A 42,604-nucleotide genomic window follows, 5' to 3' on the forward strand; every position below is an offset into this window, starting at 1 on the left:
CCGCACGCATCGACGGCGCCACCACCTGGCAACTGTTCTGGCGCGTCCACCTCCCGCTGGCCCGGCCCGCCCTGTCCTCGCTGGCGATCCTGTTGTTCCTCTGGACCTGGAACCAGTTCCTGCTGGCCATCGTGCTGGTCGACGACCCGGCCAAACGTACGATGGCCGGGGCGCTGGGCGCGTTCCAGGGCCAGTGGGGCACCGACATCCCGCTGCTGTGCGCCGGCTCGCTGCTCATCCTCGCCCCCACCCTGGCCGTCTTCCTGATCTTCCAGCGCCGCTTCGTCGCCGCCCTGCTGCAAGGCTCGGTCAAGGGCTGACCGGCCATGTCCCACACCGACCGGAGGCGCGGCATGCCCCAGCGGGCGCACCGGCCCGAGCCCGGCCACCTCGCCTTCCGCGGCGCAGACCTCATCCCCACGACCGGAAAGCCCACATGAGCACCGCACAGTTCTCCACCGACGCCGAACGCCGGCACTTCATCCGCTACACCCGGACCCGGCATTGGCCGATGCTCCAGCGCTTCCCCGTCACGGACGAGCTGCACGACGAACTGCTCGCCCAGATGCTCGGCTGCCCCGCATGGACCGTGCGGACGATGGTCGACGCCCTCACCGACCAGGCCCGGGAAACCGCCGCGGAGATGCTCGCCGACGTCCGGTTCCGCGATGCGCTCCGCGCGCTGCCGTTCCGTCCGGAGGACCGGATCGTCGCGGTCGGCGACTCCATCACTGCCGACCGCCTCGGCTGGTTCGAGCTGCTCTCGGCCGCGACGGCGGCGCTCGGCGCCCCCGCGGCCACCCTGCTCAACCTCGGTGTCAGCGGGAACACCACGGCGGACGTCCTCGAACGGTTCGACCTGCTCGAGGCCGGCCGCCCGACCCACGTCCTGCTGATGCTCGGCACCAACGACGCCCGCTCACACGGCCGCGACACCGCACACCGCATGGCTACGGCGCCCGAGACCGAGCGCAACCTCCGCGCCATCGTCGAGCTCGTTGATGCCCTCGGCGCCACTGCCACGGTGATCACCCCACCGGCCGTCGATCAGCAGCGCATCGACGGCTTCTTCGCCGCCGCGCCGCTGCGCTGGCACGCCGGCGACATCGCCGAGGTCGCCGAGGTCGCTCGCAAGGTCGCCCCGAACGGCCTCGACCTGCACACCGTCACCCAGGCCGAGCCGGCCGACGCGTTCCTGGAGACCGACGGGGTTCACCCCACCCCGGCCGGCCAGCGCCTGATCCTCACCCACGTCGTGGAGCACCTCACGGCGGGCGGCTTGCCCACCGCTGACCGGTAGGTCGGCGACAGCTTCGACCCGACGACGCTGACCGGGACGCAGCGGGGTCAGCCCCACACCTCCTCAGCCGTCTCGACGATGAGTCGGAGCTTTGCGACCTCCTCGTCGTAGGACAGGACGTTGCCCTCGACTGTCGAGGAGAATCCGCACTGCGGCGACAGGCACAGCTGATCGAGGGGAACGTATCGGCTGGCCTCGTCGATGCGGCGCTTCAGCGTGTCCTTCGACTCCAGCGCGCCGCGTTTGGTGGTGACCAGGCCGAGCACGACCATCTTGCCGGGCGGGACGAACCGTAGCGGGGCGAAGCTGCCCGAACGTTCGTCGTCGTACTCCAGGAAGAAGCCGTCGACGGCCAGTTCGCTGAACAGTGCCTCGGCCACGAAGTCGTAGCCGCCCTCGGCCGCCCACGAGGATCGGAAGTTGCCGCGGCACATGTGGGTGGTGACCGCGAGGCCGGCCGGCCGGTCCGCGATCGCCGCGTTGATCTGGCGGATGTAGCGCTCGTGCTGGTGCTCGGCGTCGTCGCCGCGCTGGGTGAGCAGCCGGCGCTGTTCCGGATCGTTCAGGTAGGCGAGGCTGGTGTCGTCGAGCTGCAGATAGCGGCAGCCCAGGTCGGCGACCCGCCGCACCTGCTCCGCGTACGCCGCGCTGAGGTCGGCCCAGAACTGGTCCTCGTCCGGGTAGACGGCCGGATCGATCGCCGCCCGGCCGCCGCGGTAGTGCACCATGCTCGGCGAGGGGATCGTCAGCTTAGGGGTGACCTCGGGGTCCGCCGTAGCGGCGAGGAACGCGAAGTCGTCGCCGAAGATGGTCTCCCGCAGCCGGACCGGCGCGTCGATCGCGAGCGCCGCGGACTCGAAGTCGAGCTCGCCGTCCGCGTTCCGGAAATGGACCTGGATCTTTTCGTCCGTGGAGCGGATGCCGCCGAGGCGGTAGATGAAGTCCATGTGCCACGACGTCCGGCGGAACTCGCCGTCGGTTGCCGACCGGAGGCCGACCTCACGCTGCATCCGCACGACGGCACGAATGGCGTCATCCTCGACGGCGCGCAGCTCGTCGGGGTCGATCTTGCCGGCGGCTCGCCTTTCCCGAGCCTCGAGCAGGTGGTACGGGCGCAACAGGCTGCCGACGTGGTCAGCGCGGAACGGCGGGGTGTCGCGGAGCGTCATCGGGATGCCTCCATCGCAGATCGTCACTTCCCGATATCTGCGTACACCTCTTCGCCCGCGCCCACCAGTGCGCCCCCTGTCCAGGATCGGCGGTGAACCGCAGAAGCCAGATCCAGACAGCCGAAGTAGTCGGCCATGCGCAACTCAGTGTGCCCGCCCCGAGGTGCCAACCCGCTGTCCGGGCCCGTACCGGACTTCTGACAACATCGATGCGATGACGGGAAACCTGTTCGCAGTCAGCGATCTGCACGTCTCGTACCCGAGGAACAGGAAGATCGCCGGCGGCCTACGGCCGGAGACGGCGGACGACTGGCTCATCGTGGCCGGTGACGTCGGCGAGCTCTTCGCCGACGTCGAGCAGACCCTGGCCGGCCTGCGGGACCGTTTTGCCGCGGTGATCTGGGCGCCCGGCAACCACGAGCTGTGGACCCACCCGAACGATCCGGTGCGGCTGCGGGGCGTGGAACGCTACGACGCGCTCGTCCGGATGTGCCGGGACAACGGCGTGCTCACTCCGGAGGACGACTATCCGGTGTGGACCGGGCTGGGCGGTCCGGTCACCGTGGCACCCCTCTTCGTGCTGTACGACTATTCGTTCCGGGTGCCCGGGGTCACCAGCAAGGAGGAGTCGTTGCGCCGTGCGTACGAGGCCGGCGTCGTCTGCACCGATGAGCGGATGCTGCACCCGGCGCCGCACCCGGACCTGGAGTCGTGGTGCTGGGACCGGGTGGCGCGGACCCGGGAGCGGCTCGACGCGATCGACCCGGCGAGTTCCACGGTGCTGGTCAGCCACTGGCCCCTGGTTCGCCAGCCGACTGACGTTCTGCGCTATCCGGACTTCGCCCAGTGGTGCGGCACCGAGCTGACCGCGGACTGGCACCGGCGGTACCGCGCGGCCGTGGCGGTCTACGGCCATCTGCACATTCCCCGGACCACCCACTACGACGGCGTCCGCTTCGAAGAGGTGTCGCTCGGTTACCCACGGGAGTGGGCCCGTCGCGGCATGCCTCCCCAGCCGATGCGGCGGATCCTCGGCCACGACGCGCCATAGGCGTGCCCAGCTCGTTACCTTTACGACCGTCAAATCCACTGTGTACCGTGCTCACTACCAAGATGCTTTTCGGACCAACTTTGTGCACTTTCTACTCGGTGATTTGTCTCGCCTTGATCCGCTCGCGCTGAAAGAGCAGATTGACACGATCTCAGCTTGAGGTCGTGACAGCGGAGGAGACGAACCATTGATCAGCTCTGACGAAGGGGCCCGGACCCTGCCGGCGATGTTCGCCGCGCGGGTCGCACGCGCCGGCGGCGACCTGGCGGTGGTCGCCGACGACGCCTCGGTGTCCTTTCGGGAGCTGGACGAACGGTCGAACCGGCTGGCGCACGTCCTGCTCGCCCAGGGCGTCGGCCCCGAGGTCGCGGTCGGGCTGCTGCTGAACCGGTCGGTCGAGTTCGTGGTCGCGGCGCTGGCGGTGGTGAAGGCCGGTGGCAGCTACGTCCCGGTGGACGCCGCCTACCCGGCCGCCCGGGCGGCGTTCATGATGTCGGACGCCCGGGTGCGGTGCGTGGTGACCACGACCGCCACGCGGACCACGGCACCCGCGGGCGTCACCGAGGTGGTCCTGGACGACCCCAAGACCGCCGACGACATCGCCTCGAACGACGCCGGCGCCGTCCGGGACCTCCAGCGGCACACCCCGCTGCTGCCGGACCACGCGGCCTACGTGATCTACACGTCGGGATCGACCGGCCTCCCCAAGGGCGTGGTGGTCACCCACCGCGGCGTCACCAACCTGGCGACAGCGCAGCGCACCCTGCTCGGGCTGGGCCCGGGCAAGCGGCGCCTGCAGTTCGCCTCGGTCAGCTTCGACGCGTCGGTGTCCGAGCTGTGGTCTACCCTGCTGTCCGGCGCGACGCTGGTCGTCGCGGACGGGTCGCGGCTGGTGCCGGGCCGCGCACTCGCGGAACTGGTCGAGAGCCGCGGTGTCACCCACGTGACGTTGCCGCCGTCCCTGCTGTCCGCGGTCGAGACCGGTGGTGGGCTCCCGGACGGCGTGACGCTGGTCGTCGCCGGGGAGGCCTGCCCGCCCGCGATGGTGGCCCGCTGGTCCCGGAACAGAGTGATGCTCAACGCCTACGGACCGACCGAGACGACGGTCGCCGCCACCGTGAGCGAGCCCCTCGGCGCGGAGGGGACGCCGCCGATCGGCCGGCCGATCCCCCATGTCCGCGCCTACGTGCTCGACGACCTCCTGCGGGAAGCAGCGACCGGCGAGCTCTACCTCGCCGGTGCCGGTGTGGCCCGCGGTTATGCCGGCCGGCCGGCCCTGACTGCACAACGGTTCGTGGCGGACCCGTTCGGCCCGCCCGGGGAGCGGATGTACCGGACCGGTGACGTGGTGCGCCGGCTTCCGGACGGTCAGCTGGAGTTCGTCGGCCGCGCGGACGCCCAGGTGAAGATCCGTGGCGTGCGGGTCGAGCCCGGCGAGGTGGAGGCCGCGCTGATGGGCCTGGCCGGCATCGACCAGGCGGTGGTGCTGGTGCACGGCGACGGCGCGGATCGGCGGCTGACGGCGTACGTGGTGACCGGGGCCGGCCATCGTGACGTGAGCGTGCTGCGGCGACGCCTGGCGGCGGCGGTCCCGGACCACCTCGTCCCGCCGGTGTTCGTGCTGATGGACGCCCTGCCGGTGACCGGGAACGGCAAGGTGGACCGGCAGGCGCTGCCCGATCCCGGCACGGTCGCAGGCGAGCGGGAGTACGCAGCGCCGGTGGGTGCGGTGGAACAGACGCTGGCCCGGCTGTGGGAGGAGATCCTGCGCGTGCCCCGGGTGGGCCGCGACGACGAGTTCTACGCCCTGGGCGGGCACTCGCTGATGGCGACCCAACTGGTCAACCGCGTGCGGTCGGTGCTCAAGGTCGAGCTGCCGGTCCGGGATCTCTTCGAGACCTCCAACCTGGCGGAGCTGGCCCGGCGGGTGTCGGTCCTCAAGGGCGGCACCCGGCCCGTGCTGCGCCGGCAGGCGCGCCCGGTGGTGGTGCCGCTGTCCTACCCGCAGCAACGGCTGTGGCTCACCGCGCAACTGCGCGCGAACGACACGGCCTACCACATCCCGGTCGTCGTCCGGCTGACCGGCGATCTTGACATCGCCGCCCTGCACGCGGCGGTCGCCGACGTCGTGCGGCGGCACGAGCCCTTGCGGACGGTGTTCCCGCTGCTCGACGGCGAGCCGCGGCAGCGGGTCGTGCCGATGGCCGAGGTCGGCTCGCTGCTGGTCCGCGGCGACGTCGAGGCCACCGAGCTGGGCCGGGCCGTCGACGGGCTGGTCCAGCGCCGCTTCGACCTGACCACCGACCTACCGTTCCGGGCACACCTGCTCACCGTGGGACCCGGCGACCACGCCCTGGTCCTGCTGCTGCACCACATCGCGGCCGACGGCTCCTCCATGGAACCGCTGATGCGCGACTTCAGCGAGGCGTACGAGCAGCGCCGCGCGGGCCGGGCGCCACAGTGGACCGAACTGCCGGTGCAGTACGCGGACTTCGCCCTGTGGCAACGCGACGCGGTGAAGGTCGCCCGCGACCAGGTGGCGTACTGGACCGACCTGCTGCGCGGGGTGCCCGACGAGTTGCCCCTGCCGGCCGACCGCGTCCGGCCCGCCGTCGGCACCAACCGCGGCGGATCCGTGCCGCTGAAGGTGCCGGTCGACGTCCACGAGAGTCTCGTGGCCCTGGCCCGCCGCAACGGCGCGACCGTCTTCATGGTGGTCCAGTCGGCGGTGGCGGCGTTGCTGTCGCGGCTGGGCGCGGGCGCCGACATCCCGCTCGGCTGGCCGGTCGCGGGACGGGTGGACGAGGCCCTCGACGATCTCGTCGGCTTCTTCGTCAACACCCTGGTGCTGCGCGCCGACCTGACCGGCGATCCGTCGTTCGAGCAACTGCTGACCCGGGTGCGGGAACAGGACCTGGCCGCCTTCAGCAACCAGGACGTGCCGTTCGAGAGTGTGGTCGAGGTGCTCAACCCGGCCCGGGTGCCGGGCCGCCACCCGCTGTTCCAGGTCATGGTGGCGTTGCAGGTGGGCCGGACCGCGGCGCTCGACCTGACCGGCGTGGACCTGAAACGCGTCGCGGTCGGGTCCGGGTCGGCGAAGTTCGACCTGAGCTTCCAGTTCGTGGAGTTCTCGGACACCGGCGGACGGCCCACCGGGATGGGCGGCGAGCTGACCTTCGCCGCCGACCTGTTCGACCGGGACACCGCCAAGCGCATGATCGAGATGCTCGGCCGGCTGCTGGCCGCGGCCGTGGCGGATCCCGGCAAGCCGATCGGTCGACTGCCGCTGCTGAGCGCGGACGAGTGCCGGGTGGCCGCGCAGGCGAGCGCCGGCGAGCGCCGGGACCGGACCGGGCCGTGGCCGCACCAGCTCATCGAGGGGCACGCCCGGGCGACGCCGGCCGCGCCCGCCGTACGGTTCGAGGGACGGAACCTGCCGTACGCGGAGCTCAATCGCCGGGCGAACCAGCTGGCCCACCGCCTGATCCGGGCGGGCGTCGGACCGGACGCGCTGGTGGGCGTCAGCATGGAACGCGGCTTCGACCTGGTGGTCGCCGTCCTGGCCGTGTGGAAGACGGGCGGCGCGTTCGTCCCGCTCGACCCGGACCTGCCCGCCGCCCGCCGGGCGCTGATGATCGCGGACCTGGGCGCAACCGTGGTGCTCACCCATGGGCCGGTCCGATCGCGGCTGCCGGAAGACCCCGAGCTGCTGTGGTGTCTCGACGAGCAGGCCACCGGCCTGGCGGCGGAGGCGGAGCACGACCCCGAGGTAGCGGTGACCGCCGAGGACGCCGCCTACGTCATCCACACCTCCGGCACCACCGGGACGCCGAAGGGCGTGGTGAACGTCCGGGGCGCGATCGGCAACCGGTTCGCCTGGATGACCGAGAAGTTCGCCCTGGCACCCGGCGACCGCGTGCTGCAGAAGTCGCCGGTCACCTTCGACACCTCGGTCTGGGAACTGCTCTGGCCGCTGACCTGCGGGGCGACGGTCGTGATGGCCCGGCCTGACGGGCACCGCGACAGCGGCTACCTGGTGGGTCTCATCCGCGACGAAGGGGTCTGCCTGACCGACTTCGTGCCGTCGATGCTGGAGATGTTCCTGGCCGAGCCCGGCGCTGAGCGGTGCACCAGCCTGCGCCACGTCATCGCGGGCGGGGAAGCGCTGCCGCTCGGCCTGCGCAGCCGCTTCTTCGAGGCGCTGCCCGGCACCAGCCTCCACAACCTCTACGGGCCGACCGAAGCGGCGATCGGCGTGACCAGCTGGGACTGCCGGCCGGACGACACCGGCCGCAGCGTCCCGATCGGCCGCCCGATCGCCAACGCCCGCGTTTATGTGCTCGGCGCCGACGCCGAGCATCTGCCGTCCGGCGTGCCCGGTGAGATCTGCATCGCGGGACGGCCGCTTTCCCGCGGCTACCTCAACCGGCCCGGCCTGACCGCCGAACGGTTCGTGGCGGACCCGTTCGTGCCCGGCGACCGGATGTACCGCACCGGCGACCGGGGGCTGCGCCGCGCCGACGGCGCGATCGAGTTCCTCGGCCGGCAGGACGACCAGGTCAAGATCCGCGGCGTGCGGGTCGAGCTGGGTGAGGTCGAGGCCGCGGCGGCGGCACTTCCCGGGGTACGCCGGGCTGCGGTCACGGTACGCGGAACCGGCGTGGACGCTCGTCTGATCGCCTACGTGGTGGCCGACCCCGCGACTGACGTGGCGGTGCTGCGCCGGGAGATGGCGGTCGCCGTACCCGATCATCTGGTGCCGTCGGTGTTCGTGGTGCTGGACGCCTTGCCGCTGACCGTGCACGGCAAGGTGGACCGGCTCGCCCTGCCGGACCCGGGCGACGCGGCCGAGCGAGCCTATGTCGAGCCGGTCGGCCCGGTGGAACCGGTCCTGGCCGGGTTGTGGGCGCAGATCCTCGGCGGGCCGCGCGCGGGCCGCGACGACAACTTCTTCGTCCTGGGCGGGCACTCGCTGCTGGCCATGCAACTGGTCAACCAGACCCGCTCGGTGCTGCGCGTGGATCTGCCGTTCCGCGCCGTCTTCGAGACCGCGACGCTGGCCGACCTGGCCCGCCTGATCGAGGGCCTGCCCACCCTCGCGGCGCCCAGCGGCTCCGCGGAGACCGAGAAGCGGATGCGCCGGCTGGTCGCCGACGCGCTGGAGGTCGGCCAGGTGGCCGCCGAGGACAACATCTTCGACCTCGGCGGCGGCCGGGAGACCGTCGAGCGGCTGAGCCGGGCCATCGAGGCGGAGTTCGGCGTAGGTGTCAATCCGCTCGTGGTCGCCGCCGTGCCGACCGCGCGGAACCTGGCCGGCTGGGTCGCGGCCGGGCCGGACGACTCGGCGCTGGACGTGCTCGTGCCGCTGCGACCGCACACCGGGACCGCCTCGCTGTTCTGCGTGCACCCGCTCGGCGGGCTGAGCTGGCTCTACTACCCGCTGGTCAACGCCGTACCCGAAGCGATCGGGGTGTACGGCGTCCAGGCGCGCGGCCTGCGCCCCGGCGACGAGATGCCGGTGAGCCTGACCGCGATGGCCGCCGACTACGTCCGTCAGATCCGCGCCGTCCAGCCGGAGGGCCCCTACCACCTGCTCGGCCTGTGCGCCGGCGGGGAGATCGTCCACGAGATGGCCGTCCAGCTGCAGCGCAACGGCCAGCGGGTCCAGCTGCTGGCGATGCTCGACTCCCGGCCCACCCCGCACCGCCGGGCGACCCGGGTGGCCCGGCTGAACGCGGTCGCGCGGCACTTCGATCTGGACGTGCCCGCCGACCAGCGGCACCTGCTGACCGGCGACGACCTCTACGAGCAGCTGCGGCAGCGCCAGGGGCCCTACTCGTTCCTGATGCGGCAGAAGGGACGGGCGATCGTCGACTTCTACGAAAACATGATCAAGCTCGTGGACAACCACGAGTTCGGCCTCTTCGACGGTGACGTCCTGTTCGTCGAGGCGGCCGCGGCCCGAACACCCGAGCAGTACTTCTCCCCGATGTGGCAGCGGTACGTCACCGGCCACATCGAGGTCATGGCACTGAGATACCTGCACCGGCAGCTGGCCCGTGCGGAGGTGCTGGAAATGATCGGCGCCCGGGTGGCCGAGCACCTCGGCCGCTCCCCCGGCGCCCTGACGACCACCGAAAGGCCGGCCGAATGAGCAACCCCTTCGAACGCGACGACACCCGATACCTGGTCCTGGTCAACCACGAGAACCAGCACTCGCTGTGGCCGGAGACGATCGACGTGCCGCAGGGCTGGCGGACCGTGTCCGGCCCGGACACCCGCGACGCCTGCCTGAGCTACATCCAACGGGAATGGACCGACATCCGTCCCGCCGGCCTGGCCGGGCCGGTGTGATGCCGGCAGCCCGGTCCGGCCTGCTCTTCCTCTGGGGAACGCCGCGGTCCCGATCGACCGCGTTCCTGCGGATGATGCTCGAACGCGGCGACCACGAGGTCTACCACGAACCGTTCTCCAGCATCGTCGTCCAGGGCCACGCGACGGTCGGCGACGCCACCGCCACCAGCCACGCCGAACTCCTCAAGCTGCTCGACGAACGGGCGCGGGACCGGCGGGTGTTCGTCAAGGAGACGACCGAGTACGACTACCTCGGCAACGGCGGCGAGGACATCCCGGCCACCGGATTGCACACCTTCATCATCCGCGACCCCCGCTCGGTGATCCCCTCGCACTACGCGATGAACCCGGACATGGCATGCGCCGAGGTGGGCTATGGCCACCAGGCCGACCTCGCCCGGCGGGTCCGGGAGGCGTCCGGGGCCGCACCGTACGTCGTCGAGGCCGAAACGCTGATCGCGGCGCCCGCCGAGGTCATCGGGGGCTACTGCGAGCACGCCGGGATACCGTTCCTGGCCGCGGCGCTGTCCTGGGAGCCGGGCGACCACCGGGTCTGGAGCCGCACCAGGCCCTGGCACCGCGACGTGGCGAGCAGCTCCGGCTTCACCGAACCCTCCCGGACGTACGCGGACACGGTGGACAACAATCCGATGCTGGCCGAGTGCTACCGGTGTCACCTGCCGCACTACGAGTTCCTGCGGGCGCTGGGGCGCTAGCCTCACTTCACCCCGTACCGAAGAAGGTTGTGCTCTTTGGAAGACCGCGCCCCCGACGTCTCGCTGCGCCGCATCACCCGGCTCTTCAAGCCGCACCGCCTGCGGCTCACCGTGGTGACCGTGCTCATCATGGCGTCCTCCGTGCTGGGCATGGCCTCCCCCTTCCTGCTGCGGGAGGTCATCGACCGCGCGCTGCCCGACCAGGACGTCACCCTGCTCGCCTGGCTGGTGGCCGGCATGGTCGCCGTCGCCGCCGTGACCTCCGCACTCGGCATCGTCCAGACGTGGATGTCGGCCACCGTCGGACAGCGGGTCGTCCACCGGCTGCGCGTCGACATGTTCACCCACCTGCAGCGGCAGTCCGTCGCGTTCTTCACCCGGACCCGCACCGGCGAGATCCAGTCGCGCATCACCAACGACATCGGCGGTGTGCAGTCGGTGGTCACCTCGACCGCCACGTCGATCACCTCCAACCTGACCACCGCGGCGGCCAGTGGGATCGCCATGGTCGCGCTGTCCTGGCAGCTCTCCCTGGTCTCGCTGGTCGTGCTCCCACCGGCGCTGCACCTGAGCCGCCGGGTCGCGAAGATGCGCAAGGAGATCACCGCCCTGCGCCAGACAGAGCTCGCCGACCTCAACGTCACCATCGAGGAAGGACTGTCGATCAGCGGGGCGCAACTGAGCAAGACCATGGGCGCGGGCGCCGCGCTCGTCGAGCGGTTCAGCCTCTCCTCGACCCGCCTCATCGACCTGCAGATGCGCTCGCAGCTGGCCGGCCGGTGGCGGATGGCGACGATGAGCGTCATCTTCGCCGCCATCCCCGCGGTCATCTACCTCAGCGCCGGGCTGCCGCCGACCGCCGGCACGCTCAGCATCGGCACCCTGGTCGCCTTCACCACGCTGCAGGCCGGGCTGTTCCGGCCGCTGATGGGCCTGCTCAACGTCGGCGTCTCGGTGAGCACCTCGAAGGTGCTGTTCGGGCGCATATTCGCATACCTGGACCTGCCGATCGAGGTCGACGACCCGGCCGTGCCGGTCGAGCTGCCCCGCCCGGTCCGCGGCCACCTGCGCTTCGAGAACGTGACCTTCCGCTACCCCGGCAGCCGCACGGCTGCGATCGACAACGTCTGCCTGGACGTGCCGGCCGGCACGTCGCTGGCCCTGGTCGGCGAGACCGGCTCCGGCAAGACCACCATCGGCACGCTGATCGTGCGGTTCCACGACCCGGCCGCCGGCCGGATCACCATCGACGGCGTCGACCTGCGCGACCTGCGCCTGGCCGACCTGGCCGGGGTGGTCGGGCTGGTCAGCCAGGAGACCTATCTGCTGCACACGACCGTGCGGGAAAACCTGCGGTACGCCCGCCCGGACGCCACCGACGCCCACCTCGAGCAGGCGGCTCGGGCCGCGCAGATCCACGACGTGATCGCCGGGCTGCCCGACGGCTACGACACCGTTGTCGGCTCGCGCGGCCACCGGTTCTCCGGCGGCGAGAAGCAGCGCATCGCGATCGCCCGGACGCTGCTGCGCGACCCCCGGATCCTGGTGCTGGACGAGGCCACGAGCGCCCTGGACACCTCGACCGAACGGGCGGTGCAGCGCGCCTTCGACGAACTGGCCCGCGGCCGCACGACGGTGACGATCGCGCACCGGCTGTCGACCGTGCGCAACGCCGACCAGATCGCCGTCGTCGATCACGGCCGCATCCTCGAACAGGGCACCCACGACAGCCTGATCTCCGTCGGTGGGCGGTACGCCGCCCTCACCGCGTGAGGCCCGGCACGCCGACCGTCGGCCAGGCCGAGTTCCTCCAGCAGCGGAGCAGGTATTGCGGTTTGTCTGCCAGGCGCCCGCCGCGTGCCGAATACAGCAGGTGGTACGCGTCCCGGCACAGCCGCGCGGCCTGCAGACCCTGGAGATCACCTATGCCCAGCAAACAGTTCGTGACGTTCGACGTGGCGAACCAGTTCTTCGGCGTTCCGGTCGCCGCCGTCCAGGAGGTCCTGCTCAACGATGTCTACACGGCGATCCCGCTTGCCCCGCCCGCGTACGGCGGGCTGTTCAACCTGCGCGGGGAGGTCATCGGCACCGTCGACCTGCGGGTCCGCTTCGGGTTGCCGGCCAGGGCGGCGTCCGGGCCCATCGTCAACGTGGTCGTGCTGGCCGGCGGTGAACCGGTGAGCCTGCTCGTCGACAAGATCGGGCTGGTCGTCGACGTGGACGACGAGGCGTTCGACGCACCGCCGGACACCCTGACCGGCCCGGTGCGGTCGATGGTCACCGGCACGTACCGGACCGACGATCGGCTCCTGGTGATCCTCGACGTCGAAGCATGCGTCACGGTGACCCGCAGCGGCGCGTGACGGGGCGGGGTCGAGGGTCTCCGGGCCGGGGTTCGGCGACTCAACGTTCCCGGGGGCGGGATTTCCCTGATCCGAACGGCCGAGGTTGCACGCGGGTCGCCGGCGAGCGCGCGTAGGCCGCCTCGATCATCGCCTCGTCGGACGACGCGATCATGGGATGACCTGCGTCGGTGCCGCGACGAGGCTGCGCAGGATCAGTGAGCTGCACCAGGCTCACGAGCGTTTCGAGATCCGGGCCGATGAGCGCCGGGCCGACCTGCAGGACGCGGTGCAGCCGACCAGACAGCCGACAACTCGGCGTAGTCCAAGGGCTTCCCGAGCGCCGGCGTCGGATCCCTGATGCTCCTGCGTGCCGGGGTGGCCGTCCGCGTCGGCGTCGATGACCCGGCCGAAGGAGCCTGACGAGCACCGCCGCCGGCACGAAGAGCCGGATGCGCGACAACCGCAGCGCCGCAGGCCGTTCGCCTACCGGTGCACGCTGTCACGCGATGGTGCGGTCAGCGCCCTCCGTTCACGCCGGCGCGACAGCCACCGATGAACGCAACAGCGCCTCCGGCCGGCACAGCACGGTGATCCGATACGACAGGCCGACGTTGGACCAGATCTGGCCCCGCAGCGTGAGGCAGATGCCGACCCGGTCGTCGTGCTCCGGGTGCTCGAAGAAGTCCGCCCGCGGGTCCGCGATCGCGCCGACCAGCCCCTGGGTGCCCTGCGTGGTGCCAGGCACCTGGAGCAGGCCGACGGCGACCTGCACCTCGGCGTCGTCGAGCTCGACGACGGTGTACCAATGGGTGTCAGGCAGAAACAGCTGCGAGTCGACAGCGCGCCGCTGGTAGCGCGGTCCCATCATTCCGGATGCCGGGTCGGGGATGTCGCCGATCCAGGCCGTACCGGCGAAGTCGGTGCGCAACCGCTGAGCGTCGGAGCGGAACCCCGTCACGAGCGTGTCGAGGCGAGGCTGGGCGGCGAGGTGCACGGATGCGTCGGTCACGATCGCACCCTAATCCGAGCCTGAATTCTCGTTCCCGCCGCGGGGCGGCTCCCATACAGCACTTCTGCAGGCGGCGCCTGCCTAAACCGGGACAAAATGTCCGACCGTTCGCGTTTTTGAGACAGGAAGTGCCCGGCCCTGCAGCGTAGACCCATGAAGAGCAACCTCACAGCTTTGCTTCGGACGACGCGCGCCGCCGCCGCAATGGCGCTGGTCGCCGGGGTCATCGTCGTGGTGCCGGCGTCGCTCGCCGCCGCCGTCGGCGATCCAGCGCCACTGGTCATTTCTGAGTTTCGGGTTCGTGGGCCAAGCGGAGCCAACGACGAGTTCATTGAAATTGCCAACACCGCCGGCTCGCCGCATACCGTCGCCGCGGCGAGCGGCGCAGGGTATGGCGTGGCCGCATCCGATGGCACAACCCGTTGCACCATCCCTGACGGAACCGTGATCCCCGGCCACGGTCATTACCTGTGCGTCAACAGCGTCGGCTATTCGCTGGCGAGCTACCCCAGCGGCATTGAGATGACCGCCACCGGTGACGCCACCTATGCCACGGACATTCCGGACAACGCAGGTATTTCGCTGTTCAACAACGACACCGGCGGCGGGAGTTACGATCTCGCTAATCGACTGGACGCGGTCGGTAGTACGAGCGAGGCGAACACCCTCTACAAAGAGGGTGCCGGCTATCCGGCGATTACTCCTTTCAGTATTGACTACAGCTTCTATCGCAGCCTTTCCACCGGCACGATAGCCGGCCGGAACCAGATCGACACGGCCACACCGGGCATTCCGAAAGATACCAACGACAATGCGGCGGATCTAGTTTTCGTTGACACCAATGGAACTTCGGCCGGCGCCGGCCAACGGCTTGGCGCCCCAGGGCCGGAAGACCTGAGCTCGCCGGTGTCCGGTGACGGTCTTACCGTGAGCCTACTCAATGATTGCGTTTCGGAAAGTGCCGCGCCAAATGTGATCAGCGACGAGACGTCCGATCCAGCAAACAACTCGACGTTCGGCACTATCACGTATCGACGTACAGTAACGAACAACACGGACGCGCCGATCACCCTGTTGCGTATCCGGGTCGCCGACATCCGAACATTCCCGGCTCCCAGCGGCGTCGCTGATTTGCGGCCACGGAACGTCCTGGGCGGCACTGCCACTGTTGATCACACGTCATGCGGTGGAACCAGCTCGGATGTGCCGGTCGTCGGCACAACCCTCCAGGAAGCGCCGTCCCAGCCGAATGGTGGCGGATTCAACTCGAGCTTGTCAGTCACTCTCGCGCAGCCACTTGCTCCTGCCGCGAGTGTCAACGTCAACATTCGGACCGGGGTCCAGCAGAAGGGAATCAACGGAGTCCGTTTCATCACCGAGGCACTTCCCGGTGCCGGTACCGGAACACCAACGCTGACGTGTGCCGGCGCCTCGATCGCGGGCACAGGGGCGAGCTACTGCAATTTGGCCCCCCCGACGATCTCCGCTCCGTCCGCCAGCGCGGTGCTGACGAACGGTGCGGTGACGGTCAGCGGCAACGGTGGCGAAAGCGACGCCACGGTGACGGCAACGTTTGCCGGACCGGCTCCGGCCGTTACGGAGTCGACGTGTACCAGCAGTGTTGGGTCTGGCGGGTCGTGGTCGTGCAGTCCTTCGTCGCCGCTGGTTGACGGGTCGTACTCGGTAACCGTCAATCAGGCCGACGCGGCGAGCAACACTTCGGTGAACTCGGCATCGGTATCGTTCACGATTGATTCCGCGGCACCGGCCGCGCCTGCTGTTTCGGCGCCGTCGACCGGTGCGTCATTGACGAACGGTGCGGTGACGGTCAGCGGCAACGGTGGCGAAAGCGACGCCACGGTGACGGCAACGTTTGTCGGACCGGCTCCGGCCGTTACGGAGTCGACGTGTACCAGCAGTGTCGGGTCTGGCGGGTCGTGGTCGTGCAGTCCTTCGTCGCCGTTGGTTGACGGGTCGTACTCGGTCACCGTCAATCAGGCCGACGCGGCGAGCAACACTTCGGTGAACTCGGCATCGGTGCCGTTCACGGTAAACGCCGCGGCACCGACCGCACCCACCGGGGTCAGCACCGTCGCCGGTGATCGGCGCCTGACCATCACCTTCATCCCGCCCACCTACACCGGTTCAGCACCGATCACCTCGTACCAGATCAGCGTCGACGGCGGCGACACCTGGTCCACCCTGGCTACGTCCACGGGCACCGGCGACACCCGGGTCGCGAGCCTCACCAACCTGCAGAACGGAGTCCCCTACGCCCTACGTCTCCGAGCCGTCAACGGCTTCGCCACCGGCCCGGCCTCCCTGCCCACCACCGGCACACCGGTCGCACCGACCCCACCCATAGACCGGCCGGCGCCGGCGGGTGTGACCGCCACGGCCGGGACGGCATCGCTCACGGTCTCGTGGGCGGCTGTGCCGGGTGCGACCGGATACACCGCTACCGCCAGCCCCGGCCCGGCCACCTGTACCAGCACCGGCACCTCGTGTGTGTTGGGTGCTGTGGCGGGGACGAGCTACACGGTCACCGTGACCGCCAACGGCCAAGGCTGGTCCTCGCCGGCCTCCGGGGCTTCCAACGCGGTGACTCCGAAGAGCCCGGACGTGCCTGCCGCGCCGCCGGACCAGGTGCCGACGACGCTGACCACCGACAAGGGACAGATCAGTCTGGCTGTGCCCGGCCAGCAGATCACCGTGATCGGTACCGGCTTCGCACCGCGCTCGACGGCCACGATCATCCTCTATTCCACACCGATCGCCCTGGGCACGGTCGTCACCGATGCCAACGGCTCGTTCTCCGTCCCGGTGACCATCCCCGCCGGGCTGGACCCCGGCGACCACACCTTCCTGGCGTCCGGGGTGAACCCGGCCGGCGCCACCCGGCAGATGGCGTTGCCGGTCACCGTCGCACCGACCCGCACCGGTAGCACCGGGGACGGTAGCGACTCGCAGAACACCACTATTCCGGTGCCGGCCAACGGGTTGATCACCCTGCTCGACCGCGAGGGCATGCCCACCACCACCGTCACCGTGGCCCAGGGCACCTACGCCCTCGACGCCACCACAGGTGCGATCACCTTCGTACCAGTGACCGGCTTCGTCGGCCGGGCGACCCCGGTCGCGTACCGGATCACCGACACCGTCGGCTCCGTGGTCAACGGCTCATACACCGCCACCGTCACCACCGGCGGCGGCGAAGATCCGGGTCCGTCACCCTCCACCGGATCGTCGAAGGTCGTCATCGCCAGGCTCGCGGTGACTCGCGGGCTACCGCGCCGGGCGACGCTGCCGGCGATCGTCTCCTTCATCGGTGTCACCAAGGCCCGCAACACCGCCGTGCTGTGGAGCACGGTGTCGGGCAAGCGGGTCATCCTCGGCACCGGCCGGGCTGCGATGACCGTGGCGAGTCGTCGGGCCGCGGTCACGATTGTGCTGAACCCGCTTGGCCGGGCAATGGCTGCGACGCCGGGCGGCTACCCCGTCGCCGTCGCGATGACCACGGTCCCGGCCGCCGGCGGGCGGACCTTGCGGGCCAGCGGCCGTACGCGGCTGGTCCTCAACCAGTTCACTGTTCCCCGTGCGGTGTACTTCGCCACCGGATCGGCCAGTATCACCGCAGCGCAGGACCGCTACCTTGCGGCACTGCGGACCAGGCTGACCGGAGTCCGGATCGTGACCTGTGTCGGGCACACCGACGGCCGCGGCAACAACGCCGCCGGCCTGCGCCTCGGCAAACGCCGCGCCCAGCAGGTCTGCCGCGACCTCACCGTCCGGCTACGCATCCGCACCAGCGTGCTCACCCAGGGCGAATCCAACCCGTCCGGCAACAACAGCACCTCCGCCGGCATGGCCCGCAACCGCCGCGTCGACATCACCATCCACTACTGAACTAACGCACGACCAACGGCCGCCCCCGCCTTGTCTCGCGGGGGCGGCCGCGTCCAACAGCACCACGCTGCCGGCTGGTAGGGCGGCGATGCGTTCGCGGATGCGGCGGCGCATCGTGGGCATGCGCAGCCGGGGCCGGCCGACGGCTTTCCGGATCCGGGCCGTGTTCCACTGTCGCACATGACGTGAGCAGGGATTCTGTGGGCGTCGAGCACGATGGAGCGCTGGCAGGATCGGCCCGTGCCGAGTGCACCGACCGGATGCTGATCCACAACGAGCAACCCGCCCGCGCGTCGATCACCGGCCACACCAGAGCCTCGCCCAACACCCCCCGACCACGACCCAGACACGGTCGCGTTCGACGGCCCGCCGCGGCGAACACGAGTCCTCGGCGGCGTCATCAACCAGCACCGACGAGCGGCCCGACCCCACCGCGCCTTCTACGGCAATCGGTTCGGCCTCATCCTGCCCCTGTTCACCCACTACCGCGTCCAACTCCGGGTGCCCGAGGTCGGCGGCCCGATCGATCCCGATCCGGATCGCTGATCGCGACGGCAGCACCGCTGTCCTGACCTGAGATCTCCAGCAGCAGCGCCCGGCGCGGGCAGCCGGCCGTCGCGGCGCGGGCCGCGCGCACGTCGGCGCCCCGCGACAGCACGCCGGCGATGATCGGGTACCCCCACCGGTCCAAGGTGATCAGTCCGGGTGCGAGGTGGACGCACATCCCGATGCCGTCGCAGGCCACTGGGTCGACGCGGAGCCGGGCCCGCGCGGCCGGTTCGCGGTTGCTCACCGGCCCGCTCCGGGAACCGGGAGCACCGCGGCGGCGCCGCGGTGCCGGCGGCCGCTCAGGTGGTGGTCCAGATCGTCGGGGAACACCTCCAGCGCCGTTCGGGCCAGCCGCGTGGCGCCGTCCGGCAGGGCGCACGCGCCGCGCCCGTCGACCTCGCCGAGGAGCCGGTGCAGGCGACCGATCTCAGCGCGGCGCGCCCGGCCGGCGGCCAGCCGCGCCATGGCCTCGGCCAGGTCGCGGGTGCCGAAGACGCACGGGCCGCACTGCCCGGCGCTCGACCGGGCCAGGTAGCCGAGCACGGCTGCGGTTTCGCCCAGCCCGCACCCGTCGCGCGGGAGCGGGGCGATCACCCCGGCGCCCAGCGACGGCTCGGGATCGCCCGGGTACGGCCCGCGCCGGCCGTCCGGTCGCCGGCCGTCCAGCCGGCCGAGCGTCCGGTCCGCCATCGCGGGCCAGCTCGCCCAGGCGCCGCCGTAGCCGCCGAACAGCGCCGCCCGGGGCGGCCGGATCCCGGGGCCGAGCAGCCCGAGGTGCCACAGCAGCCCGTCCAGGGTGACGTGCGGCGGCGGCTCACACACGGTCAGCGTTCCGCCCGACACCACGGTCACCAGCGGTCCGCCCGTGGCGGCTGCCGCGCCGCCGCGAGCGAGCAGGGCGATCCGGGCCAGCGTCTCGACGTTCTGCACCAGGGTGGGTCGCCCGTGCAGGCCGGAGCGCGCGGCCGGGATCCGGCGGAAGGCGGGCAGCGCCGGGGCGCCCGCGATGCCGTTGAGGACCGCGCTGGACTCGCCGGTCAGGTAATGCTCGGGGCCGGACAGGACCCGTACCGGCGGCTCCGCCAGGCGGGCGGCCCGCCGCTCGGTGAGGGCCCGGCTGACCGCCAGGTGGGTGTCGTGGGCGGTGTCGTGCAGCCACAGCACGGACCCGGTCGCACCCAGCGCCTCGGCGGCCGCGGCCAGCCCGTCCAGGACCAGGTGCGGGCGGTGCTGGAGCAGGGCGGTGTCCTTCGCGCTGGCCGGTTCACCCTCGGCGGCGTTGGCCACCACGTACCCGCCGCCGCCCGCAGCCAGCACCGCCCGCCACTTGGCGACCGCCGGGAAATGCGCGCCGCCCCGGCCGGTCAGCGCGGCGGCGGCCATCGCGGCGATCAGCTCGGCGCCGGCCCGGCCCAGGCCGGACGGCCGGTGGCCGTGCCGGTCGAGGTGGTCGGCGAGGTCGTCCGGGCGCGGCCCGGCGATCCGCCGCCGGTCGGCGGACCGGTAGCGGACGAGGCCGCCCAGCAGCGGGACCGGCGCGGCGCGGTGAACCGGCCGCTCCGCGGTGACCAGGCGCAGGTCGGGCCTCATCGGGCCGGCCCCCGGCGCGGCGGGCGGGCGCGGGCCAGGTCCCGGACCCGGTCGGCGGGGGTCCGCGCGGCGTACCGGCTGACGGCCAGGGCCAGGACGCCGGCCGCCGTCGCCAGGTACATCAGGCGCAGCGCCGCGCTGTCGCTGCCGGCCAGGACCCCGTGCGCCCAGACCAGCACCAGGCCGGCCATGGCCGTCTTGTGCAGCGGCCACCAGACGCGGCGGGCCAGCCGGCCGGCGAGCACGGCGGTGAGCCCGGTCAGCAGGCCGCAGTAGGCGCCCAGGACACCCAGGGTCACCGCCGCCGGACGGTACCGCGAGGCCATCGGCAGCAGGGCACCCCACCAGCCGACCTTCGCGTACTCGTCGGTGGCGAGCACGACCACGTGCAGCACGAGCAGGGCGAGGGTGAACACGGCCAGGCCGACGTGCAGGCGCAGCCGAAGCTCGGGACCGGGCCGCCGCCAGCGGGTCCGCCGGGGATGCGACAGCAGCAGGCCCAGCACGACCAGCGCGACCAGCAGCAGGTACGCGGCGATCCCGGAGGCGCGGCCGACGATCCACGGTGCATTACGATCGCCGGCGACCGCGCCGACCGCGCGGCCGGACAGCCAGGCGGCCAGCCCGCTGCCGGCGGTGATGGCCAGGATGTCGAGGTACGCCCGCCGCGGACGGGCGGCGAACCGCAGCGGCGCCGGCGCGGATTCAGGTGGCATCGGGCGCCGTCCAGATGACGTACGGTGCCATCGCCGCGCTCACCGCGACCTGACGGCTGTCGTCCACCCACAGCGCGGGCAGGTGGCGCCGGGCGGCCAGCCCGGCGATCCGCCCGCGCCCCGCGATGAGCAGCGACTTGCTCCAGACCTCGGCCCGGACCGGATCGGGGTCCAGCACGGTCACCGACAGCAGGCCGCCCTGGGCGCTGCGGCCGGTGCGCGGGTCGATCAGGTGGTGCACGGTCGTGCCGTCCACCCGCCACGACCGGACCCGCAACGACGAAGTCGCGCAGCCGGTGTCGGCGAGGCGCAGCACGGCCACCGGGTCCGCTCCCCCGGCCGGGTCCTCGACGCCGATGCGCCAGCCGTCGCCGTCCGGGCCACCACCGGCGACGTGGCAGTCGCCGCCCGCCTCGATCAGGTGGCCGCCACCGGCGTGGGCAAGGGCCCGGGCGGCCAGGCGGACGGCCAGGCCCTTGCCGATCCCGCCGAGGTCGATCCGGTCCGCGCCGAGCCGGATCGACCGGCTGTCCGGGTCGAGGCCGGGCAGCCACGGGGACGCCGCGGGCGGCGTCCGGACGGTGCGCGCCGGACCGGTGCCGGTCAGCGTGACCCCGGACCGGAACGGCAGGGTCCGGTCGTAGCCGAGGGCGACGAGCGTGTCCAGGACCCGGGGGTCGAACAGCCCGCCGGTCTCCCGATGGGCCCGGGCCGCCTCGGCCACCGCCAGGTAGCACTCCTGCGGTACGGCGTGCCAGTTGGTCCGGTCGGCGTTGGCCCGCATCAACGGGCTCCGCGGGTCGAACCGGGTGCAGGCGGCCTCGACGCGGGCGAACACCGCACGGGCCGCGGCGAGGGCGTCGCCGGCGGCCGGGCCGGGGTCTGCCACCCGCAGCGTGACCCGGGTGGCCATGGCCGGGAAGGTCGTCGTCTGCGCGGCCGCGGCCGGGCCGGCCTCCCGGGTCGTCACGAGGCACCGGTCGTGGCCTGGACCGGCGGCGGGGTGGTCCGGGCGGGTCGCGGCTTGGCGGTGGCCCGCGGCTTGGCCGTGGCCCGCTCGGTCGCGCCGGAGCCGCGCGCACCGGGCCGGGGGGCGGTCTCGGCACCGGCCAGGTCCTTCAGCTCGGCGCGCAACGACGTCACGTCCTTGCGCAGGCGTTCGAGGTCGCGGGCCTGCCGGGCACGCAGGGCGACCGCGGGGTCCGGGCTGGGTCCGACGGTGGCGGCCGCCTTGGCCGGCGCCGCCGGCGCCGGCGGGTGGGCGGCTGACCAGGCGAGGCTGCCGGCCAGAACGGCGGCGGCCGCGGGTGCCAGCAACGCGACCGTGGACAGCCGGGGCCGGCGGCCGGGTTCGTCAGTCATCGTCACCCTGCTCCTCGTCATCGTGCTCGTCGTCCTCGCCGTGTTCCTCGTCGTCGCCGGCTCCGCTGGCCCCCGTGGTGGCGTCGGTCGGGGGAGCCTGGGTCGCCCGGGACGCGGTCGGTGCCGGAGTGGGCTCGTCGGGTGTGGCGGCGGCCCGGGCCGCGGCGGCCCTGCGCGCCTTCTTGCGGTCGGCGATCTCGGCCCTGAGCTCGGCGGCCTCGTCGCGGAGCGCCGCGAGTGACGCTGCCAGGTCGTCCGGGTCGTCGGCGGGTGACGTCTCGGCGACCACCTCGGCGGCCTCGGCCGGAGCGGGCGCGGCCGGGGCGCGCAGGGTGGCGAATCCGGCGCCGGTCAGCAACGCCGCCGCCGCGGCGGCGGCAGCGCCGGTGCGGTACCTGGGTCTCATGCCGACTCCTTCAGTCCGGGGACGGGTGGGAACCCGCCGCACGGACCGATCCTGGCCGGGCCGGATGAGGGCGACCGGGTGCGGCCGATGAGAGCCCTCTCATCGGCCGGCCGGGTTACCGCCCTCGGTCAGCCGGTAGCCGGCGCCGCGGACCGTCTGGATCCGCTCGGCGCCGAGCTTGCGGCGCAGGTAGCGGACGTAGACATCGACCACGTTCGAGCCCGGGTCGAAGTCGTACCCCCAGACCCGGCTCAGCAGCTGCTCCCGGGTGAGCACCTGGCCGGGGTGCCGCAGCAGGGTCTCCAGCAGGTGGTACTCGCGGGTGGACAGCTCCACCTCGCGACCGCCCACCGCCGCGCGCCGGGTGGTCACGTCCAGGGCGAGGTCGCCGTACCGCAGGACGGTGACCTCGACCGCCGGATGGGCGGCGCGCAGCCGCAGCCGGATGCGGGCGACCAGCTCGTCGAACCGGAACGGCTTGGCGATGTAGTCGTCGGCGCCGCCCTGCAGGCCGGCCACGGTGTCGTTGAGGCCGGACCGCGCGGTCAGGATGATGACCGGGGTGCGGTTGCCGGCCTGCCGCAGGCGCTGCAGCACGGCGAAGCCGTCGAGCAGGGGCAGCCCCAGGTCGAGCAGGACCAGGTCGTGGCCGCCGGACATGGCGGCCGCGAAGGCGGCGGGGCCGTCGCTCACGACCGTGACCGCGAAGCCGCCGGCGCGCAGGCCCTTGTCGATGAACGAGGCGATCCGCTGCTCGTCCTCGGCGACCAGGATCCGGTTCATCGGCGCGTCCACGGTGGATGCCCGGCGGCGGCCCGCGGACCGGCCGGCGCCGGACCGCCCGGCGCGGAGTCAACGGCCGGCCGGCGCCGGATCGGCCGGGCCGGCCGCGCCAGCACGGTCAGCGGCAGGATCAGGGCGAAGGTGGCACCGGGCCGGCCGTGGGCGAGGATGACCCGCCCGCCGTGCGCGGCGGCGATCCCCGACACGATGGACAGGCCCAGCCCGGACCCTTCCCGGCCGCGTGAGGGCATCGACCGCTGGAAACGCTCGAAGATCCGGTCGACGTCCGCCTCGGGCACCCCGGCGCCGGTGTCGCGGACCCAGAGGGTGATGCCCGCGGTGGTCTCCTGGGCGCCGAAGGCGATGGTGTCGTTCGGGCCGGTGTGCTTCACCGCGTTGTCGGCGAGCTGGAGCAGCGCCTGGGTGAGGCGTTGCGCGTCGGCCGCGACGACCAGCGGCACGACGGCGTCCAGCAGCCAGCGCCGCTCGGCGAGCGCTTGCGCCTTGTCGAGCGCCTCGCGGAGCAGCCGGTCGAGGTCGACCGGCTCGAGCCGGACGAAGTCGGGCCGCCGCGACTGGGCCAGCAGGATGAGGTCGTTGACCAGGCGGGTCATCCGGTCCAGCTCGTCGACCACGATGTCGCGGGTGGCCGTCACCTCGGCCGGGTCGTGCACGTCGAGCACGTCGAGGTGGCCGCGCACGATGGTGAGCGGGGTGCGCAGCTCGTGCCCGGCGTCGTCGAGGAACTGCTGCTGGGTGTCGAACGCCCATTGCAGGCGGTCGAGCATGTTGTTGACGGTGGTGGTCAGCTGGGTGATGTCGTCGTGCCCGGTCACCGGGATCCGCGAGGCCAGGTCCGTGTGCGAGATCCGGTCGGCGGCCACCCGCAGCAGCCGCAGCGGCCGCAGCAACCGTCCGGCGACGAGCCAGCCGCCCACCCCGATCAGCACCAGGGCACCGGCGGAGAACAGGGCGTACTGCTGGGCGTTGCGGACCAGCGAGCGGTACGCGGGACGAAGGCTCGTCGCCACCACGAAGACGCCCCGCCGGGACTCGCCGCTGACCCGCAGCTGCACGGTCACGTACCGGATCGGGCCGGCAGTGGTGTCCGCCTGCCGGATCCGGCTCGGGTCGTCCGGCGGGAGCGCGGCGATCCGCGCCATCAGCGCGGCCTCGGTCTCCAGCGGGAACGGCCGGTCGCCCGCCGTGATGTAGGTCGGCACCCCGTCGACCATCCCGAGCAGCACCTGGTCGCCCATCGGGACCTGCACCTCCAGGCCGGAGCGCAGCAGGGAGCGGACGTCGCTCGCCGCGCCCGGGCTGCCGGACACCTGCTGGACGTGGGCGCGGAACTCGTCGGCCTCGGTCCGCAGGTCCGCGTCGACCGCCGCGATGAGCTGCCGGCGGTTCACCACGCTGGAGGCGACCCCGGTGACCAGGATGCCGAGGCCGGCCAGGCCCAGCACGGCGGCGAGGATCCGGGCACGTACCCCGACGGTGCCGGGTGCGCGGTCCCGGGTGCGCGCGGCGCCGGTCAATCGGCCTCCCCCTCGTCGTCCTCGTCCTGGCCGTCGTGCTCGTCGTCGCCGTCGACCGGCCGCACCCACCGTCGGTCGACGGCCTCCGGCGACTCGATGTCCCGGGCCGATGTCGCCGACGCCGACGGCGACGGCGACGGCGGCTCCGAAGCGGCGGGTGTCACGGGGTCGGGCGAGCGGGTCGCGACGGCGGACGGCGGCGACGGGATCCCGGTCGCCGGCGTGACCACCAGGGCGGGACCGATCACCGGGGTGGGCGGAACCGCCGAGGCAGCGACCGCCCACCAGCAACCGCCCACGACGGCCACGATGATCGAACCGGTTCCGACGACCGTCTTCCAGCCCATCTGGTGATCCTGATTCCGAAGACCCGCAGCTTCATGGGACCGGGATGAGAACTTTCTCATCCCGGCCCGGGCGGCCGCCGTGCGGCGGTGCCGGCCGAGCCGGACCCCACCGTGCCATGTCGCGCCGCCGGCGGGAAGAGGCGTGTGGCCCTGCTGTCCCGGAGCGGCGTCGCTGAGCGTCAGCTCGTCACCCGGGTCGCCCCCGGGGTGATCGGCGAGACCCGCCCGGGCGGCTCACGGGCGGGGGCCGAGCAGCCTCCGGGTGGCCTCGGTCGCGGCGTCGACGATGGTCTCCACGTCGCGGCCGTCCTCGACGGTGGCGGCGATCAGCTCGCGCAGGCCGCCGAGCAGGATGGTCGCGGTCTGTTCCGACGGTGGTCGCACGCCGGCGGCCCGCAGGTGGGGGGTGTCGGTCAGGTCCTGGATGAGGTCGACGAACGCGCGCATCGTCTCCCGCTGGAACAGCCGTGCGTGGCCGGCGCCGAGGGCCGGCACGTCACGGATCCAGCTGAGGCTGATCGGCGGGTCCGCCTGCACCGCGGCGATCCACCCCTCGATCGCCTGGCGGGCCTGGACCTCCCAGGCCGCGGCCCGGTCGACGGAGGCGGAGATCCGGGCGATGGTGCGCTGGCTGCTCTCGTGCAGGAGGGCGACCAGGCACTCCTGGCGGTCGGAGAAGGTCGCGTAGAAGGTCCTCCGAGACGTTCGAGCCGCCCGGACGACGTCGGCCACCGTGGTGTCCGGGTAGCCGCGTTCGCGGATGCACGCTGCCATGCCGTCGAGGAGCCGGCGCCGGTAACCGGCGTCCGTCGCAGCCGGCACGTCAGTGGTGGTCACCCCGCACACGGTAATACGCCTGCGGGCCACGGCTCGGGACCACGCCTTGCGCGGCCCGGTACGCGCACGTACCGTGGCCTGGTACGTGAGCGTACCAACGGAGGTGTGCGATGCCGGCGGCAACTCTGCCCCCTGCCGTCCTGCCGGACGGCCCCACCAGCCCGCGCCTGGTCCAGGCCCTGAGCTTCGCGATCGCGCGCCGCCGCACCATGGAACGCCTGCGCGCGCGGTACGGCTCGGCGTTCACCGTCGAGTCGCTGTCCATGGGCCGGATGGTGATGCTCGCCGACCCGGCCGAGGTGCGCGAGCTGTTCCAGACCGCACCCGAGGACGCGGACACCCCCGACGCCAATCTCGGCGCTGTCCTGGGACCGGGATCGTTCTTCGCCATCCGCGGCGAGGAGCACCGGCGGCAGCGCAAACTGCTCACCCCGCCGTTCCACGGGCGCCGGCTGCGCGCGTACGAATCGCTCATCGAACACCAGACGAGGCGCGAGACGGCCTCCTGGCCGCAGGGCCGGCCCTTCCCGGTCATGCCGTCGACCATGCGCATCACGCTCAACGTGATCCTCGGCGCGGTCTTCGGCGCCGAGGGTGCCGAGCTCGACGAACTGCGCACCCTGCTGCCGCCGATGGTCACGCTCGGCTCGGTGCTCGCCGTGCTGCCCACGGTCCGGCGCGACCTGGGCGGCTACGGGCCCGGCGCGCGCTTCCGGCGCTACCGGCGACGGTACGACGCCGTCATCAACCGGCTCATCGACCGGGCGACCGGCGACCCCGGCCTCGGCGACCGCGACGACGTGCTCGCCATGCTCGTACAGGCCCGCTACGACGACGGCTCGGCCATGAGCCGCAGCGAGATCGCCGACCAGCTGCTGACCCTGCTCGCGGCCGGGCACGAGACCACGGCCACCACGCTGGCCTGGGCCGTCGAGCGGCTGCGCCGCCACCCCGATCTGCTGCGCCGGCTCACCGACGAGGCCGACGCCGGCGGCGGGTTGCTGCGTGCGGCGACCCTCATCGAGGTGCAGCGGGTGCGGCCGGTCATCGAGATGACCTCACGACAGGTACGCGCCGAGACACTGCGGATCGGCCGCTGGACGCTGCCCCGCGCCACCGTTGTCACCGCGTGCATCGCGCTGCTGCACGACGACGAGAACCTGTTCCCCGACCCCGCCGTCTTCGACCCGGACCGCTTCGTCGGCGCGCGCGCCGACACGTACGGCTGGATCCCGTTCGGCGGCGGCGTCCGGCGCTGCATCGGCGCCGCCTTCGCCACGCTGGAGATGGACGTCGTCCTGCGCACCCTGCTGCGCGATTTCTCCCTCGAACCGACGACCGCCGCGCCGGAACGCTCGCACAGCCGCGGCGTCGCCGTGGCCCCGGCCAAGGGCGGCCTTGCGGTCGTACACCGCCGAGCAGGCCGCTGAAGCCGGCGCCGCCCTTCGCCACGGACCCATCCGCAGGCTGTTGGTGTCCCGGTCCCGGATCAGATACCGGAACCGGTGCGCCTGCTCGCCCAGGTCCATCAGCAGGTTCCGGGCCCGCTGCGCCACCCACCCTCCGGTGGGATGCACGGTGATCTCCCCCCAGATCAGCAGAACCTTCATCATCTATCTGTCGTGGTCACGGCAGGTACTGGCGGATCTGGTCGAGCAGGTCGGCCGAGGACAGGTACATCGACGGGTACTCGCCGTACCAGCGCTGGGTGCCCTGGGCGTCGATGAGCACGAAGCTGTGCCCGGGCAGTCCTTGGTGCATGCCCTTGCCGAGGGTGCCGTAGGCGGCCGAGACGGTGCCGTCGTCGAGCAGGAACGGGGTCTTCACCCCGTTGGCGGCCATGTCGGCCTTGATCTGTTCGGCGGTGTTCATCACGATCGGTAGCACGGTGATGTTCGCGGCGGTGAATGCGGCGGCTTTGCGCTCGATGTCGGCCATTTGCAGTATGCAGGACTGGCAGCCGGCGCCTTCGTTGAAGTACAGCACCACGTTGCGGCCACGCAGGTCGGCGAGCTTGACGGTGGCGCCGCTGGTGTCGGTGAGGGTGAAGTCCCGGGCAGGCCGGGCGGTGGTGTCCGAGGTTTCCGGGCTTGCCGGCCCGGATGAGAGTTGGGGGTCGTGGTGCGCTGAAGGTTCGGCGAAGCCAGTCGGCGCTCAGGCGGGGTGCGCCTACCGTTGCGGGGCGGCATCGTCGTGGTCATGGGTGGTATTGCGGCGGTCGGCGTCGTGCCCGCTCATACCGCGCATCATGAAGACCATCATCAGCGGGCATGCCAGCAGCAGCAGGAACGGCAGCACCGCTTGCAGCGAGCTGCCGGCCGCCAGGAGGCCGACGATCAGTGCGCCTGCCGCGACGACGAGGTACTTCATGTGTTGGCCGTGCATGACATCCTCCCGATGATCGGCCGGGTTCAGCGCGGGCGGGATTCGACGAGCGGCGGCTCGACGTCCTCGCGCTCGCGCCGGCGCGGCGGTGTCGGCGCGGTGGCCTGCTTCCGGTCCGGGAACAGACGGGTGATGCCCCACACCACCGCGGCGATCAGGGCAGTCCAGACCAGCAGCATGACCAGCCATCCGGCCAACCCCATGGCGCCGCAGAAGCTCGGAACCATCTCGCCCTCCCGGGTCGGAACACATTCGCTGTACACGGTCAACGGTGATCCGCCGGGGTGATGAACCCACCGGTGAAGTGGTGAAGGTTCGCTGAAGGCCGTGGTTCGGCGGCGGCCGCGGTCAACCTGCGGCTGTCGACGTGGTTGCTCTCGGACGCGCGGGTGGCCGGCGCCTTCATGGAACGTTCATGGTTTGCCCGCCGCTTTCTTCGGGTCCGGTGGTGACCGTGGACCGGTACCGGCGATCCGCGCCGGCTTTGCGGGAGGAGACGGCATGAGAGTGCGGGGAACGCGCGGGGTCATGACCGCCGGTGTTGTGGCCCTGGTCGCCCTGGCAGCAGGATGCGCGTCGACGGCCGATGCCACGGCCAGCCCTGACTTTCCCGTGTCGAGCCCGCCGGCCGAGGGGATCACGGGCACGGTGTGGGTCGCCAACGAGGGCGGGCACAGCCTGTCGGTCATCAACGCCGCCACCAACGCCGTGGTCACCACCGTCGAGGGCATCGAAGGCCCGCACAACGTGCAGGTCGCCCCGGACGGCACCAGGGTGTACGCGGTCAGCGGACACACCAGCACGGTGGCCGCCCTGGACGCCGCCACCTACCGCCTCGCCGCCGCCGCCACCACCGCTGCCGGCCCGTCGCACGTGGTGCTGACCCCGGACGGGCAGAAGGCCTACGTGACCAATTACGACGCCGGCACCGTGTCGGTCTACCGTGCCGACCTGACCCCGGCCGGCAGCATCAGCCTCGGCGGCGGCCCCCACGGGCTGCGCCCGAGCCCGGACGGCGCCACCCTGGTGGTGGCCAACCTCAAGGCCGGCACAGTCGACCTGATCGACGCCCGCACCGACACCAGGACCGCCACCGTGCCGGTAGGCGGGCCCGTCGTCCAGGTGGCCGTCTCCCCGGACAACCGGTACGCGTACGCCAGCATCACGCAGCCCTCGAGCGTCGTCAAAATCGACCTGCGGACCCGCAGGGTCGCCGGGCGGACCGAGGTGCCGGCCGCACCGGCACAGATCTACCTCACCCCGGACGCGGCCACCCTCCTCTCGGCCGACCAGGGCAGCACGGACAAACCCGGAACCGCCCTGTCGGTGATCAACACCGCCACGATGACCACGGCCGGCAGCATCGCCACCGGGTCCGGCCCACACGGCGTGGTCATCGATCCCACCGGCCGACGCGCGTGGGTCACCAACGTCTACGACTCCACCGTCTCCGTCATCGACCTCCCCAAGCGCACCACGGTCGCCACCATCAAGGTGGGCAAGCAGCCGAACGGCATCAGCTACACGCCCCGGCCTCCGGCACCGGCCGCCGCCCGTATGTCGGTGATCCTTCCCACCCCATCGGCTGCCTCCTCCCGGCACGGAGACCACGGGGGACATGGATAGAGCAACGTCCGCTGGTTTCCCCGCAACGCCCGGCAGGATGGACGCCATGAGTACCCGTGTGCTGGTCGTCGACGACGAACAGAGCCTGGCCAAGGTGGTCGCCAGTTATCTCGAACACGACGGCCACGACGTCGCCTGCGCGTTCGACGGTCCTTCAGCGGTGGAGGCCGCCCGCGAGCAAAGGCCGGACGTGGTGGTGCTCGACCTCGGTCTGCCCGGCCTGGACGGCATCGAGGTGTGCCGGCAGCTGCGCACCTTCACCGACTGCTACATCGTGATGCTCACCGCCCGCGCCGACGAGGTCGACAAGCTCATCGGCCTCGGGGTCGGCGCCGACGACTACCTCACCAAACCGTTCAGCCCGCGAGAGCTGGTCGCCCGGGTACGGGTGATGCTGCGCCGCCCCCGCAGCGGGGGCGGCGGAGCCCTCGCTGCGGGTGAAGAGCCGGCCCGCACCTTCGGCGCGCTGTCCATCGACGTCAGTGCCCGCGAGGTCTCCGTCGACGGCGGGCCGGTCGAGGTCACCCGCACCGAGTTCGACCTGCTCGCCGCCCTGTCCGCCCGGCCGCGGATGGCGTTCTCCCGTCGGCAGCTCATCGACGCCGTCTGGGGAGACGGATGGGTCGGCGACGAGCACCTGGTCGACGTGCACATCGGGCACCTGCGCCGCAAACTCGGCGACGACCCCGCCGCACCCCGCTACATCCGCACCGTCCGCGGCGTCGGCTACCGGATGGGCGAACGCTGATGGCCCGGCTGGTGCCTCCGCCGAGGTTGGGCCTGGCCGGCCGGCTGTTCGCCGCCCAGACACTGGTCGTGCTCGCCGGGTCCGTCACGCTCGGTCTGGTCACCGCCGCGGTCGGCCCGGCCATCTTCCACGACCACCTGCGCCAGATCGCCGGCCACGTCGAGGAGGACACGGCCCGCCACGTCGAGGAGGCGTACGCCTCGGCCAGCGCGGTGTCGCTGACGGTGGCGTTGGTCGCCGCGCTGGCCGCCGCCCTGGCGGTCAGCGCCTACGTGGCCCGCCGGGTGGCGCATCCGGTCGGTCAACTCGCTGCCGCGGCCACCGACATCGCCGACGGCAACTACGACACCCGGGTGGCAGCGCCCGGCCTCGGCGCCGACTTCGACACCGTGGTCGCCGCGTTCAACGCGATGGCCGGCCGGCTGGCGCAGGTCGAGGCGACCCGGCGGCGGCTGCTGGCCGATGTGGGCCACGAGCTGCGTACCCCGGTGGCGACGATCGAGGCGTACGTCGACGCCGCCGAGGACGGCGTGCTCGTGCCCGATGAGGACACCTGGGCGGTGCTGCGCACCCAGACCGGGCGGCTGCGCCGGCTCGCCGAGGACATCGCCGCGGTGTCCCGGGCCGAGGAACACCAGCTCGATCTGCATCCCCGCCGCGTCGCCGTGGCCGACCTGGTCGGGGCCGCCGTGGCGGCGGCCCGCCCGCGCTGCACGGACAAGGGCGTCACGCTGGCCACGACCGTCGGGGCCGACCTTCCCGAGCTGCATGCCGATGTCGAACGCCTGGGTCAGGTACTGGGCAATCTGCTCGACAACGCCCTGCGCCACACCCCGGCCGGCGGCACCGTCACCATCATCGCCGACCTTGATCGATCCGGCGTCCGGATCACGGTCGCCGACACCGGCGAGGGCATCGCCGCCGAGCACCTTCCGCACGTCTTCGAGCGCTTCTACCGCGCCGACGCTGCCCGCGACCGCAACCGTGGTGGCTCCGGTATCGGGCTGGCGATCGTGCGTGCCATCATCACCGAACACGGCGGGCAGGTCACCGCCCACAGCGGTGGTCCTGGCACCGGAGCCGCCTTCGCGGTCACCCTGCCCGCCGCGGGGCCATCAACGAGGGCCGGGCCGGCTGTTTGAAGCTGCATCGTGGCGACGGGCGGGCAATCGGTGGTGCCGGCGGCCGGGAGCCGCCCCGGGCGCCGCGACGCCGGTCATCGCGGTTCGCCGGCGACGCTGGTGCACCGGCCGGATCGTGCGCCGGTACGCCGGCGCGACGATCAGCGCCAGGCCGACCAACCAGGCCGACCCGAGCAGCAGTGGCCGGGTCTCGTCGAAGCCGCTGGTGAGCGCTCCGTCGAGCAGGATGCGCGAGCCGCCGTAGCCGGGCAGCAGGCGCGACCAGCTGGTCGGTTCGGGGTGCAGCATGGGGCTCTGCACGATGCCGATGTCCAGGAACGGCAGCAGGAACGCGATGAACACCCCGCCGACCCGGCCGAACATCGGGGCCAGCAGAGCGCCGATGAGGGCGTAGGTGAACGCGATCAGCACGTTCGCGGCGGCGTAGGTCGGCCATCGGGTGGCGTCGAAGACCAGGGCGGTAGCGGTGAGCGAGACCGCGGTCGCGGCGAGCGCCGCGCCGGACAGCACGCCGAGGCGGGCGCAGAGCAGCGCGGCCGGGCGCAGGCCGGCCAGGGCGGCGCGGCGGTCGCCGTCGCGGCTGTCCAGCATGGTGAACAGGCCGACCAGGGCGGCGAGCGCGCCGATCGCGATCGGAGCCATGGTGGCACCGTGCACCTGCGGCATCGCGAAGGTCTGCGCGATGTGGCGCCCGTGTTCGGTGAGGGTCAGAGTGATGGGCTCGTCGGGGGTGACGGCGTCGGCGGTGATGATGAAGACCACGGGTACGACGACGAACAGGGCCCAGAGGGTGGGGTTGCGTCGGGCGTCGCGCCAGGCGGCGTGCAGCGCGGCGCCGAGTTGGCGGGCGGCACTGCCGGCCCGGGTGCGGTGCAGACGGGTACCGGCGGTGCGGCTGCGGGTGGCGGCGAGCACCCACGCGGCGGCGACAGCCGCGGCGGTCCAGGTCAGCGCCCAGCCCAGGTCTCCGAGGCGGCCGGGATGCCCGGAGGGCAGTTCGACCATCCAGAGGGTGACGAAGTGGGTCGGCAGGCCCCGGGTGGCCAGCCAGTCACGGGCGCCCATGGCAGGGCCGAAGAACACGTCCAGGATCCACACGAACAGCACGATCACGGTGCCGTTGACCGGGTTGGCGACGGTCGTGCCGACGATGGCGCCGATGGCCAGGTAGATGATCGCGAACATGACGGTGCCGGTGATCGCCCGGATCGGCGTGCCGATGCCGGTGCGGGCGGCGAGGGCGACCAGGGCGACGGCGGACGCGAACAGCGCCAGGATCACCCCGGTGGCCAGGCGGGCGGCGACCAGGCGAGCCGCGGGCAGTCCGGCGATGACAACGCGGCGGTCGGTGTCGCGGGTGGCGGATGTCTGGAAGTACATGGCGATGCCGGCCAGGAACCCTGCCGCCCAGCCGGCGGCGGCGGTGTGCACCGCGGCGCCGCCGGGGCCGCCGAGCAGCTTGGCCGCGTCGGCCATCGCGCCGGCCACGACGACCACGAACACCACCGGTACGACGGCCAGCAGCAACAGGTTGACCCGGTTGCGGGCGTAGTCGGCCAGGAAGCGGCGCACGAACACGACGGTGGTCATCGCGGCACCGCCTTACCGTCACGGACCTCGACGATGCGGTCGAAGCGATCCTCGTCCACGACGAAGTGGCTGACGATCAGCACGCTGCGCCCGGCGTCCCGGTGCCGGGCGACCAGGCCCCAGAACTTCTGGTAGGTGTCCCAGTCGAACCCGGCGTAGGGCTCGTCGAGCAGCAGCACGTCCGGGTCGGCGAGCAGGGCCAGGCTCAGGTTGAGCTTGGCCAGAGTGCCGCCGGAGAGCTGATCGGCGCGCACGTGCGCGTACCGGGCGAAGCCGAGCTGTTCATAGAGCGCGCGCCGGGACCGGTCTGCGGCGGCGGCGGTCATGCCGTAGGCGTGCGCGAACAGGTCGAAGTGTTCGTCACAGGTCAGCCGGGCGTAGACCAGCGGTTCCTGCGGGCAGTAGCCGAGCCGCCCGGCGCGCTCGACGGTGCCGTCGTCGGCGGCCAGCGCGCCGACCAGGATCTTCATCAGGGTGGACTTACCGGAGCCGTTCTCGCCGACCAGTCCGACCACTTCACCGGCCCGTACGGTCAGGTCGGCGCCGCGCAGTACCGGGCGCCGCCGGCGCACCGGCCAGCCGCCCCGGTAGGACTTGGTGATGCCGTGCGCCGCGAGAACCGTCGCGGCGTGTTCGCCGGCCGGAGTGGAATCCGGCGGGGTGGTGGCGACCTTGGTGTTCATGTCCGCCTCCCGGGCGTGACGCCGAAGCCTTCACCGACCACCCTGGTCGTGGATACCCCCGGGGGGTAGAGACGGTCGGCCCGAGACGGTGGGTCCCAGGTCACTACCCCACCGGGGTATCACCGCTGACACTGGTGATGCACCCGTCCCGCGGCGGTGCCCACCATGGAGGTGAACGGTCATGACCAGCCCTGTGGCCCCAGCTCAGCGCCGCGAACCGGGCGCTGCAGCAGGTCGCGCTCGGTCTGCTCGACGACCACATGCGGCACTGCGTCCTCGACGCGGCCCGCCAAGTGCCGAATCGGCGCCGCAAGCGCAGTAGCAGCGGGATCGGCCCGCCCGCAGGATTCGAGACCATGGTGGTGACGGCCGGACTCGGTGCTCGCACCCACTGACCGACCGGCAGATGGCTTCATCAAATCTTCAGACAACGTCGCGGGTTTGCGCACACATGCCGCCGAGTCTGGAGTCGAAGACATCTGACGTCCGGCCGCTACCAAGGAGATGTCCCATGTCAGTCGCCCTCACCCGGCGCGGACTGCTGGCCGGCATCGCCGGCGCAGCGGGCATAGCCGCGACCGCCGGAGCAGCCGCGTGGGCCGGCGGCCTGTTGCGCTTTGACCCCGCCCTGGTGGCCCCGGACTCGACGCTGGTGGCACGCGTCGAGGCCGCCCGCCGCCGGACCGGCAGCGCCACCGTCTTGGCCACGCTCACCCCGCGGCCGGTCACGCTCGATCTGGGCGGCCCCACCGTGCAGACCTGGGGCTACGCCGACACGGCGCCAGGTCCGCTGATCCGGGCCCGGGCCGGCGACCTCATCCGCGCCGAAGTGGTCAACCACCTGCCCACCGCCACCAGCGTGCACTGGCACGGCATCGCGCTGCGCAACGACATGGACGGCGTCCCCGGCCTCACCCAACGGCCCATCGCGCCGGGCGCGCGGCACACCTACGAGTTCACCGCCCCCGACCCCGGCACCTACTTCTACCACCCGCACTCCGGCGTGCAACTCGATCGCGCCCTGTACGGCGTCCTGGTCGTCGACGACCCGGCCGAGCCCGGCGGTTATGACAACGAGTGGATCGTGGTGCTCGACGACTGGGTCGACGGCACCGGCCGCACGCCCGATCAGGTCCTCGCCTCCCTGCAGACCATGGGCGGCATGGACATGGGCGGCATGGACATGGGCGGGATGCACATGGGTGGCGGCATGGCGATGGGCGGGATGGAAACGATGACCTCGCCGCTGCTGGGCGGGGCCGGCGATGTCGTCTACCCGCACTATCTGATCAACGGCCGGGTGCCGGCCGCGCCGGCGGTGCTGACCGCGAAACCCCGTCAACGGCTACGCATCCGCATCGTCAACGCCGCCTCCGACACCGCCTTCCGCATCGCGCTCGGCGGACACCGGCTCACGGTCACCCACACCGACGGCTTCCCGGTCACCCCGGTCGTCACCGATGCGCTACTGCTGGGCATGGGCGAGCGCTGCGACGTCACCGTGGAACTCTCCGACGGCGTGTTCCCGCTGGTCGCCGCGGCCGAAGGCAAGGCCGGGCAGGCCCTCGCCATCGTGCGGACCGGCTCCGGGACACGGCCCGCCCCGACCGTCCGGCCGACCGAGCTGGACCGCCAGGTGCTGCTCACCGGCACGCTGCGCGCCACTGACGCCGTACGGCTGGCCGAGCGGGATCCCGACCGCGTCCACCGGCTTGTTCTCGGCGGAGCGATGATGCCGTACCGGTGGACCATCAACGGCGCCACCTTCGCCCACTCCGCGCCCACGCTCGTACGGCACGGAGAACGAATCCGCCTGCAATTGGTCAACCGCACCAGCATGTTCCATCCCATGCACCTGCATGGACACACCTTTGCCGTCGCGGGCACCGGCGTCCGCAAGGACACCGTGATCGTGCTGCCGAACCAGAGCGTCGCCGTCGACCTGGACGCCACCAACCCCGGCCGGTGGATGATCCATTGCCACAACATCTACCACGCCGAGACCGGCATGATGACCACCCTGGCCTACCAGCAATAGCCGAGGGTGCGCCCTTGCCCCGGGTCATGACGTGGTGCTGCCGGCCCGCGGCGTGGAACCCGATGAGGTCGACTGCGCAGACCTACCCAAGACAAACAGAATGCTCCGTGCGCCGGCGCGCGTGAGCCTGGACGGTGCGGTCGCCGTGCAGCGCCCGCCCGAGGGCCGAGGTCGCGCGACGACGTCACCCGGGCTGTGAGCAGGTCAGGGGATGACGATGGTGTCGCCCTGCACCGAGACCGAGATCCTGGTGAGTCGGCTGGTCGCCGGGCCGCTGACCCGGGCGCCGTCGGTCTCCCGGAACCGCGAGTTGTGGGCCGCGCAGGTGATGACACCGGCGCGTGGCGGGCTGACCGTCGCTCCGCGGTGGGGACACGTGGCGTCGAACGCCCGGAACTTGCCCGGCTCGGGCTGAGTGATGAGCACTCCGTCCACCACGATGCCGCCACCGAGGGGGACTTTCGCCGTGGTCGTCAGTTCGAGAGGATCCGCAGCGCCGGCCGGCGGAGAGCCGGGCGCGCTGTGCGGTGCTGGTGCCGGTGGCTCGCTTGCACACCCGTCGAGGGCGAGCGGCAGGGCAAGAGCTGCGGCGGCACCCAGGACTGCACGGCGTGCCACGCAGGGGTCAGGGATCGCCGCAGAGGCGCCTTCGGGAGTCACGGCGAAGCCTCCGTCGAGGTCGGGCGTACCGCCGATGCGGTCTGAACGGCAGACGGTAGCGACGCCGATCAAGCACGGCGAGCCTGTGCTACGACCCGCCCCGAACACCCGACGGCGATGTCTCCCGTCTTGATGTTGATCGCACTCGTCCAGGTCCGCATCAAGACGGCACTTGACGGTCGCCGGGCTCAGGGGCTCGGGATGATCCGGCGGGTCTCGTAGGCCCACATCGCGATCTCCACGCGGTTGCGGGCGCCGAGCTTGGCCATCAGGCTCGCCAGGTGCGTCTTCACGGTGCTCAGGCTGATGTACAGCGCATCGGCGATCTCGACGTTGGTCAGGCCCTGGGCGACGGCCAGCAGCACCTCCTCCTCGCGGGTGGTGACCGGGGAGATCGGCTGCGCGGCGGGCCGCCCGGTCGGTACCTCCGCGAACGCCCGCAGCAGGCGCACTGTGACGCTCGGCGCGATGAGCGCCTCGCCGTCGGCGGCAGAGCGTACGGCCTGCACCAGCAACTCGGGCCCCGCGTCCTTGAGCAGGAACCCGCGTGCTCCCGCGCGCAGGGCGCCGTAGACGTACTCGTCCAGGTCGAAGGTGGTGATCACGACCACGGCCAGCGGAGCGGCGACGCCCGGGCCGGCGATCAGCCGGGTGGCCTGCAGCCCGTCGAGCTCGGGCATCCGGATGTCGAAAAGGCAGACGTCGGGTCGCAGGTCCCGGGCCAGCCGGACCGCCTCGCGCCCGTCGGCCGCCTCGCCCACCACGTCGATGTCGGGCTGGGCGTTCAGCATGATGCGCAGCCCGGTACGGATGACCGGCTGGTCGTCAGCGACGAGCACGCGGATGGACACCGTTGTTCGCCCTCCCCCGCGGCAGCTCTGCCTCGACATGCCAGCCCCGGTCGGTTCCCGGCCCGGCGCTCAGCTCCCCGCCGAGCAGGGCAGCGCGCTCTCGCAGCCCGGCAAGACCGTACCCGTCGCGACCGCGGCCGGCTCGCGCGCCGTCGTCGCGCACCCTCACCCGTACCCTCTGCGGTTCTCCGGTGACCCGGACCATGACCTCGGTCGCGTCCACCGCATGGCGCATGGCGTTGGTCACCGACTCCTGCACGATGCGGTAGACCGCCGCGTCCACGGCCGGGGGCAGCCCGTCCAGGTCGCCGTCGAGCCCCAGGTCCACCCGGAGCCGGATACCCGGGGCGCGCAGCAGGCGTTCCAGATCGGCGACACCGGCTGCCGGCGCCAGCTCAGCGCCGGCGCCGCCGTCGCGCAAGGTCGCGACCATGACGCGCATTTCCTCCAGCGTGCGCGCGCCCTCCTCCTCGACCCCCTCCAGCGCCTCGACAGCGGCGGCCGGGTCAGCGCCGGCGACCACCCGGCCGGCCTGGGCGCGGATCACCATGGCCGAGACGTGGTGGGCCACCGTGTCGTGCAGTTCCCGGGCGAGCCGCTCCCGCTCATGGGAGCGCACCCGCTCCAGCTGCCGCTCCTGAGCGGTTTGCCAGAACCGTACGGATGCCCCGATCACCGCGGGCATGAGCAGGAATACCAGGCCCCCGATCTCCTCGCCGACCGGCGTGTCGTCCGTCGCGGCCGACACCGCGAAGCCCGCGAGGATCACCACGCCGCCCAGCACGACCTCCCGGCCCGATCCCCACCGGGGCAACGCATACACCAGGACGAGCACCACCATGCCGGAGTACAGGCCCACCGGCTCCGGCGGGCCGGCCACCACCGTGGCCACCTGAAGCAGGATTATCGCGCCGAACGCCAGAGTGATCATGGCCAGCGGGCGGGTCCGGCGCCACAGGGGCAGGACGGCCAGCCAGACGCCCAGCACCACCGCCACCGGCCGCCACACGACGTCGTCCCGCAGCGTGGCTTCCAGCACCACACCGCCCAGGGTCACGGCGAGCAGCGCCCAGTCCCGCCACACCCGGCCCGGGGCGTCGGGGGACCGCGGTTCGGTCCACAGGTTTCGCACGTCGTCTCGCAGCACGGTCTCAGCCTAGGGAGCCCACCGCGCCGCGCATCGGCCGAAAGAACGGGGCCGCTCTCCGTCCGGGGACGGGCAGATCCGCGGCTCCCGGGCCGATGCCCGCCGGCGCCGCCGTGACGACCCTGGTCATCGGCGGTCGTGCGAAGGCGGCCGACGAGGTGGTTGGAGGACCCCCATGCTCTCGAAAGCCCTCTTCCGACTGGGTGGCAGCGCCGCCCGCCATCCGTGGCGGGTGATCGGGGCGTGGCTGCTTGCCGCCGCGCTGGCAGTCCTGGCCGCCACCGCCTTCGGCGGCCGGACCGCCGACACGATGTCCGCTCCCGGGCTGGACTCCCAGCGGGCCGCGCAGTTGATCGAGCAGGCCGGCACCGGCCAGGAAGGGATGACCGCCCAGGTGGTCGTCACCCCCGCCGACAGCCGGGCGACGTTCTTCGAACCCGGCCCGGCGCGTACCGCGCTGACGCGGCTACAGGCCGAGGTGAGGCAACTCCCGCACGTGCTCGGCACCAGCGACCCGGTCGAGGCGCTCGGCCGGGGTGCGGACGCCGCCGTCAGCGCCGGCCTGGTATCGGCCGACGGACGGATCGCCGTCGTCCGCGTGCAGTACCCCGACCAGAGCCGGCTGTCGGCCGACGACCTCGACGCCCTCGTCGCCCTCGGGGACCGGCTGCGCAGCGAGATGCCGCTGCGCATCGAGATGGGCGGGGACCTGTTCTTCGCCTTCTCCGACACCGGCGGCGGCACCGGCGAGCTGATCGGCCTCCTCGCCGCGACCGCGATCCTGTTCCTGGCGTTCGGCTCGCTCACCGCCGCCGCGCTGCCGATCGGCATGGCGGTCTTCGGCCTCACCGTCGGCGTAGCCACGATGACCGTGCTCGCGCGGGTGACCGAGATCCCGACATTCGCCCCGGTGCTCGGCAGCATGGTCGGGCTGGGAGTCGGCATCGACTACGCGCTGTTCGTGCTCGTCCGGCACCGCGAGTACCTCGAGCTCGGGTTCGAGCCGCACGAGGCGGCCGGGCGAGCGGTGGCCACGGCCGGGCGACCCGTCGTCTTCGCCGGCGGCACCGTCGTCGTGTCGATCCTCGGCCTGGCGGTCTCGAACGTACCGTTCATGACGATGGGCGGGCTCGCGGTCTCCCTCGTCGTGTTGATCATGGTGGTCGCGTCGGTGACGCTGCTGCCGGCCTTCCTCGGCGCCGCCGGCCCACGCCTGGCCCGGGTCGGGACGCTGGGTCGGCTGCTCGGCCGGGGCCGGCTCGGGCGGCGGCGGGTCGCGGCGGCGGGCGGCGCACCCGCGCCCGGCTGGCGGCGCTGGATCGGGCACGTCAACCGGCATCCGGTGCCGTACGCGGTCGGCGCTGCCGGGCTGCTGCTGGCCGCGACGCTGCCCGTCCTCGGCCTGCGCGTCGGGCTGCCCGACGACGGCTCGCTTCCGGAAAGCCGCACCGAGCGCCGAGCGTACGACCTCGTCGCCGACGGGTTCGGCCCGGGCACCAACGGCCCCCTCATCATCGCTGTCGACCTCGCGGGCGATCCAGGATCGGCGGACCGGGTCGCCGGAGCGGTCGCCGCCGACCCGGGCGTCGCCTCGGTCGGGCCGGCGCGAGTCGATCAGGCCACGGGTATCGCCACCCTCGTGGTGTTCCCCACCACCGGACCGCAGGAGCGGGCCACGGCCGATACCGTCGCCCGGCTGCGCGCCGAGGTGCTCCCCGCCGCGGTCGGGCCGGGCCCGTCGAAGGCCCACGTCGGCGGTGCGGCGGCCAGCCTGTCAGATGTGGGTCGCCGCACCAGCGAACGCCTACCGATCTTGATAGCCGCCGTGCTGGCGTTGTCGTTCGTGCTGCTGATGCTGGCCTTCCGGTCGGTGCTCGTACCGCTGAAGGCGGTGCTGCTGAACCTGCTGAGCATCGGCGCGGCCTACGGCGTCATGGTCGCGGTGTTCCAATGGGGCTGGGGTGGTGCGCTGATCGGGCTGGAGGCGACGGTGCCGATCGTGTCGTTCATCCCGATGTTCCTGTTCGCGATCCTGTTCGGCCTGTCCATGGACTACGAGGTGTTCCTGCTGTCCCGCGTGCGGGAGGAGTACCTGCGAACCGGCGACAACAACAAGGCGATCGTGCAGGGCATCTCGGGCACCGCCCGGACCATCACCTCGGCCGCCCTCATCATGGTGGCGGTGTTCCTGTCCTTCGCCATCGCCGACGACCCGTCGACCAAGATGTTCGGGCTCGGCCTCGCCACCGCGATCTTCATCGACGCCACGGTGGTGCGGATGGTCCTGGTGCCGGCGACCATGACGCTGCTGGGCCGGGCCAACTGGTGGTTGCCGGGATGGCTGGACCGGGTGCTACCCGGACGCCCGACCGGCACCGACGGCACGGGGGACGACACGCACGCCGATCCGCGGGTGCTCGCCCGGGTCCACTGACGAATCTTTCGCCCGCGAGGCGCCGCCGCCGGCCCGGCGGCGGCGCCACCGGTGTGGTCAGCCCTGACCCGGCCCGGCGGCTTGCGAACGGATGTCAGGACCTGCGATGTGGCAGCGCGATGCCCGGCTCCGGCGCCGGGGATGACGTGGCGCATCCGGCCCTGCTGTCACGCCGGAGATCCGGTCACGACCACGGCCGGCTGCAGGGCTTCCCGGACCGCCGCCGCCGTCTCCCCGCCGTAGTTCGCCTCCAGATCGGCGAGCAGGTCCGGGTGCCGAACTTCGTACCCCTGGCCGCCCGCCTGCTGGATCGCGTATCCGGCGAGCTGGCAGCCGACCGCCGCGGCCGTCTCGTCGGACAGACCGCGCGCCACCGCCGCGATGAAACCGGCCCGGAAGGCGTCCCCGCCGCCGGTGGGATCGACCACGGTCGCCAGCGGCACCGCCGGCACGTCGGCGGCCCGGTCGGCGGTACGGACCCGGACCCCAGCGGCGCCGCACGTGGTCACCACGACCCCCACCATGGCGCGTACGTGCGCGTCCGAGGCGCCGAGCTTGCTGCACAGCAGGCCGTACTCGTACTCGTTGGTCAGCAGGTAGCGCGCGCCGGTGATGAACTCGGCGATGTCGGCCGCGGACATCCGGGCCAGCTGCTGAGACGGGTCGGCGGCGAACGCCCAGCCCGCATGCCGGCAGGCGGCGGCGTGGCGCAGCATCGCACCGGGCACGTCGGGCGCGATCACCACCAGGTCGGGGATCTCACCGGCCGCCGGAACCGCGGCGAGGTCGATGTCCACCGCCTCGGTCATGGCGCCGGCGTAGAAGGTGGCGATCTGACACAGGTCCTGGTCGGTGGTGCAGATGAACCGGGCGGTCTGCGCCTGCTCGCTGACCAGGACCGACGAGCAGTCGACGTCGTGCCGTTCCAGCCAGGACCGGTAGTCGGCGAAGTCCGCGCCGACGGCTCCCACGAGTGTCGGCCGCAGACCGAGCTGGGCCAGACCGTAGGCGATGTTGGCACCGACCCCCCCGCGCCGGACGATGAGTTCGTCGACGAGGAAGGAGAGGGACACCGTGTGCAGCTGGTCCGCGATGAGCTGGTCGGCGAAGCGACCCGGGAAGCTCATCAGGTGATCGGTGGCGATGGAGCCGGTCACAACGACGCGGGACACGGCGGTCACCCGGCCGCGTTCTTGAGGTCCTGGGCGCGGTCCGTGCTCTCCCACGGCAGGTCCGGCAGTTCCCGGCCGAAGTGGCCGTACGCGGCGGTCTGCTGGTAGATCGGGCGCAGCAGGTCCAGATCACGGATGATCGCGGCCGGA

At 72.2% G+C, this 42,604-nt stretch carries 37 protein-coding genes and 2 pseudogenes (1 of these 39 running past the window's edge); 16 read left to right on the top strand and 23 right to left on the bottom strand.

What is annotated here, in order from left to right; translation table 11 throughout:
- Together ACIBQZ_RS26410 and ACIBQZ_RS26415 are read left to right on the top strand one after the other, a co-directional pair.
- Positions 1–320, top strand: partial view of a carbohydrate ABC transporter permease gene (locus ACIBQZ_RS26410; RefSeq protein WP_396091466.1) — the 3' end only. The gene continues 505 nt to the left of window position 1, outside the view; 320 of the gene's 825 nt are visible here — the last part of the coding sequence; its start codon lies off the left edge, out of view; it ends in the stop codon at positions 318–320.
- 116 nt (positions 321–436) lie between these two features.
- Positions 437–1,300 carry an SGNH/GDSL hydrolase family protein gene (locus tag ACIBQZ_RS26415; RefSeq protein WP_396091467.1) on the top strand — a complete coding sequence of 288 codons (864 nt, stop codon included), beginning with the start codon at positions 437–439 and terminating at the stop codon, positions 1,298–1,300.
- Between the two features lie 47 nt (positions 1,301–1,347).
- Here ACIBQZ_RS26415 and ACIBQZ_RS26420 read toward each other — a convergent pair whose 3' ends face one another.
- Entirely contained in the window at positions 1,348–2,469 is a 1,122-nt protein-coding gene (locus ACIBQZ_RS26420) for a 5-methyltetrahydropteroyltriglutamate--homocysteine S-methyltransferase (protein WP_396091468.1), read from the bottom strand.
- A 214-nt stretch (positions 2,470–2,683) separates the two neighbouring features.
- On the opposite strand from ACIBQZ_RS26420, the gene ACIBQZ_RS26425 reads away from it, so the two are divergent.
- From ACIBQZ_RS26425 to ACIBQZ_RS26450, 6 genes are all read left to right on the top strand, one after another.
- Positions 2,684–3,520 carry a metallophosphoesterase family protein gene (locus tag ACIBQZ_RS26425; RefSeq protein WP_396091469.1) on the top strand — a complete coding sequence of 279 codons (837 nt, stop codon included), beginning with the start codon at positions 2,684–2,686 and terminating at the stop codon, positions 3,518–3,520.
- Positions 3,521–3,707: 187 nt separating this feature from the next.
- The gene (locus tag ACIBQZ_RS26430) at positions 3,708–9,674 is read left to right on the top strand and encodes an amino acid adenylation domain-containing protein (protein WP_396091470.1); all 5,967 of its coding nucleotides are present in this window, start codon (positions 3,708–3,710) and stop codon (positions 9,672–9,674) included.
- Complete coding sequence (locus ACIBQZ_RS26435; protein ID WP_396091471.1) at positions 9,671–9,874, top strand: MbtH family protein; 204 nt, start codon at positions 9,671–9,673, stop codon at positions 9,872–9,874. The genes ACIBQZ_RS26430 and ACIBQZ_RS26435 overlap by 4 nt, the downstream gene beginning before the upstream one ends.
- The gene (locus ACIBQZ_RS26440) at positions 9,874–10,590 is read left to right on the top strand and encodes a hypothetical protein (RefSeq protein ID WP_396091472.1); all 717 of its coding nucleotides are present in this window, start codon (positions 9,874–9,876) and stop codon (positions 10,588–10,590) included. Before ACIBQZ_RS26435 ends, ACIBQZ_RS26440 begins: the two co-directional genes overlap by 1 nt.
- 36 nt (positions 10,591–10,626) lie before the next feature.
- The gene (locus ACIBQZ_RS26445) at positions 10,627–12,363 is read left to right on the top strand and encodes an ABC transporter ATP-binding protein (protein WP_396091473.1); all 1,737 of its coding nucleotides are present in this window, start codon (positions 10,627–10,629) and stop codon (positions 12,361–12,363) included.
- Positions 12,364–12,515: 152 nt separating this feature from the next.
- Positions 12,516–12,953, top strand: coding sequence for a chemotaxis protein CheW (locus tag ACIBQZ_RS26450; protein ID WP_396091474.1), 438 nt, complete (start codon positions 12,516–12,518; stop codon positions 12,951–12,953).
- Between the two features lie 511 nt (positions 12,954–13,464).
- On the opposite strand, the gene ACIBQZ_RS26455 is transcribed toward ACIBQZ_RS26450, so the two are convergent.
- On the bottom strand, positions 13,465–13,944 hold the full coding sequence (locus ACIBQZ_RS26455; protein ID WP_396091475.1) for a hypothetical protein: 480 nt from the start codon (positions 13,942–13,944) through the stop codon (positions 13,465–13,467).
- 153 nt (positions 13,945–14,097) lie between these two features.
- Here ACIBQZ_RS26455 and ACIBQZ_RS26460 point away from each other — a divergent pair, with 153 nt between their 5' ends.
- Positions 14,098–17,850, top strand: coding sequence for an Ig-like domain-containing protein (locus ACIBQZ_RS26460; protein WP_396091476.1), 3,753 nt, complete (start codon positions 14,098–14,100; stop codon positions 17,848–17,850).
- 51 nt (positions 17,851–17,901) lie between these two features.
- On the opposite strand, the pseudogene ACIBQZ_RS26465 reads toward ACIBQZ_RS26460, so the two are convergent.
- From ACIBQZ_RS26465 to ACIBQZ_RS26515, 11 genes and pseudogenes are all read right to left on the bottom strand, one after another.
- Positions 17,902–18,027 (bottom strand): annotated as a pseudogene (locus ACIBQZ_RS26465) (IS630 family transposase); the annotation flags it as partial.
- A 298-nt stretch (positions 18,028–18,325) separates the two neighbouring features.
- Entirely contained in the window at positions 18,326–18,643 is a 318-nt protein-coding gene (locus ACIBQZ_RS26470; RefSeq protein WP_396091477.1) for a ferredoxin, read from the bottom strand.
- A complete protein-coding gene (locus ACIBQZ_RS26475; RefSeq protein ID WP_396091478.1) occupies positions 18,640–19,989 on the bottom strand; it encodes an NADH-ubiquinone oxidoreductase-F iron-sulfur binding region domain-containing protein in 1,350 nt (449 codons plus the stop codon). The genes ACIBQZ_RS26470 and ACIBQZ_RS26475 overlap by 4 nt, the downstream gene beginning before the upstream one ends.
- Positions 19,986–20,705: a hypothetical protein gene (locus ACIBQZ_RS26480; protein WP_396091479.1), complete on the bottom strand. Its 720-nt coding sequence runs from the start codon at positions 20,703–20,705 to the stop codon at positions 19,986–19,988. The genes ACIBQZ_RS26475 and ACIBQZ_RS26480 overlap by 4 nt, the downstream gene beginning before the upstream one ends.
- A complete protein-coding gene (locus ACIBQZ_RS26485) occupies positions 20,695–21,675 on the bottom strand; it encodes an FAD:protein FMN transferase (protein WP_396091480.1) in 981 nt (326 codons plus the stop codon). Before ACIBQZ_RS26485 ends, ACIBQZ_RS26480 begins: the two co-directional genes overlap by 11 nt.
- Complete coding sequence (locus ACIBQZ_RS26490; protein ID WP_396091481.1) at positions 21,672–22,067, bottom strand: hypothetical protein; 396 nt, start codon at positions 22,065–22,067, stop codon at positions 21,672–21,674. Before ACIBQZ_RS26490 ends, ACIBQZ_RS26485 begins: the two co-directional genes overlap by 4 nt.
- Entirely contained in the window at positions 22,060–22,473 is a 414-nt protein-coding gene (locus ACIBQZ_RS26495; RefSeq protein ID WP_396091482.1) for a hypothetical protein, read from the bottom strand. The genes ACIBQZ_RS26490 and ACIBQZ_RS26495 overlap by 8 nt, the downstream gene beginning before the upstream one ends.
- Positions 22,474–22,572: 99 nt before the next feature.
- Positions 22,573–23,256, bottom strand: coding sequence for a response regulator transcription factor (locus tag ACIBQZ_RS26500; protein WP_396091483.1), 684 nt, complete (start codon positions 23,254–23,256; stop codon positions 22,573–22,575).
- The gene (locus ACIBQZ_RS26505; protein WP_396091484.1) at positions 23,253–24,794 is read right to left on the bottom strand and encodes a sensor histidine kinase; all 1,542 of its coding nucleotides are present in this window, start codon (positions 24,792–24,794) and stop codon (positions 23,253–23,255) included. The genes ACIBQZ_RS26500 and ACIBQZ_RS26505 overlap by 4 nt, the downstream gene beginning before the upstream one ends.
- Complete coding sequence (locus ACIBQZ_RS26510) at positions 24,791–25,141, bottom strand: hypothetical protein (protein WP_396091485.1); 351 nt, start codon at positions 25,139–25,141, stop codon at positions 24,791–24,793. The genes ACIBQZ_RS26505 and ACIBQZ_RS26510 overlap by 4 nt, the downstream gene beginning before the upstream one ends.
- A 234-nt stretch (positions 25,142–25,375) precedes the next feature.
- Positions 25,376–25,978 (bottom strand): TetR/AcrR family transcriptional regulator, encoded by a 603-nt coding sequence (locus ACIBQZ_RS26515; protein ID WP_396091486.1) that lies wholly within the window; start codon positions 25,976–25,978, stop codon positions 25,376–25,378.
- Positions 25,979–26,088: 110 nt separating this feature from the next.
- Between ACIBQZ_RS26515 and ACIBQZ_RS26520 the strand changes: the two genes are divergently transcribed.
- Positions 26,089–27,408, top strand: coding sequence for a cytochrome P450 (locus ACIBQZ_RS26520; protein WP_396091487.1), 1,320 nt, complete (start codon positions 26,089–26,091; stop codon positions 27,406–27,408).
- Between the two features lie 196 nt (positions 27,409–27,604).
- On the opposite strand, the pseudogene ACIBQZ_RS26525 reads toward ACIBQZ_RS26520, so the two are convergent.
- From ACIBQZ_RS26525 to ACIBQZ_RS26535, 3 genes and pseudogenes are all read right to left on the bottom strand, one after another.
- Positions 27,605–28,030 (bottom strand): annotated as a pseudogene (locus ACIBQZ_RS26525) (peroxiredoxin family protein); the annotation flags it as partial.
- 117 nt (positions 28,031–28,147) lie between these two features.
- The gene (locus tag ACIBQZ_RS26530; protein WP_396091488.1) at positions 28,148–28,348 is read right to left on the bottom strand and encodes a DUF2933 domain-containing protein; all 201 of its coding nucleotides are present in this window, start codon (positions 28,346–28,348) and stop codon (positions 28,148–28,150) included.
- Between the two features lie 41 nt (positions 28,349–28,389).
- Entirely contained in the window at positions 28,390–28,632 is a 243-nt protein-coding gene (locus tag ACIBQZ_RS26535; protein ID WP_396091489.1) for a hypothetical protein, read from the bottom strand.
- 232 nt (positions 28,633–28,864) lie between these two features.
- On the opposite strand from ACIBQZ_RS26535, the gene ACIBQZ_RS26540 reads away from it, so the two are divergent.
- From ACIBQZ_RS26540 to ACIBQZ_RS26550, 3 genes are read left to right on the top strand one after another with little or no spacing between them, the layout of a single operon-like run.
- On the top strand, positions 28,865–29,989 hold the full coding sequence (locus ACIBQZ_RS26540) for a beta-propeller fold lactonase family protein (protein WP_396091490.1): 1,125 nt from the start codon (positions 28,865–28,867) through the stop codon (positions 29,987–29,989).
- 46 nt (positions 29,990–30,035) lie between these two features.
- A complete protein-coding gene (locus ACIBQZ_RS26545; RefSeq protein ID WP_396091491.1) occupies positions 30,036–30,737 on the top strand; it encodes a response regulator in 702 nt (233 codons plus the stop codon).
- Positions 30,737–31,879, top strand: coding sequence for a sensor histidine kinase (locus ACIBQZ_RS26550; RefSeq protein WP_396091492.1), 1,143 nt, complete (start codon positions 30,737–30,739; stop codon positions 31,877–31,879). Before ACIBQZ_RS26545 ends, ACIBQZ_RS26550 begins: the two co-directional genes overlap by 1 nt.
- Here ACIBQZ_RS26550 and ACIBQZ_RS26555 read toward each other — a convergent pair.
- Complete coding sequence (locus ACIBQZ_RS26555; protein WP_396091493.1) at positions 31,853–33,469, bottom strand: hypothetical protein; 1,617 nt, start codon at positions 33,467–33,469, stop codon at positions 31,853–31,855. The two genes, ACIBQZ_RS26550 and ACIBQZ_RS26555, sit on opposite strands and share 27 nt — an antisense overlap.
- A complete protein-coding gene (locus ACIBQZ_RS26560; protein ID WP_396091494.1) occupies positions 33,466–34,152 on the bottom strand; it encodes an ATP-binding cassette domain-containing protein in 687 nt (228 codons plus the stop codon). Before ACIBQZ_RS26560 ends, ACIBQZ_RS26555 begins: the two co-directional genes overlap by 4 nt.
- Positions 34,153–34,343: 191 nt before the next feature.
- Here ACIBQZ_RS26560 and ACIBQZ_RS26565 point away from each other — a divergent pair, with 191 nt between their 5' ends.
- Together ACIBQZ_RS26565 and ACIBQZ_RS26570 are read left to right on the top strand one after the other, a co-directional pair.
- Positions 34,344–34,547 carry a metal-sensing transcriptional repressor gene (locus tag ACIBQZ_RS26565; protein ID WP_396091504.1) on the top strand — a complete coding sequence of 68 codons (204 nt, stop codon included), beginning with the start codon at positions 34,344–34,346 and terminating at the stop codon, positions 34,545–34,547.
- Positions 34,548–34,663: 116 nt separating this feature from the next.
- Positions 34,664–36,190, top strand: a complete 1,527-nt coding sequence (locus tag ACIBQZ_RS26570) for a multicopper oxidase family protein (RefSeq protein ID WP_396091495.1) — start codon at positions 34,664–34,666, stop codon at positions 36,188–36,190.
- A gap of 204 nt (positions 36,191–36,394) precedes the next feature.
- Here ACIBQZ_RS26570 and ACIBQZ_RS26575 read toward each other — a convergent pair whose 3' ends face one another.
- From ACIBQZ_RS26575 to ACIBQZ_RS26585, 3 genes are all read right to left on the bottom strand, one after another.
- The gene (locus ACIBQZ_RS26575) at positions 36,395–36,616 is read right to left on the bottom strand and encodes a Rieske (2Fe-2S) protein (RefSeq protein ID WP_396091496.1); all 222 of its coding nucleotides are present in this window, start codon (positions 36,614–36,616) and stop codon (positions 36,395–36,397) included.
- Between the two features lie 422 nt (positions 36,617–37,038).
- The gene (locus ACIBQZ_RS26580; protein WP_396091497.1) at positions 37,039–37,701 is read right to left on the bottom strand and encodes a response regulator; all 663 of its coding nucleotides are present in this window, start codon (positions 37,699–37,701) and stop codon (positions 37,039–37,041) included.
- Positions 37,676–38,848, bottom strand: a complete 1,173-nt coding sequence (locus ACIBQZ_RS26585) for a sensor histidine kinase (protein WP_396091498.1) — start codon at positions 38,846–38,848, stop codon at positions 37,676–37,678. The genes ACIBQZ_RS26580 and ACIBQZ_RS26585 overlap by 26 nt, the downstream gene beginning before the upstream one ends.
- Positions 38,849–39,023: 175 nt before the next feature.
- Here ACIBQZ_RS26585 and ACIBQZ_RS26590 point away from each other — a divergent pair, with 175 nt between their 5' ends.
- Positions 39,024–41,282, top strand: coding sequence for an MMPL family transporter (locus ACIBQZ_RS26590; protein WP_396091499.1), 2,259 nt, complete (start codon positions 39,024–39,026; stop codon positions 41,280–41,282).
- A 167-nt stretch (positions 41,283–41,449) separates the two neighbouring features.
- Here the strand turns inward: ACIBQZ_RS26590 and ACIBQZ_RS26595 are convergent, their stop codons facing one another.
- Together ACIBQZ_RS26595 and ACIBQZ_RS26600 are read right to left on the bottom strand one after the other, a co-directional pair.
- On the bottom strand, positions 41,450–42,409 hold the full coding sequence (locus ACIBQZ_RS26595; RefSeq protein WP_396091505.1) for a carbohydrate kinase family protein: 960 nt from the start codon (positions 42,407–42,409) through the stop codon (positions 41,450–41,452).
- 50 nt (positions 42,410–42,459) lie between these two features.
- Positions 42,460–42,604 (bottom strand): methionine adenosyltransferase domain-containing protein (locus ACIBQZ_RS26600; protein ID WP_396091506.1); only part of this gene is annotated, 145 nt, incomplete at its 5' end.

The sequence above is a fragment of the Actinoplanes sp. NPDC049599 genome (genome assembly GCF_044465625.1).
Taxonomy (GTDB): Bacteria; Actinomycetota; Actinomycetes; order Mycobacteriales; family Micromonosporaceae; genus Actinoplanes.

Coding starts and splice junctions, on each gene's coding strand:
- ACIBQZ_RS26495 (WP_396091482.1), bottom strand. CDS start 22,473: ATGAGACCCAGGTACCGCACCGGCGCTGCCGCCGCCGCGGCGGCGGCG.
- ACIBQZ_RS26595 (WP_396091505.1), bottom strand. CDS start 42,409: ATGAGCTTCCCGGGTCGCTTCGCCGACCAGCTCATCGCGGACCAGCTG.
- ACIBQZ_RS26415 (WP_396091467.1), top strand. CDS start 437: ATGAGCACCGCACAGTTCTCCACCGACGCCGAACGCCGGCACTTCATC.
- ACIBQZ_RS26545 (WP_396091491.1), top strand. CDS start 30,036: ATGAGTACCCGTGTGCTGGTCGTCGACGACGAACAGAGCCTGGCCAAG.
- ACIBQZ_RS26520 (WP_396091487.1), top strand. CDS start 26,089: ATGCCGGCGGCAACTCTGCCCCCTGCCGTCCTGCCGGACGGCCCCACC.
- ACIBQZ_RS26560 (WP_396091494.1), bottom strand. CDS start 34,152: ATGAACACCAAGGTCGCCACCACCCCGCCGGATTCCACTCCGGCCGGC.
- ACIBQZ_RS26425 (WP_396091469.1), top strand. CDS start 2,684: ATGACGGGAAACCTGTTCGCAGTCAGCGATCTGCACGTCTCGTACCCG.
- ACIBQZ_RS26435 (WP_396091471.1), top strand. CDS start 9,671: ATGAGCAACCCCTTCGAACGCGACGACACCCGATACCTGGTCCTGGTC.
- ACIBQZ_RS26590 (WP_396091499.1), top strand. CDS start 39,024: ATGCTCTCGAAAGCCCTCTTCCGACTGGGTGGCAGCGCCGCCCGCCAT.
- ACIBQZ_RS26530 (WP_396091488.1), bottom strand. CDS start 28,348: ATGAAGTACCTCGTCGTCGCGGCAGGCGCACTGATCGTCGGCCTCCTG.
- ACIBQZ_RS26475 (WP_396091478.1), bottom strand. CDS start 19,989: ATGAGGCCCGACCTGCGCCTGGTCACCGCGGAGCGGCCGGTTCACCGC.
- ACIBQZ_RS26570 (WP_396091495.1), top strand. CDS start 34,664: ATGTCAGTCGCCCTCACCCGGCGCGGACTGCTGGCCGGCATCGCCGGC.
- ACIBQZ_RS26450 (WP_396091474.1), top strand. CDS start 12,516: ATGCCCAGCAAACAGTTCGTGACGTTCGACGTGGCGAACCAGTTCTTC.
- ACIBQZ_RS26460 (WP_396091476.1), top strand. CDS start 14,098: ATGAAGAGCAACCTCACAGCTTTGCTTCGGACGACGCGCGCCGCCGCC.
- ACIBQZ_RS26555 (WP_396091493.1), bottom strand. CDS start 33,469: ATGACCACCGTCGTGTTCGTGCGCCGCTTCCTGGCCGACTACGCCCGC.
- ACIBQZ_RS26500 (WP_396091483.1), bottom strand. CDS start 23,256: ATGAACCGGATCCTGGTCGCCGAGGACGAGCAGCGGATCGCCTCGTTC.
- ACIBQZ_RS26490 (WP_396091481.1), bottom strand. CDS start 22,067: ATGACTGACGAACCCGGCCGCCGGCCCCGGCTGTCCACGGTCGCGTTG.
- ACIBQZ_RS26420 (WP_396091468.1), bottom strand. CDS start 2,469: ATGACGCTCCGCGACACCCCGCCGTTCCGCGCTGACCACGTCGGCAGC.
- ACIBQZ_RS26510 (WP_396091485.1), bottom strand. CDS start 25,141: ATGGGCTGGAAGACGGTCGTCGGAACCGGTTCGATCATCGTGGCCGTC.
- ACIBQZ_RS26440 (WP_396091472.1), top strand. CDS start 9,874: ATGCCGGCAGCCCGGTCCGGCCTGCTCTTCCTCTGGGGAACGCCGCGG.
- ACIBQZ_RS26540 (WP_396091490.1), top strand. CDS start 28,865: ATGAGAGTGCGGGGAACGCGCGGGGTCATGACCGCCGGTGTTGTGGCC.
- ACIBQZ_RS26480 (WP_396091479.1), bottom strand. CDS start 20,705: ATGCCACCTGAATCCGCGCCGGCGCCGCTGCGGTTCGCCGCCCGTCCG.
- ACIBQZ_RS26550 (WP_396091492.1), top strand. CDS start 30,737: ATGGCCCGGCTGGTGCCTCCGCCGAGGTTGGGCCTGGCCGGCCGGCTG.